54 protein-coding genes (2 of these 54 cut by a window edge) are annotated in these 54,556 nt (G+C 67.3%); 29 read left to right on the top strand and 25 right to left on the bottom strand.

The genetic code is table 11. The features are described 5' to 3' along the window. A protein-coding gene (locus AAFN46_RS17100; protein WP_347809905.1) for an alpha-E domain-containing protein crosses the window boundary here: on the bottom strand, positions 1 to 564 show its 5' portion. It extends 387 nt beyond the left edge of the window; the window shows 564 of its 951 coding nt (coding positions 1–564); it begins with the start codon at positions 562 to 564; its stop codon lies beyond the left edge, outside the window. A 2-nt stretch (positions 565 to 566) separates the two neighbouring features. After that, positions 567 to 1,976 carry a circularly permuted type 2 ATP-grasp protein gene (locus AAFN46_RS17095; RefSeq protein ID WP_347809904.1) on the bottom strand — a complete coding sequence of 470 codons (1,410 nt, stop codon included), beginning with the start codon at positions 1,974 to 1,976 and terminating at the stop codon, positions 567 to 569. Between the two features lie 271 nt (positions 1,977 to 2,247). Between AAFN46_RS17095 and AAFN46_RS17090 the strand changes: the two genes are divergently transcribed. After that, entirely contained in the window at positions 2,248 to 3,180 is a 933-nt protein-coding gene (locus tag AAFN46_RS17090; RefSeq protein WP_347809903.1) for an endonuclease/exonuclease/phosphatase family protein, read from the top strand. Between the two features lie 20 nt (positions 3,181 to 3,200). Here AAFN46_RS17090 and AAFN46_RS17085 read toward each other — a convergent pair whose 3' ends face one another. Together AAFN46_RS17085 and AAFN46_RS17080 are read right to left on the bottom strand one after the other, a co-directional pair. After that, positions 3,201 to 3,932, bottom strand: coding sequence for a type 1 glutamine amidotransferase (locus AAFN46_RS17085; RefSeq protein ID WP_347809902.1), 732 nt, complete (start codon positions 3,930 to 3,932; stop codon positions 3,201 to 3,203). A 227-nt stretch (positions 3,933 to 4,159) separates the two neighbouring features. Further along, a complete protein-coding gene (locus AAFN46_RS17080) occupies positions 4,160 to 9,019 on the bottom strand; it encodes an NAD-glutamate dehydrogenase (protein WP_347809901.1) in 4,860 nt (1,619 codons plus the stop codon). Between the two features lie 327 nt (positions 9,020 to 9,346). Between AAFN46_RS17080 and AAFN46_RS17075 the strand changes: the two genes are divergently transcribed. The 8 genes from AAFN46_RS17075 (at position 9,347) to AAFN46_RS17040 (ending at position 17,942) form a co-directional block, all read left to right on the top strand. Continuing rightward, positions 9,347 to 10,177, top strand: coding sequence for a DUF1353 domain-containing protein (locus tag AAFN46_RS17075; protein ID WP_347809900.1), 831 nt, complete (start codon positions 9,347 to 9,349; stop codon positions 10,175 to 10,177). Positions 10,178 to 10,305: 128 nt separating this feature from the next. After that, positions 10,306 to 11,265: a MoxR family ATPase gene (locus AAFN46_RS17070; protein ID WP_347809899.1), complete on the top strand. Its 960-nt coding sequence runs from the start codon at positions 10,306 to 10,308 to the stop codon at positions 11,263 to 11,265. A 206-nt stretch (positions 11,266 to 11,471) separates the two neighbouring features. Beyond that, positions 11,472 to 12,407: a DUF58 domain-containing protein gene (locus tag AAFN46_RS17065; RefSeq protein ID WP_347809898.1), complete on the top strand. Its 936-nt coding sequence runs from the start codon at positions 11,472 to 11,474 to the stop codon at positions 12,405 to 12,407. Continuing rightward, entirely contained in the window at positions 12,404 to 12,898 is a 495-nt protein-coding gene (locus AAFN46_RS17060) for a DUF4381 domain-containing protein (protein ID WP_347809897.1), read from the top strand. Before AAFN46_RS17065 ends, AAFN46_RS17060 begins: the two co-directional genes overlap by 4 nt. Continuing rightward, a complete protein-coding gene (locus AAFN46_RS17055) occupies positions 12,891 to 13,910 on the top strand; it encodes a VWA domain-containing protein (protein WP_347809896.1) in 1,020 nt (339 codons plus the stop codon). The genes AAFN46_RS17060 and AAFN46_RS17055 overlap by 8 nt, the downstream gene beginning before the upstream one ends. Beyond that, the gene (locus tag AAFN46_RS17050; protein WP_347809895.1) at positions 13,910 to 15,676 is read left to right on the top strand and encodes a VWA domain-containing protein; all 1,767 of its coding nucleotides are present in this window, start codon (positions 13,910 to 13,912) and stop codon (positions 15,674 to 15,676) included. Before AAFN46_RS17055 ends, AAFN46_RS17050 begins: the two co-directional genes overlap by 1 nt. Continuing rightward, positions 15,673 to 17,301 (top strand): BatD family protein, encoded by a 1,629-nt coding sequence (locus AAFN46_RS17045; RefSeq protein WP_347809894.1) that lies wholly within the window; start codon positions 15,673 to 15,675, stop codon positions 17,299 to 17,301. Before AAFN46_RS17050 ends, AAFN46_RS17045 begins: the two co-directional genes overlap by 4 nt. A 23-nt stretch (positions 17,302 to 17,324) precedes the next feature. Next, positions 17,325 to 17,942 carry a hypothetical protein gene (locus AAFN46_RS17040; protein WP_347809893.1) on the top strand — a complete coding sequence of 206 codons (618 nt, stop codon included), beginning with the start codon at positions 17,325 to 17,327 and terminating at the stop codon, positions 17,940 to 17,942. Between the two features lie 114 nt (positions 17,943 to 18,056). On the opposite strand, the gene AAFN46_RS17035 is transcribed toward AAFN46_RS17040, so the two are convergent. Beyond that, on the bottom strand, positions 18,057 to 18,710 hold the full coding sequence (locus tag AAFN46_RS17035; protein ID WP_347809892.1) for a peroxiredoxin: 654 nt from the start codon (positions 18,708 to 18,710) through the stop codon (positions 18,057 to 18,059). Between the two features lie 102 nt (positions 18,711 to 18,812). On the opposite strand from AAFN46_RS17035, the gene AAFN46_RS17030 reads away from it, so the two are divergent. Together AAFN46_RS17030 and AAFN46_RS17025 are read left to right on the top strand one after the other, a co-directional pair. After that, on the top strand, positions 18,813 to 19,418 hold the full coding sequence (locus AAFN46_RS17030; RefSeq protein ID WP_347809891.1) for a hypothetical protein: 606 nt from the start codon (positions 18,813 to 18,815) through the stop codon (positions 19,416 to 19,418). Between the two features lie 125 nt (positions 19,419 to 19,543). Continuing rightward, on the top strand, positions 19,544 to 20,194 hold the full coding sequence (locus tag AAFN46_RS17025) for a DUF502 domain-containing protein (protein ID WP_347809890.1): 651 nt from the start codon (positions 19,544 to 19,546) through the stop codon (positions 20,192 to 20,194). 228 nt (positions 20,195 to 20,422) lie between these two features. On the opposite strand, the gene AAFN46_RS17020 is transcribed toward AAFN46_RS17025, so the two are convergent. The 8 genes from AAFN46_RS17020 to AAFN46_RS16985 form a co-directional block, all read right to left on the bottom strand. Beyond that, entirely contained in the window at positions 20,423 to 21,004 is a 582-nt protein-coding gene (locus AAFN46_RS17020) for a hypothetical protein (protein ID WP_347809889.1), read from the bottom strand. A 198-nt stretch (positions 21,005 to 21,202) separates the two neighbouring features. Beyond that, the gene (locus AAFN46_RS17015; RefSeq protein WP_347809888.1) at positions 21,203 to 22,189 is read right to left on the bottom strand and encodes a LysR family transcriptional regulator; all 987 of its coding nucleotides are present in this window, start codon (positions 22,187 to 22,189) and stop codon (positions 21,203 to 21,205) included. A gap of 84 nt (positions 22,190 to 22,273) precedes the next feature. Then, positions 22,274 to 23,722 carry a diaminopimelate decarboxylase gene (lysA, locus tag AAFN46_RS17010; protein ID WP_347809887.1) on the bottom strand — a complete coding sequence of 483 codons (1,449 nt, stop codon included), beginning with the start codon at positions 23,720 to 23,722 and terminating at the stop codon, positions 22,274 to 22,276. 33 nt (positions 23,723 to 23,755) lie between these two features. Next, positions 23,756 to 24,538: an ATP-binding cassette domain-containing protein gene (locus tag AAFN46_RS17005; protein WP_347809886.1), complete on the bottom strand. Its 783-nt coding sequence runs from the start codon at positions 24,536 to 24,538 to the stop codon at positions 23,756 to 23,758. After that, positions 24,535 to 25,278 (bottom strand): ABC transporter permease subunit, encoded by a 744-nt coding sequence (locus AAFN46_RS17000; RefSeq protein WP_347809885.1) that lies wholly within the window; start codon positions 25,276 to 25,278, stop codon positions 24,535 to 24,537. Before AAFN46_RS17000 ends, AAFN46_RS17005 begins: the two co-directional genes overlap by 4 nt. Then, the gene (locus tag AAFN46_RS16995) at positions 25,275 to 26,000 is read right to left on the bottom strand and encodes an ABC transporter permease subunit (protein ID WP_347809884.1); all 726 of its coding nucleotides are present in this window, start codon (positions 25,998 to 26,000) and stop codon (positions 25,275 to 25,277) included. Before AAFN46_RS16995 ends, AAFN46_RS17000 begins: the two co-directional genes overlap by 4 nt. A gap of 99 nt (positions 26,001 to 26,099) precedes the next feature. Further along, entirely contained in the window at positions 26,100 to 26,888 is a 789-nt protein-coding gene (locus AAFN46_RS16990) for an ABC transporter substrate-binding protein (RefSeq protein ID WP_347809883.1), read from the bottom strand. Positions 26,889 to 27,275: 387 nt separating this feature from the next. Continuing rightward, positions 27,276 to 28,829: a sigma-54-dependent transcriptional regulator gene (locus AAFN46_RS16985; protein WP_347809882.1), complete on the bottom strand. Its 1,554-nt coding sequence runs from the start codon at positions 28,827 to 28,829 to the stop codon at positions 27,276 to 27,278. Positions 28,830 to 29,088: 259 nt separating this feature from the next. On the opposite strand from AAFN46_RS16985, the gene phhA reads away from it, so the two are divergent. The 3 genes from phhA to AAFN46_RS16970 all read left to right on the top strand — a co-directional run bounded on the left by phhA (position 29,089) and on the right by AAFN46_RS16970 (position 31,556). After that, on the top strand, positions 29,089 to 29,874 hold the full coding sequence (gene phhA / locus AAFN46_RS16980; RefSeq protein WP_347809881.1) for a phenylalanine 4-monooxygenase: 786 nt from the start codon (positions 29,089 to 29,091) through the stop codon (positions 29,872 to 29,874). Positions 29,875 to 30,009: 135 nt separating this feature from the next. Then, positions 30,010 to 30,363 (top strand): 4a-hydroxytetrahydrobiopterin dehydratase, encoded by a 354-nt coding sequence (locus AAFN46_RS16975; protein WP_347809880.1) that lies wholly within the window; start codon positions 30,010 to 30,012, stop codon positions 30,361 to 30,363. Beyond that, on the top strand, positions 30,360 to 31,556 hold the full coding sequence (locus tag AAFN46_RS16970; protein ID WP_347809879.1) for an amino acid aminotransferase: 1,197 nt from the start codon (positions 30,360 to 30,362) through the stop codon (positions 31,554 to 31,556). The genes AAFN46_RS16975 and AAFN46_RS16970 overlap by 4 nt, the downstream gene beginning before the upstream one ends. A gap of 219 nt (positions 31,557 to 31,775) precedes the next feature. On the opposite strand, the gene AAFN46_RS16965 is transcribed toward AAFN46_RS16970, so the two are convergent. From AAFN46_RS16965 to selD, 4 genes are read right to left on the bottom strand one after another with little or no spacing between them, the layout of a single operon-like run. Next, complete coding sequence (locus AAFN46_RS16965) at positions 31,776 to 32,192, bottom strand: RidA family protein (protein ID WP_347809878.1); 417 nt, start codon at positions 32,190 to 32,192, stop codon at positions 31,776 to 31,778. A gap of 60 nt (positions 32,193 to 32,252) precedes the next feature. Further along, positions 32,253 to 32,609: a hypothetical protein gene (locus AAFN46_RS16960; RefSeq protein ID WP_347809877.1), complete on the bottom strand. Its 357-nt coding sequence runs from the start codon at positions 32,607 to 32,609 to the stop codon at positions 32,253 to 32,255. Next, on the bottom strand, positions 32,606 to 33,706 hold the full coding sequence (mnmH, locus tag AAFN46_RS16955; protein ID WP_347809876.1) for a tRNA 2-selenouridine(34) synthase MnmH: 1,101 nt from the start codon (positions 33,704 to 33,706) through the stop codon (positions 32,606 to 32,608). The genes AAFN46_RS16960 and mnmH overlap by 4 nt, the downstream gene beginning before the upstream one ends. After that, positions 33,706 to 34,740, bottom strand: a complete 1,035-nt coding sequence (gene selD, locus AAFN46_RS16950) for a selenide, water dikinase SelD (protein WP_347809875.1) — start codon at positions 34,738 to 34,740, stop codon at positions 33,706 to 33,708. The genes mnmH and selD overlap by 1 nt, the downstream gene beginning before the upstream one ends. A gap of 121 nt (positions 34,741 to 34,861) precedes the next feature. Between selD and vapB the strand changes: the two genes are divergently transcribed. The 11 genes from vapB to phnE all read left to right on the top strand — a co-directional run bounded on the left by vapB (position 34,862) and on the right by phnE (position 42,028). Further along, positions 34,862 to 35,092, top strand: a complete 231-nt coding sequence (vapB, locus tag AAFN46_RS16945; protein ID WP_347809874.1) for a type II toxin-antitoxin system VapB family antitoxin — start codon at positions 34,862 to 34,864, stop codon at positions 35,090 to 35,092. After that, positions 35,092 to 35,514, top strand: a complete 423-nt coding sequence (locus AAFN46_RS16940) for a type II toxin-antitoxin system VapC family toxin (RefSeq protein ID WP_347809873.1) — start codon at positions 35,092 to 35,094, stop codon at positions 35,512 to 35,514. The genes vapB and AAFN46_RS16940 overlap by 1 nt, the downstream gene beginning before the upstream one ends. Positions 35,515 to 35,518: 4 nt before the next feature. Next, positions 35,519 to 35,674, top strand: a complete 156-nt coding sequence (locus AAFN46_RS16935; protein ID WP_347809872.1) for a hypothetical protein — start codon at positions 35,519 to 35,521, stop codon at positions 35,672 to 35,674. Then, positions 35,671 to 36,915 (top strand): AAA family ATPase, encoded by a 1,245-nt coding sequence (locus AAFN46_RS16930; protein ID WP_347809871.1) that lies wholly within the window; start codon positions 35,671 to 35,673, stop codon positions 36,913 to 36,915. The genes AAFN46_RS16935 and AAFN46_RS16930 overlap by 4 nt, the downstream gene beginning before the upstream one ends. After that, positions 36,915 to 37,529, top strand: a complete 615-nt coding sequence (locus AAFN46_RS16925) for a DUF4276 family protein (RefSeq protein ID WP_347809870.1) — start codon at positions 36,915 to 36,917, stop codon at positions 37,527 to 37,529. Before AAFN46_RS16930 ends, AAFN46_RS16925 begins: the two co-directional genes overlap by 1 nt. A gap of 9 nt (positions 37,530 to 37,538) precedes the next feature. Beyond that, entirely contained in the window at positions 37,539 to 37,697 is a 159-nt protein-coding gene (locus AAFN46_RS16920) for a hypothetical protein (protein ID WP_347809869.1), read from the top strand. A 6-nt stretch (positions 37,698 to 37,703) separates the two neighbouring features. Continuing rightward, a complete protein-coding gene (locus tag AAFN46_RS16915; protein WP_347809868.1) occupies positions 37,704 to 38,690 on the top strand; it encodes a Fic family protein in 987 nt (328 codons plus the stop codon). A 107-nt stretch (positions 38,691 to 38,797) separates the two neighbouring features. Further along, positions 38,798 to 39,649, top strand: coding sequence for a putative selenate ABC transporter substrate-binding protein (locus tag AAFN46_RS16910; protein ID WP_347809867.1), 852 nt, complete (start codon positions 38,798 to 38,800; stop codon positions 39,647 to 39,649). After that, the gene (locus AAFN46_RS16905; RefSeq protein WP_347809866.1) at positions 39,646 to 40,443 is read left to right on the top strand and encodes an ATP-binding cassette domain-containing protein; all 798 of its coding nucleotides are present in this window, start codon (positions 39,646 to 39,648) and stop codon (positions 40,441 to 40,443) included. Before AAFN46_RS16910 ends, AAFN46_RS16905 begins: the two co-directional genes overlap by 4 nt. Beyond that, positions 40,437 to 41,264, top strand: coding sequence for an ABC transporter permease (locus AAFN46_RS16900; RefSeq protein ID WP_347809865.1), 828 nt, complete (start codon positions 40,437 to 40,439; stop codon positions 41,262 to 41,264). Before AAFN46_RS16905 ends, AAFN46_RS16900 begins: the two co-directional genes overlap by 7 nt. Then, a complete protein-coding gene (phnE, locus tag AAFN46_RS16895) occupies positions 41,261 to 42,028 on the top strand; it encodes a phosphonate ABC transporter, permease protein PhnE (RefSeq protein WP_347809864.1) in 768 nt (255 codons plus the stop codon). The genes AAFN46_RS16900 and phnE overlap by 4 nt, the downstream gene beginning before the upstream one ends. A gap of 102 nt (positions 42,029 to 42,130) precedes the next feature. Here phnE and AAFN46_RS16890 read toward each other — a convergent pair whose 3' ends face one another. The 3 genes from AAFN46_RS16890 to arfB are packed head-to-tail and all read right to left on the bottom strand — an operon-like array spanning position 42,131 to position 44,879. Continuing rightward, on the bottom strand, positions 42,131 to 43,102 hold the full coding sequence (locus tag AAFN46_RS16890) for a sensor domain-containing diguanylate cyclase (protein ID WP_347809863.1): 972 nt from the start codon (positions 43,100 to 43,102) through the stop codon (positions 42,131 to 42,133). Then, the gene (locus AAFN46_RS16885; protein ID WP_347809862.1) at positions 43,089 to 44,411 is read right to left on the bottom strand and encodes a hypothetical protein; all 1,323 of its coding nucleotides are present in this window, start codon (positions 44,409 to 44,411) and stop codon (positions 43,089 to 43,091) included. The genes AAFN46_RS16890 and AAFN46_RS16885 overlap by 14 nt, the downstream gene beginning before the upstream one ends. 54 nt (positions 44,412 to 44,465) lie before the next feature. After that, complete coding sequence (arfB, locus tag AAFN46_RS16880) at positions 44,466 to 44,879, bottom strand: alternative ribosome rescue aminoacyl-tRNA hydrolase ArfB (protein ID WP_347809861.1); 414 nt, start codon at positions 44,877 to 44,879, stop codon at positions 44,466 to 44,468. A gap of 155 nt (positions 44,880 to 45,034) precedes the next feature. Here arfB and AAFN46_RS16875 point away from each other — a divergent pair, with 155 nt between their 5' ends. Then, positions 45,035 to 46,282 carry an MFS transporter gene (locus AAFN46_RS16875; RefSeq protein ID WP_347809860.1) on the top strand — a complete coding sequence of 416 codons (1,248 nt, stop codon included), beginning with the start codon at positions 45,035 to 45,037 and terminating at the stop codon, positions 46,280 to 46,282. A gap of 85 nt (positions 46,283 to 46,367) precedes the next feature. Continuing rightward, entirely contained in the window at positions 46,368 to 48,629 is a 2,262-nt protein-coding gene (gene ggpS / locus AAFN46_RS16870; RefSeq protein WP_347809859.1) for a glucosylglycerol-phosphate synthase, read from the top strand. Here ggpS and AAFN46_RS16865 read toward each other — a convergent pair. The 3 genes from AAFN46_RS16865 to AAFN46_RS16855 all read right to left on the bottom strand — a co-directional run bounded on the left by AAFN46_RS16865 (position 48,626) and on the right by AAFN46_RS16855 (position 50,612). Next, a complete protein-coding gene (locus AAFN46_RS16865; RefSeq protein WP_347809858.1) occupies positions 48,626 to 49,045 on the bottom strand; it encodes a VOC family protein in 420 nt (139 codons plus the stop codon). The genes ggpS and AAFN46_RS16865 overlap by 4 nt on opposite strands. Positions 49,046 to 49,058: 13 nt before the next feature. Next, positions 49,059 to 49,481 carry a YciI family protein gene (locus AAFN46_RS16860; protein ID WP_347809857.1) on the bottom strand — a complete coding sequence of 141 codons (423 nt, stop codon included), beginning with the start codon at positions 49,479 to 49,481 and terminating at the stop codon, positions 49,059 to 49,061. 129 nt (positions 49,482 to 49,610) lie between these two features. Then, a complete protein-coding gene (locus AAFN46_RS16855) occupies positions 49,611 to 50,612 on the bottom strand; it encodes an AraC family transcriptional regulator (protein ID WP_347809856.1) in 1,002 nt (333 codons plus the stop codon). A 123-nt stretch (positions 50,613 to 50,735) separates the two neighbouring features. On the opposite strand from AAFN46_RS16855, the gene AAFN46_RS16850 reads away from it, so the two are divergent. Next, positions 50,736 to 51,053 (top strand): Mpo1-like protein, encoded by a 318-nt coding sequence (locus AAFN46_RS16850; protein ID WP_347809855.1) that lies wholly within the window; start codon positions 50,736 to 50,738, stop codon positions 51,051 to 51,053. Between the two features lie 207 nt (positions 51,054 to 51,260). Further along, positions 51,261 to 52,649 carry an adenylate/guanylate cyclase domain-containing protein gene (locus AAFN46_RS16845; RefSeq protein ID WP_347809854.1) on the top strand — a complete coding sequence of 463 codons (1,389 nt, stop codon included), beginning with the start codon at positions 51,261 to 51,263 and terminating at the stop codon, positions 52,647 to 52,649. A gap of 263 nt (positions 52,650 to 52,912) precedes the next feature. On the opposite strand, the gene AAFN46_RS16840 is transcribed toward AAFN46_RS16845, so the two are convergent. Beyond that, on the bottom strand, positions 52,913 to 53,944 hold the full coding sequence (locus AAFN46_RS16840) for a glycosyltransferase family 1 protein (protein ID WP_347809853.1): 1,032 nt from the start codon (positions 53,942 to 53,944) through the stop codon (positions 52,913 to 52,915). Then, positions 53,941 to 54,556 carry the 3' portion of a UDP-2,3-diacylglucosamine diphosphatase gene (locus AAFN46_RS16835; protein ID WP_347809852.1) on the bottom strand. Its footprint extends 194 nt past the window's final position, so the window shows 616 of its 810 coding nt (coding positions 195–810); its start codon lies off the right edge, out of view — the gene reads right to left on this strand; its stop codon occupies positions 53,941 to 53,943. The genes AAFN46_RS16840 and AAFN46_RS16835 overlap by 4 nt, the downstream gene beginning before the upstream one ends.

Raw genomic sequence — 54,556 nt, 5'->3', positions numbered from 1 at the left:
CTCGCCGAGCATCTCGTAGCGCGCGTCGAGCAGACGCAGGGTGTTGTCGGCGCGCTCGATGAAGGTGCCCAGACGGATGAAGCGGTAGGCCTCGCCGCGCATGATGGTGCCGAAGGTGGCGCCGCGGAACAGGTGCGAGCGCTCCTTGACCCATTCGCAGAAGCGGCTGATGCCGTAGCGGCCCAGCCCTTCGGCGGCGATGCCGCGCATCTCCAGCCAGGTGGCGTTGATGTTCTCCCACATGTCGGCGGTGATCCGCCCGCGCACCGCGTGGGCATTGCTGCGCGCGGCCTGCAGGCAGCAGTAGAGGCTGGCCGGGTTGTCCGCATCGAGGGCGAAGAAGTGCAGCATGCGCTCGGCGTGCATCGCACCGTGACGACTCAGGTAGTCGTCCAGGGTGCCGGTGATCAGCAGCGGCAGGGCCAGTTCGTCGAGGCCGTCGCCGCGGCCGTCCTGCGGCATCAGCGACAGCGAATAGCTGACATCGAGCATGCGCGCGAGGTTCTCGGCGCGCTCCAGATAGCGCGACATCCAGTACAGGTCGGCGGCGGTTCTGCTCAGCATGCTCAGTCCTCCACCACCCAGGTGTCCTTGGTGCCGCCGCCCTGCGACGAGTTGACCACCAGCGAGCCCTCGCGCAGCGCCACGCGGGTCAGCCCGCCCGGCACCAGGCGCGTTTCGCGGCCGGACAGCACGAACGGGCGCAGGTCGATATGGCGCGGCGCCACGCCGCTGTCGACGAAGGTCGGGCAGGTCGACAGGCTCAGCGTCGGCTGGGCGATATAGGCCGCGGGGTTGGCCTTGAGGCGCTCGCGGAAGGCCTCGGTCTCGGCCCTGGTCGCCGCGGGGCCGACCAGCATGCCGTAGCCGCCGGAGCCCTGGGTCTCCTTGACCACCAGCTCGGCCAGGTTGGCCAGCACGTGGGACAGCTCCTCGGGCTTGCGGCACTGCCAGGTGGGCACGTTCTTGAGGATCGGCTCCTGGTCCAGGTAGAAGCGGATCATCTCGCCGACGAAGGGGTAGACCGACTTGTCGTCCGCCACCCCGGTGCCGACCGCGTTGGCCAGCACCAGGTTGCCGCTGCGGTAGGCGGCGAGCAGGCCGGGCACGCCGAGCATGGAGTCCGGGTTGAAGGCCAGCGGGTCGAGGTAGGCGTCGTCCAGGCGGCGGTAGATCACGTCCACCGCCTGCGGCCCGGCCGTGGTGCGCATGAACACCCTGTCGTCGCGCACGAACAGATCGGCGCCCTCGACCAGCTCCACGCCCATCTCGCGGGCGAGGAAGGCGTGCTCGAAGTAGGCGCTGTTGAAGCGCCCCGGGGTGAGCACCACCACGCTGGGGCTGTCCAGCGGGCTGGCGCTCTTCAGGGTATCGAGCAGCAGGCTCGAATAGTGGTCGATGGGCGCCACGCGCTGCTGGGCGAACAGCTCGGGGAACAGGCGCATCATCATCTTGCGGTCTTCCAGCATGTAGCTGACGCCGCTGGGGGTGCGCAGGTTGTCCTCCAGCACGTAGTAGGTGCCGTCGCCGTCGCGCACCAGGTCGACCCCGGCGATGTGCGCGTAGATGTCGCGATGCAGGTTCAGGCCCTGCATGGCCAGCTGGTAGCCCTCGTTGGCCAGCACCTGTTCGGGCGGGATGATGCCGGCCTTGAGGATGCGCTGCTCGTGGTACAGGTCGGCGAGGAACATGTTCAGCGCCTGCACGCGCTGGATGCAGCCGGCCTCGACGGTGCGCCACTCGCTGGCGGGGATGCTGCGCGGAATGGTGTCGAAGGGGATCAGCCGCTCGGTGCCCTGCTCGTCACCGTACAGGGTGAAGGTGATGCCGGCGCGGTGGAACAGCAGGTCGGCCTCGCGGCGGCGCTGGGCCTGCAGCTCGGCGGGCGTGTCGGCCAGCCAGCGGGCGAATTCCCGGTAGTGCGGGCGAACCGCGCCGCTCGCGTCATGCATCTCGTCATAGAAGGTGCGGGCCATGCCGTACTCCTTGTCACCCGGACGCAGGAGTCATCGCAAGGGCCGTGCCACGGAAAATTATCCTTTATTTTCAGTATCTTGAAATTTAGACCGGCGAGTCGCGCACCAGTGCGGGGCGCTTTGCGCTGCCGCCGGACGGAGCGCGCCCCAGCGCGTGGCAGCCCGGCCGCCGCGATTGCGGCGGCGGTGGCATGCCGGCAGACTGCGGCACGGGCCGCCCGGGATATTCGGCCTATGCTGATTGCCACATGCCCCCGCCAAGGAGAGCCCCATGTTTCATGGAGAACTGGACATCGCTTCGGCCAAGATCCTGCGCGAGATGCAGGAGCGCATCGCCGCCCTCGACCTGCCGCCTTCCGAGTTGGACGAATCCATCCTGGTCGCCTCGTGGAACATCCGCGCCTTCGGCGCCGCCAGGCGCCACCCGCTGGCGTTGCACCTGATCGCCGAGATCATCGGCCAGTTCGACCTGATCTCCGTCGTCGAGCTGCGCGAGAACCTCGACGACCTGGCCACCGTGCTGGGCTATCTCGGCCCCTACTGGGGCGTGGTCTATTCGGACGTGACGGAAGACTCGGGCGGCAACTGGGAGCGCCTGGCCTTCGTCTACGACAAGCGCGCGGTGCAGTTCGGCGGCCTGGCCGGCTCGGGCATTCCGCCGCGGGAGAGGATAGGCGCGGAGTACGTCAGCTACGAGTCGTTCTGGCGCGCGCCCTACAGCGCCGCCTTCCGCTCCGGCAACTTCGACTTCGTGGCCATCGCCGCCCACCTGCGCTGGGGCGACAGCACGACGGCCAGGCTGCAGGAGATCGAGCGCTTCGCGCGCTGGGTCGACTTCAAGCTGCAGCGCGACAACCGGGTCGATTCCGACGTCATCGTCTTCGGCGACTTCAACACGGAAACCCCGGCGATGCATGCGGCCCTGCAGGCACGGGGGCTGCGCTTGCCCGACGCGCTGACCGATATCAAGACCACCCTGGCCGGGGCCAAGCACTACGACCACATCCTGCACAACCCGCAGTTCAGCAAGTCGTTCTCCAACCTCGGCGGGGTCTGCCGGCTGTTCTCCGAGGCGGACGCCCACTGGTTCGGCGTGAGCGAGGACCAGCTGGAGCACCAGCTCTCCGACCACTTCCCGATCTGGGCGCAGGTGCGGGTCGACACGGACGAAGAGAAGCTGGACCAGCTGATCCGGGGATACTAGCCGCGTTGCAGCTCAGGGGTTCAAACCACCCGCCGTACCTCGGGCTTGCCGAAGGCCAGGCTCAGCCAGTGGCGGTAGAAGCCCTCGGCGACCGCGTTCAGCGCGGCCACCTTGGCGGGCAGGTCGGCCAGCATCTGGTTCAGGCCCTGCTGGCTGGCCTGGGTCTCGTCGAGCAGATGCGACCAGTCGCGCAGCCAGTCCTCGATCAGCGGCGCGGTCATTTCCGGATGGCCCTGCAGGGCCAGCACCTTGTCGCCCCAGGCGAAGGCCTGGTTCGGGCACCAGGGGCTGGACAGCAGCCACTCGGCGCCGTCCGGCAGGGCGAAGGTATCGCCATGCCACTGGAACACCGGGAATTCGCTCGGCAGGTGCGCCAGCCAGGGGCTGGGGTTGTGCTTGTCGCGACGCACCAGCGGCTGCCAGCCGGCCTCGGTATAGGGCATACGATGCACGGCGGCGCCCAGCGCGCGGGCGATCAGCTGGCCGCCCAGGCAATGGCCGATGATGGGGATGTCGCGTCGGATGAAGTGCCGTATCGCGTCGATTTCCGCCCCTATCCAGGGCAGCGCGTCGTTGACGCTCATCGGCCCGCCCATCAGCGCCACCGCACGGGGACGATCCAGGTCGTAGCCGTCGAGCTCGCCGAGGTCGGCGCGTAGCACGGTGAAATCGAGTTGCTGGGCCTGCAGCACGCTGGCCAGGTGACCCGGGGGACAATAATCGACGTGGGTCAGAATCAGGATGTCGGTCATGACTGCTCTCCGCTATCCGCTTGCCAACGCAAAGCCCGTGCCGGAACGGCGGAACCTCGTTGATCTGGCAGGCTTTTTTATTTGAGAGCAGGCTAACCGAGACGGGGCAGACAGGCCAGCCCTCTCCCTTCGGAAGAGGGTGAGCGCAGGGCGGGTGAGGGAGCGCCGAGCTGACACCCTACTCCCTCACCCCCGCCCCTCTCCCAAGGGGAGAGGGGAGCCAAGCCTCAGGGGATGCACACCCCCTGCTTGTCGCTCTGCGCCAGGTCCATCAGCTCGCGGCTGGCCACGGTGTACATGGCGTAGTCGGTGCCGGTGGCCGCGCGCAGGTCGGCCTGCATGGCCAGCCAGCGTTTGACCAGCGGCTTGTGCTGCTCCAGCCAGTAGCCGACGCGCTCCTCGATGTCCGCCGGGCCGTCGGCCATCTGCAGCACGGCCACGGTGATGGCGCGCTGCTGCCAGTCCAGGTCGTCGCGGAAGGCCTCGCGGGCCAGGGCCTGCCAGTTGTTCTCCACCGGCAGGTTGGTGATCTGCTGCAGGTACCAGGCCAGGTCCAGCGCGCCGCCCACGGCGAAGTAGGCGGTGGCCACGTCCGCCGCCGACTGGCCGGTGAGGTCGGCGGCCTCGATGATCGGCAGCAGGGTGTACAGGTGGCTGGTGCCGGCCACCACGCGGGCCAGTTCCTCCGGCACGCCGGCCTCGACGAAGCCCTGGTAGCGCGCCAGCCACTGCTCGCGGGCCGGACCTTCCAGCAGCTCGTCCAGGCGCCCGGCCAGCTCGGCCACGCGCGGGGCGAAGTGGCCGACGTCGCGGGCGGCGTCCAGGTCGTCGCGGCGGCTGCGCAGGAACCAGCGGGTGGTGCGCCGGGCCAGGCGCATCAGCTCGTCCATCAGCTGCAGCTGCAGCTCGGCCGGCACCTTGTAGTCCAGCGCCTCGATCTGCTGCCACCAGTGCGGCAGGCGGAACACGTCGCGCACTATGACGTAGGCGCCGGCGACATTGGCCGCGCTCATGCCGGTGGACTCCTTCAGGCGCTGCACGAAGGTGATGCCCATGTGGTTGACCAAGTCGTTGGCGATCTGGGTGCTGACGATCTCGCGCTTCAGGCGGTGGCGACGCATGGCCTCGCCGTACTTCTGCGCAAGGCGCGCCGGGAAGGCGGTCTCCATCTCGCGGGCCAGGTAGTCGTCGTCCGGCACCTGGGACTTGAGCAGCGCCTCCTTGAGGTCGATCTTGCTGTAGGAGATCAGCACCGACAGCTCCGGCCGGGTCAGGCCGCGACCATTGGCGGCGCGCTCATTGAGCTCGTCGTCGCTGGGCAGGAACTCCAGGGCGCGATCCAGCTTGCCGGCCATCTCCAGCGCCGCCATCAGGCGCTTGTACTCGGGCAGGCGCTCGCGGGCGCGGCGCTCGGCCAGGGACAGGGCCTGGGTCTGCTTGTAGTTGTTGCCCAGCACCAGCGCGGCAACGTCGTCGGTCATGTCGGCCAGCAGCTTGTTGCGCTGCTTGCCGGTCATGTCGCCGGCACCAACTATGCCGCCGAGGAGGATCTTGATGTTCACCTCGTGGTCGGAGCAGTCCACGCCGCCAGCGTTGTCGATGAAGTCGGTGTTGCTGGCGCCGCCGTTGAGGCAGAACTCGACGCGGCCGAGCTGGGTCATGCCCAGGTTGCCACCCTCGCCCACCACCTTGGCGCGCAGTTCGTTACCGTTGACGCGCAGGCCGTCGTTGGCCTTGTCGCCCACGTCGGCGTGACTCTCCTTGCTGGACTTCACATAGGTGCCGATGCCGCCGTTCCAGATCAGATCCACCGGCGCCTTGAGCAGCGCGTTGAGCAGCTCGGTGGGCGCCAGCTTGTCGGCGGCGATGTCGAAGCGCGCCTTCATCTGCGGACTGATGGCGATGCTCTTGGCGCTGCGCAGGAAGATGCCGCCACCCTCGGAGATCAGCTTGGCGTCGTAGTCGGCCCAGCTTGAGCGCGGCAGCTCGAACAGGCGCTTGCGCTCGGCGAAGCTCTTCGCCGCATCCGGACTCGGGTCGATGAAGATATGCAGGTGGTTGAAGGCGGCCACCAGCTGAAGCTTGTCCGACAGCAGCAGGCCGTTGCCGAACACGTCGCCGGCCATGTCGCCGATGCCGATGACGGTGGTCTCGTCCTTCTGCACATCGATGCCGCGCTCGCGGAAGTGGCGCTGCACGCTGACCCAGCCGCCCTTGGCGGTGATGCCCATGCCCTTGTGGTCGTAGCCGGCCGAACCGCCGGAGGCGAAGGCGTCGCCCAGCCAGAAGCCGTAGTCCAGGGCGATGCCGTTGGCGATATCGGAGAAGGTCGCGGTACCCTTGTCCGCCGCCACCACCAGGTAGGGGTCGTCCGGATCGTGGCGCACCACGCCTTCCGGCGGCACCACCTTGCCCTCCTTGAGGTTGTCGGTGACGTCCAGCAGGCCGCTGATGAAGATGCGGTAGCAGGCGATGCCCTCGGCCATCACCTCGTCGCGCGTGCCGCCGGCCGGCAAGCGGCGCGGCACGAAGCCGCCCTTGGCGCCCATCGGCACTATCACCGCGTTCTTCACCTGCTGCGCCTTGACCAGGCCGAGCACCTCGGTGCGGAAGTCCTCCTCGCGGTCGGACCAGCGCAGGCCGCCACGGGCGACATCGCCGAAGCGCAGGTGCACGCCCTCGACGCGCGGGCAGTAGACGAATATCTCGAACTTGGGCACCGGCCGCGGGATGTCCGGGATCAGCCGCGGGCTGAGCTTGAAGCTGAAGTAGGGCTTGGCCTGGCCATCGGCACCCACTTGGAAGAAGTTGGTGCGCAGGGTGGCCTTGATCAGGTCCAGGTAGCGGCGCAGGATGCGGTCCTCGTTGAGCACCGCGACGTTGTCCAGGGCGGCGAGGATGGCCTGCTCCAGCTTCTGCTGCTTGTCCTCCAGGTCCTCGGCGGCCAGTTTGCGCGCCAGGTAGAAGCGGGTGCGGAACAGGCGCACCAGTTCCTTGGCGATATTGGCGTGGTTGACCAGGGTGGCGGCGATATAGCCGAGGTCGAAGCCCAGGCGGATCTGCTTGAGGTAGCGGGCGTAGGCGCGCAGCAGGGCGACGTCGCGCCAGGGCATGGTGGCGGCCAGCACCAGGCGGTTGAAGCCGTCGTTCTCGGCATCGCCAGCGACGATGTGGACGAAGGCATCCTGCAGGGTCTCGTTGAGCTGCTGGATGTCGACTTCCACCCCCGAGGCGCTGGTGAAGGCGAAGTCATGGATCCAGAACTCGCGGCCGTCCTCGCGACGCAGCTTGTAGGGGAACTCGCCGAGCACGCGCAGGCCGAGGTTTTCCAGGATCGGCAGGACGTCGGACAGCGGCAGCGGGGTATCGGCGTGGAACAGCTTGCAGTGCAGTTCCTGCTCGGTCTGCGCCAGCGGCTGGTAGAAGCTCATCACCAGCGGACGCTCGTCGGACAGGCTGAGCAGGTGCTGCATGTCGACCACCGCCGAGTGCGGGGCGAAGCGTTCGGTGTAGCCGGCCGGGAAGCCCTTGGGGAAATCGGCCAGCACCTGGGTGCCGTGGGCCTCGCCGAAACTCTCGACGATCAGGCTGGCGTAGTCGTCCTTCCACGAGCGGCAGGCCTGGATCACTTCCTTCTCGATGCGCAGCGGGTCGATCTGCACACGGTTCTTCGGGTCCACCTTGAGGATGAACTGCACCCGCGCCAGCACCGACTCGGAGAAGTAGGTCCAGAACTCGCAGTCGCTGGCGCCCAGGCGCTCCATGAGAACCTGCTGGATCTTCATGCGCGTCTCGGTGGAGTACACGTCGCGCGGTACGTAGGCCAAGCAGTAGGCGAAGCGGCCATAGGGATCGCGACGGATGAACAGGCGCAGCTTGTTGCGCTCCTGAATCTGCACGATGGCGATGGCGGTGTTGAACAGCTCGTCGATCGGCGTCTGGAACAGGTCGTCGCGCGGCAGCACCTCCAGCACCTGCTCCAGCTCCTTGCCCAGGTGCGCCTTGCGGTCGAAGCCCGAGCGCAGGGCGATCTCGTCCACCTTGCGGCGGATATAGGGGATGCGGCTGACGCTCTGGGCATACACCGAGGAGGTGTACAGGCCCATGAAGCGGCACTCCTTGACCACCTTGCCCTTGGCGTCCAGCTCGCGGATCGAGACGAAGTCCGGGTAGGCCGGACGATGCACGCGGCTCGGCGTGGCGGCCTTGGCGAAGGACAGCAGCAGCGGCTCGCGCAGGTAGTCGACCACCTCTTTCTCGATGTGCAGATCGTCCTTGTTCAGGCCCGCGCGCAGCTGGCGCGACAGGCCGAGCAGCGAGCTCTCGTCGTACACCAGGTGGCCGCCGTCCTTCTCCTCGACCACGGTGAATTCCTCGTAGCCGAGGAAGGTGAAATGGTTGTCCAGCAGATAGGCGAGAAAGGTCTTCACCTCGGCCAGCTCGGCGCCGTCGACCTTGAGCTTAGCCTTGTCCAGCCAGGCCAGCAGCTGCTCGGCCTTGGCCTTCATCGGCTGGAAGTCGGACACCGCCAGACGCACCTCGCCAAGCACCTCGTGCAGGGCCTTCTCCAGGGTGCGCAGCTCGCCGACATGGGCGCAGCGGTCGATCTCCAGGTACATCAGCGCCTCTTGCTGCACATCCTTGCCGCCGCTGCCCTTGCCGAGCAGCTCCTGCAGCTCGCCGTTCTTCTTGCGCTTCACGCTGAACACGCTGTTCTGCAGGGTGTGGATGCTGTAGCCGCGACGGTTCAGCTCCATGCGCACCGAGTCGACCAGGAACGGCAGGTCGGCGTGCAGCACCTCCACGGCGGTGTGGGTGGACTGCCAGCCGTGCTTCTCGTAGTCCGGGTTGTACACCCGCACCAGCGGCTTGCCGTCGAAACGCTCGAGCAGGCGCCAGGACGACAGGGTGCAGCCGGCCAGGTCGCTCAGGCGGCGCTGGGTGAGTTCGTCGAGGGAAACGATGCCGAAGAACTGCTCGGCGAACAGGGCCACTTGTGGCAGCGCCTTGTCGCTGACGTGCTGGGCCAACGCCGCTTGCAATTGATGCTGGAAGTCGGCCTTGCTGGCAGCAGTGAAGAACGCCATGGTGATGCTCCGCTGGTGTTGTTATTCGTCTATGGGCGCGCGGCGCCGGCCTGCAAGCAGTCTAGGCGATAGACAGGACTCGACAGGCGCGGGGCGACCATAAGGTCACGGCAAGCTTAACGAGAGCCCAAGGCAGCTGGATTGCGGAGGGGCGACATATTCGTTCATCGCCGCACGAACCCCCTCTCCCGTCGGGAGACGACTGCCTGGATGCAGGAGGTAGGGCGACGCAGGACGCCAAAGCCGAGGGGCTGGGGTGAGGGAGTGCAGCCTTGCGCGGGGGCCTACATGTTAAGGTTCGCCTTCGCGCACTCGGGAAAGGAAGCCATGCAGTCTCCACATCACCGCCATCTGTTCCTCCATTACGGCACCCTGCTGATCAGCGCCATCGGCCTGCTGCTGCTGGCCCTGGCCGCCTGGCTGCGCCCGCAGCTGCTGGCGCCGCTGCTGTGGGCCGGGGTGCCCATCTACCTGGGCGTGCTGCTGCCGCGCTGGGTCGGCCGCGGCGAACGCCAGCGCCGCGCCGAGGCGGCGAGTCAGGCCATCCAAGCCAAATGGGGCTTCGTCCAGCGCGACCACAGCGGCCCCTGGCTCAACTACATCGACCGCCCCTTCGTGCGCCATTGCCCGGAGTTCGCCGGGCGCTACTTCTACGGCGAGTGGCTGCTGCTGCACGACGGCTGGCTGGTGGTCAATCCGGGCGCCTCGAGCGTGACTGCGGACGGCACCGAGGTGCGCTACGACCTCGACCGGCCGACCACCTATGCCTGGGACGGCTGCACACCCAAGGTGCCCTTCTTCTGGCTGGCGACCATTGGCGTGCCGGACTGGTGGGACAAGTCGCACCGGGTACAGCGCCTGTGCGGCGATGAACTGTGCGAGGAGGAGGTGTTCTGGCCCCTGGCCCACCCCGCCAGCCTGGTGCATGACGCCCTCTACCAGTACCTGGACGCCGCCCCGGTGGCCAAGCACGAGGCCGACCTGCTGTTCCTGCGCATGCTGCGCGAGGCCGGCATGGTCCGCCCGGCGGCCTTCGTCTACTACCTGTGCGTGCGCCTGTTCGGTGCCCCCGACGTGCGCGGCCCGACGCCGCCGAACAGCCGCCTGCGCTGGAGCAACGCGCCGCAGAACTTCGCCGCGCCGCCGCGGTCTGCTTGAGGCGCCGCGAAGCGGAACGGCTCGGCATTAACAAGCGGCGGGCCTGCACGCTCGCCCCTCGATGCAGTACATTTAGCGGCCCGATCGGGTGATTTCGGCGGCCCGTCAGTCCCTCCAGGAAGATTTCGATGGAACATCGTGAAGCCCTAGTCGCGCTGCGGCAGTTTCTTGCAACCCAGATTCTCGGCCAGGAAAGGCTCATCGAGCGCCTGCTGATCGCCCTGCTCGCCGACGGCCACCTGCTGGTGGAGGGCGCGCCCGGCCTGGCCAAGACCAAGGCGATCAAGGAGCTGGCCGAAGGCATCGAGGCCGAGTTCCACCGCATCCAGTTCACCCCCGACCTGCTCCCCGCCGACATCACCGGCACCGAGATCTATCGCCCGGAAACCGGCAGCTTCGTGTTCCAGCAGGGGCCGATCTTCCACAACCTGGTGCTGGCCGACGAGATCAACCGCGCCCCGGCCAAGGTGCAGTCGGCCCTGCTCGAAGCCATGGCCGAGCGCCAGGTCAGCATCGGCCGCTCGACCTACGACCTGTCGCCGCTGTTCCTGGTCATGGCCACGCAGAACCCCATCGAGCAGGAAGGCACCTATCCCCTGCCCGAGGCCCAGCTCGACCGCTTCCTGATGCACGTGAAGATCGGCTTCCCCGACGCCAGCGTGGAACGCAAGATCCTCGCCCAGGCCAGGGGCGATGCCCTGCACGGCGAAGCCAAGCCGGAGCACTTGGTCAGCCAGCAGGCGATCTTCGCCGCGCGCCAGGAAATCCTCGGCCTATACATGGCCGACGCCGTGGAGGAGTACCTAGTGCAACTGGTGATGGCCACCCGCACCCCGGCCAAGCACGACGCCGAGCTGGCCGAGTGGATCGCCTACGGCGCCAGCCCACGCGGCTCCATCGCCCTCGACCGCTGCGCGCGCGCCCACGCCTGGCTGGCCGGACGCGACTTCGTCAGCCCCGAGGACATCCAGGCGGTACTGTTCGACGTGCTGCGCCACCGCATCATCCTGTCGTTCGAGGCGGAAGCCGCCGGCATCGACCAGGACCGCGTGGTGCAGCGCATCCTCGATGTGGTGGCGGTGGCCTGAAGTGCAGCCGCAAGCCGCAAGCCGCAGGCCGCAGGCCATAGCCCGGATAGCATCCGGGACGAACCGCACGCCGCCGCTCGACTCCCCTCTCCCCCCGGGAGAGGGGCCGGGGGTGAGGGACTTGCGCCCCCTGGCGGCCCGGCTGCAATCCGGAATTGACCACACCCCGCTCCCGGATTACATCCGGACCAAGGGCTGATCGCCCCATGCACGCCCAACCCACCCCACCCGGCATCCGCATCAGCCTCGCCGAGCTGATCGAGATGCGCCATCGCGTGCGCGAGGTGCAGCTGTTCTCCAGCCCGGCCAAGCGCAGCCCGCTGATCGGCCTGCACCACTCCAGGCTGCGCGGGCGCGGCGTCGACTTCGACCAGGTACGCATCTACCAGCCCGGCGACGACGTGCGCACCATCGACTGGCGCGTCACCGCGCGCACCCAGGAGCCGCACACCAAGCTGTTCCACGAGGAGCGCGAGCGGCCCATCTTCATCATGGTCGAACAGAGCCGGCGGCTGTTCTTCGGCTCGGCGCTGCAGTTCAAGTCGGTGCTCGCCGCCCAGGCCGCCGCACTGTTCGGCTGGGCCGCGCTGGCGCACAACGACCGCATCGGCGGCCTGGTGTTCGGCGATGTCGAGCACCACGAGATCAAGCCCAGGCGCAGCAAGCAGAGCCTGCTGCAGCTGCTCAACCGCCTGGCCCGCGCCAACCAGGCGCTGCACCCGGACGCGCAGAACGGCCGCGACAACTTCGGCCTGGCCCTGCGCCGCGCCCGCGAAGTGCTGCGCCCCGGCAGCCTGGCGATCATCGTCTGCGACGAGCGCGCCCTGAGCGACGCCGCCGAACAGCAGCTGAGCCTGCTCGCCCGGCATACCGACCTGCTCCTGCTGCCGGTCTCCGACCCCCTCGACCAGGGCCTGCCGGCCGCCGGCCTGCTGCGCTTCATCGAGCATGGCGCGCAGCTGGAGCTGGACACCCACGGCGAGGAACTGCGCGCCGCCTATCGCGGCCTCGCCGAACAGCGCCGCGCGCGCTGGCAGCGCCTGGCGCAGAAGCTCGGCGTGCCGCTGCTGGCGCTGAGCACCGGCCTGGACCTGGTCGAGCAGCTGCACGAGCACCTCAGCCAGCAGGGCAAGCGCGCATGAACCCGCTCGACCAGCTGCAACCGACCATCGCCCCGCCGCCGGTGCCCTGGTGGCCGCCGGCGCCCGGCTGGTGGGCGCTGCTGGTGCTGATTCCGCTGCTGTGCTGGGGCCTGTGGCTGCTGCGCCGCCGGCTGCCACGCCGCCGCGCGCCGCAGGCCCAGGAGCAGCCGCTCGACCCGTTGCGCCAGGCCGCCCTGGCCGAGCTGGCGCGCCTGGTGCGCCCCTACGACGGCCAGCACGCCGGCCCCTGGCTGCAGCAGCTCAATGCCCTGCTCAAGCGCCTGGCCCGCGCCCACTACCCGACAGACAACTGCCAGGTGCTGGGCGGCCGCGCCTGGCTGGCCTTCCTCGACAGCCGCTGTCCGGCCGCCGGCCTGACCCGCTGGATGATCCTGGTGGACGGCCCCTATCGCAGCCACTGCAGCCTCGACGACAAGGCCATCAACGGCCTCAACCAGGCCGTCGACATCTGGATTCGCAAGCATGTTTGAGTTCGCCTGGCCCTGGGCCTTCCTCCTCGCCCCCCTGCCCTGGCTGCTGCGTCTGCTGCTGCCGGCGGCGGACAGCGGCGAGGCGGCGCTCAAGGTCAGCTTCCTCGCCGAGCTGGAGGGCCTCAGCGGCCAGCGCGCGCGGGCCAGGCTGCCGGCCTGGCGCCAGCAGGCGCCCTTCGTCCTGCTGTGGATGTTCCTGGTGATCGCCGCCGCCCGCCCGGAATGGGTCGGCGAGCCGCTGCCGCTGCCGGCCAGCGGCCGCGACCTGCTGCTGGCGGTGGACGTATCCGGCTCCATGGAACATGCCGACATGCAGTGGGACGGCGAGCCCGTCTCGCGCCTGGAGCTGGTGCAGAAGCTGTTCGGCGACTTCATCGAGGACCGCCGTGGTGACCGCGTCGGCCTGATCCTGTTCGGCAGCCGCGCCTACCTGCAGTCGCCGCTGACCTTCGACCGCCACACCGTGCGCACCTGGCTGGACGAGGCGCTGATCAACATCGCCGGGCCGCAGACCGCCATCGGCGACGCCATCGGCCTGGCCGTCAAGCGCCTGCGCCAGCGCCCGGCCGACAGCCGCGTGCTGGTGCTGATCACCGACGGCGCCAACAACGGCGGCGAGATCGAACCCAAGACCGCCGCGCACCTGGCCGCCGAGCAGCGGGTGAAGATCTACACCATCGGCATCGGCTCCGATCCGCAGCGCAGCGGCATCATGGGCATGCTCGGACTCAACCCCGGGGTCGACCTGGACGAAGCCAGCCTGATCGACATCGCCGAGCAGACCGGCGGCCGCTACTTCCGCGCCCGCAGCGGCGAGGAACTGCAGAGCATCGAGGAGACCCTCGACCAGCTGGAGCCGGCCGCCCAGCTGCCGACCCGCGCGCGTCCGGCCAAGGCCCTCTACCCCTGGCCGCTCGGCTTCGCCCTACTGCTCAGCCTGCTGCTGGTGGCCCGCGAGCTGTGGCCACAGCACTGGCAGGCGCTACATGCACGCATCGGGGGAGCGGACTGATGGAACTGCTCTGGACCCACTGGCTGCGCCCCCTCTGGCTGCTGCCGCTGCCGCTGCTGGCCTGGCTGCTGTGGCTGCTGTGGCACCGCGAACGGCGCAGCGGGCGCTGGCAACTGCTGCTGCCGGCTGCCTTCCAGGCCGTGCTGCTGGCCGGCGGCCGTGCGCGCAGCAGCAAGCTGCCGTGGATCGCCCTCGGCCTGGCCTGGCTGCTGGCCGTGCTGGCGCTACTCGGGCCCAGCTGGCAGCGCATGGAGCAGGCCAGCCAGAAGCGCGCCGACCCGCTGGTGGTGCTGCTCGAACTGACCCCGGCGATGCTCGCCAGCGACGCCGCGCCGACCCGCTTGGAGCAGGCCAAGCGCAAGCTGCTCGATCTGCTGCAGGCGCGCAGCGACGCGCAGACCGCGATCATCGTGTATGCGGGCAGCGCCCACGTGCTGGTGCCGCTGTCCGACGACCTGGCCACCGCGCGCAATCTGCTGGAGGCGGTCAAGCCGTCGATCATGCCCAAGCCCGGCCGCCGCGCCGACCTCGCCGTGCGCCGCGCCCTGCGCCTGCTGGAGCAGGGCGCCCAGGGCCGTGGCCGCCTGCTGTTGATCGGCAGCACGCTGAGCGCCGAGGAACAGGGCGGCATCCGCCAGGCCCTGGGCAATCGCGGCGAACGCCTGGCCATTCTCGGCATCGGCACCGCCCAGGGCGCGCCGATCCGCGGCGAGGACGGCAGCTTCCTCAAGGACGCCGAGGGCGCCATCCTCCTGCCGCGCCTGGACGAGGCCGGCCTGCGCCGCCTGGCCAACGAGCTGGGCGGCCGCTACCGCAGCGCGCGCCTGGACGACGGCGACCTCGACGGCCTCGGCCTGCTCGACGGCCCGCAGGAGCTGCGCGAGGGCGGCGAACCCACCCAGCTGGCGGCCTGGGCCGACCAGGGCCACTGGCTGCTGCTGCCGCTGCTGCTGCTCGCCGCCTGCGCCGGCCGTCGCGGCTGGCTGTTCTGCCTGCCGCTGCTGCTCGGGCTGATCCCGCAACCCGGCTATGCCCTGGGCTGGGACGACCTCTGGCTGCGCCCGGACCAGCAGGGCCAGCGCCTGCTCCAGGCAGACCAGCCCAAGGCCGCCGCCGAACGCTTCGCCGACCCGCAGTGGCAGGGCGAGGCGCTGTACCGCGCCGGCGACTACCCGGCCGCCGCCGAGCGCTTCGCCCAGAGCGACAGCGCCAGCGCCCACTACAACCGCGGCAACGCCCTGGCCAAGAGCAACGAACTGGAGGCCGCGCTGGACGCCTACGAGCAGGCCCTGGAGCGCCAGCCCGACCTGCAGCCGGCGCTGCACAACAAGGCCCTGGTCGAGCAACTGCTGCGCCAGCAGCAACAACAGCAACAGCAGTCGCAGCAGGGCGACCAGCAGCAGTCGGGCGAGCAGCAGCCTTCCTCCGGCCAGCCGCAACCCGGGCAACCGCAGCAGAATCGCGACGCACCCGCGCAGACCCAGCCCGAAACGCAACCTCAGCGGCAGGCCGAGGAGCCGCAGCCCCAGCAGCAGGGCCAGGCGCAGGACAACGCCGCCCAACATCCGCCCGAGAACGGCCAGGCCCAGCCCGGCGCCGACGAGCCGCAGGCCGCCGAAACCCAGAGCGCCAGCGCCCAGCCGCTGGACGGCGAGCAGCGCGACGCGCTGGAACAATGGCTGCGGCAGATCCCGGACGACCCCGGCGAGCTGCTGCGGCGCAAATTTCTCTACGAACAACAGCAGCGCCAGGAACGAGCCCGATGAAACGCCTGCTTTGCGCCCTCCTCCTCTGCCTGGCCGGCACCCAGGCGCTGGCCGCCGGCTTCTCCGCCACCGTCGACCGGGCGCGGTTGAACGAGGGCGAGACCTTCGACCTGATCCTCGAATCCGAGGATGCCACCCAGTTCGGCAGCCCCGACCTCGCGCCCCTGCGGCAGCAGTTCGAGGTGGTCAGCACGCGCCAGGAGAACCGCCTGTCCAGCTTCGGCGGCAAGGCCCGCGCCAGCACTCGCTGGATCGTCACCCTGCTGCCGCTGCAGAGCGGCTACGTGGTGGTGCCGCCGCTCAAACTGGGCGACGCCGAGAGCAAGCCGATCACCCTGCAGGTGGTCAAGGGCGATGCCGGCGCCAGCGGCAAGCTGGCACCCATCTTCATCGACGCCAGCCTGGACCGCGAGAGTGTCTACGTGCAGGCCCAGGCGCTGCTGACCCTGCGCATCTACCACTCGGTGTCGCTGTTCGACGACAGCAGCCTGACCCCGCTGAGCATCCCCGATGCGCGGGTGGAGCAGCTGGGCGACCCGCGCACCTTCGAGACCGACATCAACGGCGTGCGCCACGGCGTGATCGAGCTGCGCTACGCCATCTTCCCGCAGCACAGCGGCGAGCTGACGATTCCCTCGCAGGTGTTCAGCGCCACCCCGGTGGAGCGTTCCAGCAACTACGACTTCAACCCCTTCGGCCCGCGCCCCGGGCGCCTGACCCGGGTGCGCTCGCCGCAGATTCCGCTGCAGGTCAAGCCGCGCCCGGCCAGCTGGCCGGCCAACGCGCCCTGGCTGCCGGCCCGCGCCCTGAGCCTGAGCGAGGCCTGGAACCCCGAGCCCAAGGACGTCAGCGTCGGCGACTCGCTGACCCGCAGCCTGATGCTGCGCGCCGAGGGCCTGTCCAGCGCCCAGTTGCCGCCGCTGCCGATCCAGGACAGCCCCGGCCTGCGCCGCTACCCGGACCAGCCGCAGCTGCGCAACGAGAGCGGCGACAAGGGCCTGACCGGCAGCCGCGAGGAGAGCGAGGCGCTGGTGCCCGGGCAGAGCGGCCACATCAGCCTGCCGGCGGTGGAAGTGCTGTGGTGGAACACCGAGCAGGACCGCCTGGAAACCGCCAGCCTGCCGGCGCGCAGCCTGGAAGTGGCGAAGAACCCCAGCCTGGAAGTGGAGGCACCGATCGGCGCGCCGGCCGCGCTCGGCGAGGCCCCGTCGCTGTGGCCCTGGCAACTGGCTTGCCTGCTGCTCAGCCTGAGCACCGCGCTGGGCTTCGCCCTGTGGTGGCGCGCGCGCCGCCAGCCGGCTATTTTGCCGGCCGCGCAGAGCGGCCCCAGCCCGCGCACCCTGCTCGACGACCTCAAGCGCGCCTGCCAGGCCAACGACCCGCAGGCCACCCGCCAGGCGCTGGATGCCTGGGCGCGCCAGCAACCGGAAACCCTGGCCGACATGGCCGCGCGCTTCGTGCCGCTGTCCGAGGCCCTCGACGGCCTCAACGGCGCGCTGTACAGCGAGAGCGGCCATCAGTGGCAAGGCGAGAGCCTGTGGAAGGCGGTACGCAGCCTGCCCGCCCTGGAGGCGGCGGCCAACCCGCAGGAAACCAGCCCGCTGCCGCCGCTCTACCCACGCTGACGGCCACGCCAAGGACGCACGCCATGACCCTCAAGGAAGAACTCGCCGCCTTCTACCGCCGCTGCGGCTTCAGCGACACGGCCGACCGCCAGGCCTGCACCGTGCCGGTCTACACCGGCTGCCTGCTGGTGCCGCTGCCGAACATCGAAACCCGCCACATCTACCTGAAGTACCACGACCTGCACCATATCGCGACCGGCTACAGCACCGGGCGCATCGGCGAGGGCGAGGTCAGCGCCTGGGAGCTGGGCACCGGCTCGATGCTGAATTCGCCGCTGCTCGGCACCATGAACCTGATCGCCCTCTCCACCGGCCTGGTGCTGCAACCCAAGCGCATGTGGCGCGCCTTCCGCCGTGGCTGTCGCAGCCGCAACCTGTATCCGCTGAGCATGCGCGAGAAGATCGACGGCGAGCACTGGGCCGACCTACCGGCCCTGCAACAGGCGCTGCTGGACAGCCGCCGCGATCCCCTGCCGCCGCCCCTGCGCGCCATCGAGTTCGGCGCCTACGCGGCGGTGGCCATGCTGATCCACGCGCTGATCGCCATCCCCGCCCTGTGCACCCGCGTGGTCACCGACATCGGCCTGGGTCACAGCTTCATCCAGGCGGTGAAGCCGAGCAAACGTACCGATCTCTACTGAGTTCAGCATAACTTCATGGCCGTCATAGGGCTGTGGGTGCTGCTTCTCCGGGCGCTGGCCTGATCGCTGCCGCCGAACGAGATCGGGGCATGCCCTGCCCCGATCTCCCGGGCACTATTGCGGTGCCTTGGTCGTGCGCAGGTAGGGCAGCTTGATATCGATAGCCCCGTACTTCTCGCGCGCCTGCTCGTCATTGAGGGCGAGGGCGACTATCACGTCCTGGCCGCTGATCCAGTTGGCCGGGGTGGCGAGCGGCACGTTGTAGGTCAACTGCAGGGCATCCAGCGCACGCAGTACCTCGGCGAAGTTGCGTCCGACCGACATGGGATAGGTCATGCTCAGCTTGAGTCGCTTGTCCGGGCCGATGATGAACACCGAGCGCACGGTGGCGGTGTCGGCGGCGGTGCGGCCGTCCGGCAGGTAGGCTTCGGCCGGCAGCATGTCGAAGGCCTTGGACACCGCCAGCTCCTCGTCGGCGATGATCGGGAAGCCTGCCGAGGTGCCGCAGAAGCCTTCGATATCGCCTTTCCACTTCTTGTGGCTGTCCACGCCGTCGACCGACACCCCGATGACCTTGGTACCGCGCTTGCGCCACTCCTCCGCCAACTGGGCGACCGCGCCGAACTCGGTGGTGCAGACCGGGGTGAAGTCCTTGGGATGGGAGAACAGGATGGCCCAGTCGGAGCCTATCCATTCATGGAACCTGATCGGCCCCTGGTCGGTGTCGGCGCTGAAGTCGGGCACCAGATCGTTGATACGTAGCGTCACTTGATCTTCTCCTTGATTCGTCTTGCGGCCCCTGCCGGGCCAGTCGAGGCCGGTTGGCCACCACAGCGCTGGAGTATAGGCATCTGTCCGACTCTTGCCGTCATGCGTCGACAACGACCGGCCCGCCATATTAGGGTCGGCTGCGACAACAGCCACAGCAGCCTCACGCCCATGGATGGCATCGCCAAGATTGCGCTCAAGATCGCCCTCAGCCTGCCCATCGCCTATGGCCTGGCCTACCCGCTGCTGAACCCCGAGGCGGGTGGCGGCATCCTCAAGGAGGTCGAGATGTTCGGCCCGCTGGGCAGCCTGCTGGCGATCGCACTGTTTCTCGCGCTGGTGGCGCTCTACTGCCGCGACCTGCAGCGCTCACTCGCGCTGGTCCGCCCCGAGGCGCGCCGAGCCCGTCCGCGCAGCGTGTGGCTGATGTTCCTGCTGCCGTACAACTTCATCGAGGATTTCTGCATCGTCGCCAATGTCGCCGCCTCCCTGCGTGCGGAGGCGCGGCATAACGCCGACCTGCGGTTGCCGCGCGATGCCGGGCTGGTCAGCGGCTGGGGCTGGTGCGTGGCGCAGATCGTCGCGCTGGTCCCGCACCCGCTGGGCTCGCTGGCCGGCCTGCTGGCCATGGCGCTATGGATAGTGCACTGGCGTTTGGTGCGGCGGGCCAATGCGGCGCTGGCGCCCGTCCCGGCAGCCGCCCTCTGAGGCACCTCTCCCCCGCCCCGCTCGAGGGTTTCCGACACGCACCCGGCGAACGAACAGCAACCCGCGCTGCCACAGCCCGAACTTTTGCTCTAGCCTTGGCGCCGCCATCGCACCGAGGAAACCCCATGTTCAAGCGCAGCTTCCATTCCCTCGCCACCACCTGGCTGGCCGGCCTGCTCACCCTGCTGCCGCTGGCCCTATCGCTGTTCCTGCTGGGCTGGCTGGTGAGCCTGCTGAACAAGCTGATCGGCCCCTCCAGCTTAGTCGGCACGCTGTTCGCCGAGCTCGGCCAGCCTTTCGCCAACAGCCAGGAACTGGCCTGGCTGCTCGGCGCCCTGGCCTTGGTGGCGGCGCTCTATCCGCTCGGGCTGGCCGTGCAGCTGGGCCTCAAGGGCCCGCTGCGGCGCCTGCTCGATCGCACCCTGCGGCGCATCCCGCTGCTCGGCAACCTCTATGGCCTGGCCGATCGCTTCGTCGGTCTGCTGGACCAGCAGGACAATACCGACCTGACGGCCATGCGCCCGGTGTGGTGCCTGTTCGGCGGCGACGGCGCGGCGGTGCTGGCCCTGCTCTCCAACCCCGAGCCGGTCGAGATCGACGGCCGCGCCTACCAGGCCATCCTGGTGCCCACCGCACCGGTGCCGGTCGGCGGCGGGCTGCTCTATGTGCCGGTGGAATGGCTCAGGCCGGCGGAGATCGGCATGGACAGGTTCACCAGCATCTATGTGTCGATGGGCATCACCCCACCGGGCGCGGGCAAGCTAAAGACCCCATGAAAGCCATTGCACTGCGCTCGCCAATCGGGGCGCAACTCGGGAGGACCTCACGATCCTGACGCTGCGGCTGCACAGCACAGCACAGAAAAAAGGCGACCCGAAGGTCGCCGTCAATTCATTCCGGGGAGGAATGTCAGAAACGCATCCGGGTATCGCAGGAGCCGGATGACACAATTCTCGCCCTAGGCAGCCCTCCCCACCATTCAACCTAAGTAGCATACCGCTTCGCTAGGACAGACTGGACTTGGCGCCTACCTGCCTCTCGCGCGCCACTCCGGTCATCCCAGCCACCATCAGTGCACTGCCACAGGCCAGCGCCAGAAGCACCACGAATACCGCCAGCACATGCAGGCAAGGCAATACGTGATTCCATGGGCGAGCCACCCCCAGAAAGGCAGCAAACAGCCAGCCGCTGCTGGAAAGCGCGCCCAGCAGCGCCAGGCGGCTGCGCGCCGCGAACGGCAGCGCGGCATAGGCCGCCCGCTGTAGCTGCGGGAAGCCGACCTTGTGCAATAGCAAGCCATTGATGCTCAGCAGCGCGACTATTCCCACCTTGGCCCAGAGCTTCTGGTTGAGCAGGTAGCGCATACCCTCATCGTGATAGCCCTGCAGCACCAGCAGCAATCCACTCGCCCAAAGCGCCAGCAGAGCCAGGGTCACGATCTTTTGGGTTTCCGCTAGATAGGCCAACTGAGTCGAACCCAGTGGTGCATGGCGCCAACGCCAGAGCTTGTGATCCGCCAGGAGCACATGTCCGAGGGCAATACAGGTCGAGAGCAGGTGGCCATACACCAACAACGTTTTGAACATGGTGGGGAACCTTTGCCTCGTCCGGAACGGACAAGGAGGAGAGCGTTAGATTTGTATCTAAATGCTAACAATTCTCACAAGCCAGTACAATTGACTTTTACTTGCACGAAGGTGCCAACTGTTCGATTGGACTCCCAATGAGAGGGCACCCGGGGCCTCGGGCACATCAACGTAGCGAGTACGACTCGGACAATGGGCTCAGGTCGAACTGAAATAGCGCGCACGCACCTCATCCACCGCGGCCTCGCGCAGCAGGGTGATGAACAGCTGCTCCACGTCACTAAGCAACTGGTTCTCCGGGGTCACCAGATACACCTCGTTGACCGGCAGGTCCTCGTATGGCGGCAGCTGGAACAGCAGGTTCTGCGCCACGTAGGGCCGCGCGCCTTCGACCGTCATAGCGCCGAAGCCGAGGCCGGCGAGAATCAGCCGACGGATTTCCTCCTCGTTGGGCGACACCGCCACCAGGCGCCCCCAGAACTGCTGCTCGGCGCGCACGTTGCTGACCGCACTGAGCCCCTCGCCGGGCTGGTCGCTCTCGAAGGAGATGTAGGCCAGACCGCGCAGGTCGGCGCTGGTCAGGTCGTCCCGTCCGAACAGCGGGTGCGTCGGCCCGCAGTAGAAGGCCATCTGCTCGTAGCCGAGCAGGTCGAAATGCAGCCCGGTCTGCGCCGTCTTCTTGTTGCTGATGCCGATGTGCAGGCGATCCTGCGCCACCGCATCGACGATATGCGCGCTCGGCTCGGAGCTGAGGCTGATCAGGACATTGGGGTACTGCCGGTGAAAGCGCACCAGCGCCGCGTCGAACGGCCGGCAATAGACGTGGCTGGCCACCTGGATATGCAGCTCGCCGAGTACCGCACCGGCCTCGCCGGCGTACTGCTCGGCCATCTTTTCCAGGATGCTGCCGGCCGAGGAGATGTACTCGTAGACCCGCAGGCCCTGCTCGGTCAGGGCGAACATGCCCTTGCGCCGCAGGATCAGGCGCATGCCCAGGTGCTCCTCCAGGCGCTTGAGCGCGTTGCTCACGCTCGGCTGGCTGAGCGACAGGCGCCGGGCGGCGCCGGTGATGCTGCTTTCCTCGACGATGACCAGAAAGGTGTACAGCAGGTTCCAGTCCAGATTGCGCAGCAGGCGCTCGCGCGGCGACAGCATGATCGGCATTTCTCCCAGGCAGGCCGTCATGCCGACGGCTCCGGGCAGACCTTAGCACTGCCGCCGCCCCGAAGGGCAGCGCGCGACTGCCCCGCAGGCGACACGCCGATGCCTTCAGTCGACATCATGCGCCAGCAGGTCGGCATACTCGGCGCGCCGGCGGATCAGCCGGCTGCCCTGCTTGAGATCCACCAGCACCGCCGCGGCGGCCTGGCGCCCGCAGTACTGGCTCATCATCTCCAGCGCGTAGGCGCCGACATCCAGCAGCGCGATCACATCGCCCTGCGCCGTGGCCGCCGGCAGCTCGCGCAGGTTCGGCTGGTGCACCAGCACCTGCTCCAGCACCGCGCGGTGCTCGGCCAGCGCCGGCTGTTCGGCGATCAGCTCGGCCACCGCGCCCTCGCCCTCGATGTCGTAGTAGGTGTCGCTGCTGTCGCACAGCGGGCCGGCCATGCGAAACAGCGCGGTGTCGCTGTCGTCGGCGCGCGAGGCGTTGAGCATGTGGAAGTACCAGCCGATGTACAGGTCGAACAGCACGCTGTAGCCGGCATCCAGGTAGAACACCGGGGTCTGGCGCTGCTTGTGCGCCTCGATGCGGGTCAGCAGGATGGCGCTGTCGCTGACCATGCTGCGGCCCGGCTCGACGATGATCTGGATGTCCTTGCCCAGCGCCTGGCTGATCGGGCGGATCAGCTGGCGGGCGAGCATGGCGAAGTCGATGTCGGTGCGGTAGCTGTCGCGGTAGTGCGGCGCCACCGGGGCGAAGTTCTCTTCGGCGCTGCTGTAGTTCTTGGCGAAACCGCCGCCGAGGTTCAGGTGCTCCAGCGGGTACGGCAGGCGCGCGCTGACCTCGCGCACGTAGTCGACGAGGAACGCCGCCTCGGCCTGGTACACGCCGATGTCGGTGATCTGGGTGCCGATGTGCGCGTGCACGCCGACCATCTTCACCGCCTGCGGGTGCTGCAAGATCAGCCCCAGCGCCTCGGCCTGCTCCTCGGCGGTCATGCCGAACTTGGAGGTCGAGGTGCCGGTCTGCCAGCCGGCGGCGGCGCCGCCGCGGATTTCCGGGATGATGCGCAGCGCCACGCGCGCTTGCCGCCCCAGCTCGCCGGCCACGGCGATGATGCGCTGCAGCTCGGACAGCGAATCGACGTTGATCGCGCCGATGCCGGCGCCGATCACCTCGCGCAGCTCGCGTACCTGCTTGGCCACGCCGTTGAACACCAGCTCGGCCGGATCGAATCCGGCCACGCAGGCCTTGTGGAATTCGCCGCCGGAGTTGACCTCCAGCGCCAGGCCGCAGTCCTTGAACACCCTGAGCACGGCCAGGTTGGCGCAGGCCTTGCTGGCGAAGCACACGCGGGTGTTGGCGTGCTCGCGGCGGAAGTTGTCGAGGATATCGGCGGCGTTGCGGCGCAGACGCGCCTCGGAATACACATAGAGCGGCGAGCCGTACTTCTCGACCAGCTCGACGGCGTTGACGCCATCGATCAGCAATTGGTTGCCGGCACTGGTCAGGTGCTCTTCGCGTTTCCACGGGTGCAGCGATACGACTGAGGTCATGGCAGGAACTCTAGGCAGAAGGTAGGGAGTCAATCAGTGCTGGGTGGCCAGCAGGCGGCGCAGGTTGGGCGACTGCGGATCGTCGAACAGCTGCTCGGGCGGCCCCTGTTCCTCGATGCGGCCCTGGTGCAGGTAGACCACGCGCGAGGACACCTCGCGGGCGAAGCGCATCTCGTGGGTGACCATGATCATGGTGCGGCCCTCCTCGCCCAGCTCGCGGATCACCTTGAGCACCTCGCCGACCAGCTCGGGGTCCAGCGCCGAGGTCGGCTCGTCGAACAGCATCACCTCCGGGTCCATGGCCAGGGCCCGGGCGATGGCCACGCGCTGCTTCTGCCCGCCGGACAGGCACTCGGGATAGACGTGGCACTTCTCCAGCATGCCGACCCGCGCCAGCAGGCTGCGCGCCTTGGCCTCGACCTCCTCGCGCGGGCGGCCGAGCACGATGCACGGGCCCAGCATCACGTTCTCCAGCACGCTCATGTGCGGCCACAGGTTGAACGACTGGAACACCATGCCCAGATGCGTGCGCACCCGCTCGATCTGCCGCTGGCAGCGCCTGGAGCGCTTGCCACACTTGTCGGCGGCCAGCTCCAGCTCTTCGCCCTGCACGCGCAGGGTGCCGCTGTCGGGGAACTCCAGCAGATTCATGCAACGCAGGAAGGTGCTCTTGCCCGAGCCGCTGGAGCCGATGATGCTGATCACGTCGTGCTTGTGCGCGGTCAGCGAGACGCCCTTGAGCACCTCGATACCGGCGTAGGACTTGTGCAGGTGCTCCACTTCGAGGGCAGCCTGGGAATTCTGGATGGCGGTCATCGGGCCACTCCTGTGGAAAGTCGGTTGAGCAGGCTGCGGTGCTTGTTGGGCTGCGCGCTGCGGTTATGCAGGTGACGGGTCAGGCAGGCCTCCAGGCGGCGCCAGAGCATGACGAACAGCGTGGTCATCAGCAGGTAGAGCACGGCGGCCCAGAAGTACAGGGACAGGTCGAATGTCTGCGAGAAGGCGCGGCGGGTCTGGCCCATCACATCGAGCACGGTGATCACGCTGACCACCGCACTGCCCTTGAGCAGCAGGATGATCTCGTTGCCCAGGGCCGGGAACACGATGCGGTAGGCGTTGGGCAGGACGATCTTGCGGTACAGGTCGAAGCGGCGCATGCCCATGGCCACGCCCGCCTCGATCTGCCCGGTGGGCACCGCGCGCAGGCCGCCACGCAGTATCTCCACCTGGTAGGCGGTGGAATTGAGCACGAAGGTCAGCAACGCGCAGTAGTAGGGATCGCGGAAGAACCACCACAGCCCCGCCTCGGTCAGCGGCACGCGGAACTGGCCCGAGCCGTAATAGACCAGGAACAGCTGCGCCAGCAGCGGCGTGCCGCGGAAGAACGACACGTACAGGCGCACCGGCCAGCGCCAGGCGATACTCGGGCTGCGCCGCAGCAAGGCCAGCGGCAGCGACAGGCAGCCGGCCAGCAGCGCGGCGATCAGGGTGAGCTGCAGGGTCAGCCCGGCGCCGGACAGCAGCGGCCCGGAAAAGCGTTCGAGAATATCGATCATGCCGTGTGCCCCTCGCGTTCGAAGCCGCGATTGGCGCGGCGCTCCAGGCGGGCCAGGGCCCATTCGCAGAGCAGGCAGATGGCCCAGTAGATCAAGCACACCACGGCGAAGAACAGGAAGGGCTTCTTGGTCACGCCGACGGCGATATTGGCCATGCGCATCAGATCGTTGAGCGCGATCACCGAGACCAGCGCGGTGTCCTTGATCAGGCTCACCCACAGGTTGCCCAGCCCCGGCAGGGCCAGGCGCAGCAGCTGCGGCAGCTCGATCAGGCGGAAGATGGTCAGCCGGCGCACGCCGATGGCCTGCGCGGCCTCCAGCTGGCCAGGGTCCAGCGCCTGCCAGGCGCCACGCCAGACTTCGCTGGAATAGCCGGCGAAGACCAGCCCCAGAGCAACCACCCCGGCCAGGAAGGGGCTCAGCTCGACCGGGGTCGCCCCCGGGTTGTGCCACTTGAGCAGGCTGTTAATCGCCAGCCCGACGCCGTGGTAGATGATGAACAGGGTCAGCAGCTCGGGCAGACCGCGGATGGTGGTGCTGAAGCCGACGGCCAGGGCACGCAGCAGCCTGCCGCCGAACAGCGCCATGGCCGCCACGGCCAGGCCCAGCGCCAGGCCCAGTGGCAGCGTGACCGCCGCCAGGGCCAGGGTCACGCCCAGGCCGCGCAGCAGTTCGTCGCCCCAGCCGCCACCGGTGAAGCTCAGGTAGGAGAGCCACTCCATAGAACAGTCTCGTCTCGATCGGAAGGATGGAATCTCGATACAGCCGCCACACCGCTCCGCGCGCGCACTCGCGCGGGATCGCGGAGCGGTGTCCGGGGCTTACTTCTGCAAGGTCAGCAGGTTGACCGAGAAGTACTTGTCGTTGATCGCCTTGTAGGTGCCGTCGGCGATGATCGCGGCCAGGGCCTGGTTCAGCTCCTCGCGCAGGGCCGCGTCTTCCTTGCGCAGGGCGATACCGACGCCCTCGCCCACGTACTTGGCCTCGCTGATCGGCGCGCCGGCCAGCACACAGCAGGCGCCGTCCTCGGTCTTGGCGGTCCATTCCAGCATCGGGATCATGTCGCCGACCTGGGCGTCGAGGCGGCCCGAGGCCAGGTCGAGGTTGACCGCATCCTGGGTCGGGTACAGGCGCACGTCGGAGTCCGGGAACATGGCCGAGAGGTAGTCGCCCTGGGTGGTCGAGCCCTGCGCGCCGATGGTCTTGCCGGCCAGGCCCTTGGGCGAGAAGTCCCTGAGCTCCGAGTCCTTGGGCACCACGAAGGTCATGGCCGACTTCTGGTAGGGCGCGGTGAAGGCGACCTTCTGCTTGCGCTCCTCGGTGATGAACATCGAGGCGATGATCAGGTCGTACTTGTCCGCCAGCAGCGCCGGGATGATGCCGTCCCAGTCCTGGGCGACGAACTGGCACTTGGCCTTCATCTGCGCGCACAGCGCGTTGCCGATCTCGATGTCGAAGCCGTCCAGCTGGCCGTCTGCGGTGAAGAAATTGAAGGGCGGATAGGCCCCCTCGGTGGCGATGCGCAGGGTCTGGCCTTCGCCGGCCAGGACGGCGGAGCTCGGCAGAATGGCCGCAGCGGCCAGCAACAGGGAGCATAGAGTCTTGTTCATGTTGTTTTCCTCTAGGGCAATGGACGGTGAGGTACGGGCCTGGCCGGCTGTTGGCGGGGGGGTGCGGCCTGCCTGCGGGCTAGAATCCGTCCGCCCTTCGCATTGTTCAAATGTATCTTTGAAATCCAATGCATAGCCCTAGGCTATGTATAAGCACTGCCACGCGAGGTGGCAGAAAGCCCTGCGATGCAGCAGGGGCAAGGCTCCGGCAGGACTGGCGCCGAGACGAAAACGCTGCATCCAGGCGCAGTGCTGCGCGCGATCGCCAGGAGCAGGCCGGCGCAAAAATGATCGGCAATGTCGCCATCCCCGCGCTGCATGCGGACGGCGTAGGGGGCGGATGGATCAATCGGTGAGCCTTGGCGGGCTCACCGCGCGGGGGATCGATCAGTCCCGCCCCAGGCCGTACTGGCGCAGCTTGTTGGCGATGGTGGTATGCGACACGCCGAGGCGCTTGCCCAGTTGGCGGCTGCTCGGGTGCTCGGCGTACAGGCGCTCCAGCACGGCCTTCTCGAAGCGGCCGAGGATGGCGTCCAGGTCGCCCTCGGTGGAGAAGTCGCCCAGCGGCTGCGGCGCGCCGTAGTCCGGCAGGCGGATATGCTCGGCCTTGACCAGGCCGCCGTCGCACAGCGACACGGCCTGGAACAGCACGTTCTCCAGCTGCCGCACATTGCCCGGCCAGTGGTAGTGGGCCAGGCGCTCGAAGGCCTGGGGCGCCAGCCTGGGCAAGGGGCAGCCAATCTGCCGGCTGGCCGAGTCGAGGAAGTGCTCCACCAGCGGACCGAGGCCGTCCAGGCATTCGCGCAGCGGCGGGATATGCAGGGAGAGCACGTTGAGGCGGTGGTAGAGGTCCTGGCGGAATTCGCCACGGGCGCACAGTTCGGACAGGTCGACCTGGGTGGCGCAGATCACCCGCACGTCCAGGTACACTTCCTCGTCGCTGCCGACCCGGCGGAAGCAGCCGTCCTGCAGGAAGCGCAGTAGCTTGGCCTGCAGGCGCGGGCTCATCTCGCCGACCCCGTCGAGGAACAGGGTGCCGCCGGCGGTCAGCTCCAGCAGACCGAGCTTGCCCTCCGGGCGCGCGCCCTCGAAGGCGCCGGGGCCGTAGCCGAACAGCTCGGTCTCGGCCATCGACTCCGGCAGGCCGGCGCAGTTCAGCGCCATAAAGGGCGACTGGCCGCGCGGGCTGGCCAGGTGGCAGGCGCGGGCCAGCAGCTCCTTGCCGGTGCCGGTCTCGCCCTCGATCAGCAGCGGCGCGTCCAGCGGCGCCATGCGCCGGGCCTCGCGCACCACGGCGGCCATCACCCTGGAGCTCTGGAAGATCGAGTCGAAGCCGCGCAACTCGTGCTTGCGCACGTTGTAGATGCGCTCGCCAACCCGATCCGCCCGGTGCAGGGTGAGCACGGCGCCGGCCAGCGCCTCGCTCTCGTCATGCTCGTTCTGCAGCGGCGCGATATCGGCGAGGAAGGTGTCGCCCTTGACCTTGACCCGCAGGCCGTTGACCCGCGACTTGTTGGCGCGCACCAGTTCCGGCAGGTCGAAATCCTCGATATAGCGCGACAGCGCCATGCCCGGCACCTCGTCGACGCGCACCCCGAGCAGCTGCGCGGCGCTGCGGTTGGCCGCGACTATGGCGCCGCCCATGTCGATGGACAGCACCGGAAAATCCAGCGCGCCGAGCAGCGCGTTGAGCTCCAGATGACGGCGCTCGCTGGGCATCAGGCCGACACGCTTGACCCCGAACACCCCGGAAATGGCCTCGAACTTCGGACGCAGCGACTGGAACTGCAGATTGATCAGGTTCGGGCAGTGCAGGTAGATGGCGTTGCCCTGCTCGCCACCGACCTCGCCGCGGGCGACGTTGATGCCGTAGTCGACCAGCAGTTCGAGGATGTCGCGCAGGATGCCGACGCGATTCTGGCAATGGACCTTGATGCGCACGCTGGATGCCCCGGACTGTGCTGATGGTGGAGGCACGGCGCGGGATTTCGCAGCCGGCCGCGATTTTCCGTAAAGAATATGTGACAGAAGAGTCGATCAACAAGGGCAATCTGCGGCATTCGGCCACAGTCGTAAGCAGAATTTTACGATCCTGCCCCGCTCGATCGGTCAGTCCGCCCCATCGACAGCCTTCCACCCGGGAAAGAGACGACGCTAACTGTTGTCCATACAAGAACAACAGCCCCAGCGGGAGGCCTGCATGAAAGGCACGCAGTACGTGGCACGGCAACCGGACGAGCACGGTTTCATCCACTATTCGGACACCGAGCATCAGGTGTGGAACACCCTGATCACCCGGCAGATGAAGGTGCTGGAGGGGCGCGCCTGCCAGGAGTACTTCGACGGCATCGAACAGCTCGGCCTGCCGCACGAGCGCATTCCCCAGCTCGGCGAGATCAACAGGGTGCTGAATGCCAGCACCGGCTGGAGCGTGGCCCAGGTGCCGGCGCTGATCCCCTTCCAGACCTTCTTCGAGCTGCTGGCCAGCAAGCGCTTCCCGGTGGCCACCTTTATCCGCACCCCGGAGGAGCTGGACTACCTGCAGGAGCCGGACATCTTCCACGAGATCTTCGGCCACTGCCCGCTGCTGACCAACCCCTGGTTCGCCGAGTTCACCCACACCTACGGCAAGCTCGGCCTGGCCGCGAACAAGGAGCAGCGGGTGTTCCTCGCGCGGCTGTACTGGATGACCATCGAGTTCGGCCTGGTCGATACCCCGCAAGGCCGGCGCATCTACGGCGGCGGCATCCTCTCCTCACCGAAGGAGACGGTCTACAGCCTGTCCGGCGAGCCCGAGCACCAGGCCTTCGACCCGCTGGAGGCGATGCGCACGCCCTACCGCATCGACATCCTGCAACCGCTGTACTTCGTGCTGCCGGACCTCAAGCGCCTGTTCGACCTGGCCCACGAGGACATCATGGGCATGGTGGCCCGCGCCATGGCCCTCGGCCTGCACGCGCCGAAGTTCCCGCCGAAGGCAGCGTAGAACTATTCTCCCCTCTCCCTCCGGGAGAGGGGCCGGGGGTGAGGGCCTCATCGCCCCCGGCCGACTCTATGCACCGGTGGACAAGGCCCGCGGCCGTTGTCCACCCTACAAACAGCCCACTTCAGGAGAAAACCCATGTCCCTCGCCCAAGCCCAATGCGAAGCCTGCCGCGCCGATGCGCCCCACGTCTCGGAAGAAGAACTGGCCAGCCTGATCCGCGAGATTCCCGACTGGAACATCGAGGTGCGCGACGGCCATATGGAGCTGGAACGCGTCTACCTGTTCAAGAACTTCCGCCACGCCCTGGCCTTCACCAACGCGGTCGGCGCCATCGCCGAGGAAGTCGGCCATCACCCGGCGCTGCTCACCGAATGGGGCAAGGTCACCGTCACCTGGTGGAGCCACGAGATGAAGGGCCTGCACCGCAACGACTTCATCATGGCCGCGCGCACCGACCTGCTGGCCGCCGATGCCGAGGGTCGCAAGTGAGCCACTTCGCCGCCGTCGTCGGGGTGCCCGGCGACCCCATTCTCGGCCTGCTCGACGCCTACCGCGCCGACCCCAACCCGGCCAAGCTGGACCTGGGCGTCGGCGTGTACAAGGACGCCAGCGGCCTGACGCCCATTCCCCGCGCGGTGAAACTGGCCGAGCGGCGCCTGGTCGACGGCGAAACGACCAAGACCTATATCGGCGGCCATGGCGCACCGGAGTTTGGCGAGCGCCTGCAGCAGCTGGTGCTGGGCGCGGATTCGACGCTGCTGCGCGATGGCCTGGCCGGCGCCACCCAGACCCCCGGCGGCACCGGCGCGCTGCGCCTGGCCGGCGAGTTCATCGCACGCAACCTGCCGGGCCGCGGCATCTGGTTGAGCGACCCGACCTGGCCGATTCACGAGCCCCTGTTCGCCGCCTGCGGCCTGCGCGTCGAGCACTACCCCTATGTCGGCGCCGACAACCGGCTGGACGTGGACGCCATGCTCGACGCCCTGCAGCGCGTGCCCGCCGGCGATGTGGTGCTGCTGCATGCCTGCTGCCACAACCCCACCGGCTTCGACCTCGCCCCGCGCGACTGGAAACGCGTGCTGGAGGTGGTCAAGGCGCGCGAGCTGCTGCCGTTGCTCGACTTCGCCTATCAGGGCTTCGGCGACGGTCTGGTCGAGGACGCCTGGGCCGTGCGCCTGTTCGCCGCCGAGCTGCCGGAACTGCTGATCACCAGCTCCTGCTCGAAGAACTTCGGCCTGTACCGCGAGCGCACCGGCGCGCTGCTCCTGCGCGCCGAAAGCAGCGCCAAGCTGGCCGATGTGCGCAGCCAGCTGGCCCTGCTGGCCCGCGGCCTGTGGTCGACGCCGCCGTCCCACGGCGCCGCCGTGGTCGCCGAGATACTCGGCGATGCCGAACTCAGGGCGCTGTGGAGCGCGGAGCTGGACGACATGCGCCGGCGCGTGGCCAACCTGCGTAGCGGCCTGGTCGAGGCCCTGCGCCCGCACGGTCTGACCGAGCGCTTCGCCCATGTGGCGCAGCAGCGCGGCATGTTCTCCTACACCGGGCTGACGGCCGCGCAGGTGGCGCGGCTGCGCGACGAGTTCAGCGTGTACCTGGTCGGCAGCGGCCGCGCCAGCGTGGCGGGCATGAGCGAAGAGCGCCTGGACTACCTGGCCGGCGCCATCGCCCGGGTCTGCGAGTAGATAGCGAGCCCCCCTCTCCCTAACCCTCTCCCCGACGGGGAGAGGGAACTGTCGGCCCACGTTCATAGCCCAGCCGGCGCTATCGTCAGACTCTGCCGGCAACAGTCACATATTCCCCTCTCCCACCGGGAGAGGGGCCAGGGGTGAGGGAGCTGACTGCCCAGACTGCACCCTCCCGCCTCCGAACCAAAACGCCGCCCGAGGGCGGCGTCGTTCCCGCTACTCGGCGGCCAACGCCGCCACCGCCTCTATCTCGAACAGCATGCCGTCCAGCGCCAGGCGTGGCACCGGGATCAGCGTGCAGGTGGGCATCGGCCCTGTGCCGAAGGCGACCTGCAACAGCTCGCCGAACACCCGCAGACGCGCCTCGCTATGGTCGACGATCAGCACCGTCAGCTTGACCACGTCACGGCTGCTGGCGCCGGCAGACTCCAGCGCCGTGCGCAGGTTGTTCAGGGCCTGGCGCACCTGCTCGGCGAAGTCGGGGCTGAGGTTGCCCCGCTCGTCCTCGCCGCCCTGTCCGGCGATGAACAGCAGGCGCGCGCCGGCGGCCACGCTGGCCACATGGGAATAGCCGTTGGCTGTCGGGTCGTAGAGGCCGGCGGGGTTGTTCAGGGTGAAGACGGGCTTGTTCATGCGTTCTCCTTGATCGCGTGGGTCTATCCCTAAGTCGAGCGTGCACGTCACCTTGTGACATCAGTCCAGCTGATCGTCGCGGATCAGCACGTAGCTGGTATCGGCACGGTCGTAGACGTAATACATCTCCACCTGCAGGCCGCGCATCACCGCCAGGTAGTCGCCGGGCTCGGCGACGAAGAAGTCGTTGCTGTCGGCCTTGGCCGGGCTCTCGATGCGCGCGGTGAAGAACAGCGCCGGATCGCTGCCGTCGAAGTAGTCCTCGCGCTCGGCGGCGTCCCATTCGGCCGGCGCCGCGAAGGCACCCTCGAACAGCACATGGCCGTCGCCCAGCTCCAGCTCCTCGGCGTCCGGGTCGTTCTCGTCCGGACGGTACAGGGTGCAGTCCAGGGCCTCGGGGTGGTCTTTCAGCTTCATGCCTTGCTCCTCTCGCGCAGGTAGGCCAGCACGGCATCCTGCTCGCCGGCGAATTCGATGCGCGAGGCCTTGCTCTCGCGCTGGTAGACGTACATGGGGTCGTAGTACTCGTGTAGCAGGCCCTCGATCCAGCCGCGGTGGGTATCCACCGCGCCGCTACGCTGCTGCTCCTCCAGCGCCTGCGCGAGGATGGCGCGCAGGCGGGCATGGCGCTCGCCGCCCAGGCGCTTCTGGATATTGTCCATGCTCTGCAGCATGCGCTGGGCGAACCGGGCGAAGCCGTGCTCCTCGCCATGCTCGGCGATGAACTCGGCGGCCAGGTCGATCACATAGTCCTTGAGGATGCGCTCGACGCGATCCGCGAAGCTGTCCTCCAGCCACACCAGCGGGTATTGCTGCATGCCCTGGTGCAGCGGCAAGGGCAGCGAGCAGGTGCCGATCAGGCGGCTCTCGTCCTCCAGCACGAACTGCTGCTGACCAGCGGCGCGGCGCTTGAGCAGGTCGATGGCCAGCCGGTTCTCGAAGTCGATCTGCGCCGGCTGCCCGCTGGCGCGCTTGCCGAAGCTGGAGCCGCGGTGGTTGGCGTGGCCTTCCAGGTCGATGCTGTTGTCCAGGGCGGCGATCACCTCGGTCTTGCCGGTGCCGGTCATGCCGCCGACTATGACGAAATCGCACTCGGCCACGGCGCCGTCCAGGGTCTCGATCAGGAAGCCGCGCATCGCCTTGTAGCCGCCGATCACCCGCGGGTAGTCGATACCCGCCTCGCTCTTCAGCCACTGCTGGACGATCTGCGAGCGCAGGCCGCCGCGGAAGCAGTACAGGTAGCCTTGCGGATTGGCCCTGGCGAAGGCCGCCCAGGCCTCGACGCGCTCGGCCTTGACCTTACCCGAGACCAACTGGTGGCCCAGTTCGATGGCGGCCTGCTGGCCGTGCTGCTTGTAGCAGGTGCCGACCTTCTGCCGTTCGATATCGCTCATCAGCGGCAGGCTGGTGGCAGTGGGAAAGGCGCCCTTGCTGAACTCCACCGGGGCGCGCATATCCATCATGGGCGTGTCGTTAAGGAACAGCTCGCGGTAGTCGGCGGTGTCGTCGCGCATCACAGCACCTCGACCGCGTGGCGCTGTCGCTCGACCAGTTGGCCGATGGGCGACAGGTTCAGGCCCAGTTCGGCGGCAACAGTGAGGAACTCGTCCTCGCCCTCGGGGCTGACGGCCACCAGCAGGCCGCCGCTGGTCTGCGGGTCGCACAGCAGTTGCTGCTGCTCGTCAGTGATGGGCGCGATCTTCTCGCCATAGCTGTCGAAGTTGCGCAGGGTGCCGCCGGGCACACAGCCCTCGGCCAGGTAGTGCTCCACCCCCGGCAGGCGCGGCACGGCGGCGTAGTCGATGCGCGCGGTGAGCCCGGCACCCTCGGCCATCTCCAGCAGATGGCCGAGCAGGCCGAAGCCGGTGACATCGGTCATCGCCCGCACGCCGGAAAGCCGGCCGAAGCGGCTGCCGGGCCTGTTCAGGGTGCACATCCAGTCGCGCGCCAGGCCGACGTCCTGCTCGCGCAGCTTGGCCTTCTTCTCGGCGGTGGTGAGGATGCCGATGCCCAGTGGCTTGGTCAGGTACAGCCGGCATCCGGCCGTGGCGCTGTCGTTGCGCTTCATGTGTTTCTTCTCGACCACGCCGGTCACCGCCAGGCCGAAGATCGGCTCCGGCGCGTCGATCGAGTGGCCGCCGGCCAGCGGGATGCCGGCCGCGTCGCACACCGTGCGGCCGCCACGGATCACCTCGCGGGCGACCTCCGGCGGCAGCAGGTTGACCGGCCAGCCGAGGATGGCGATGGCCATCAGCGGGTCACCGCCCATGGCATAGATATCGCTGATCGCATTGGTCGCGGCGATGCGGCCGAAGTCATAGGGATCATCGACTATGGGCATGAAGAAGTCGGTGGTGGAGACCACCCCGCGCTCCTCGTCCAGGGCGTAGACCGCCGCATCGTCCTTGGAGGCATTGCCGACCCACAGCCTGGGGTCGAGATTCTGCGCGCCGCTGCCGGCGAGTATCACTTCCAGCACCTTGGGGGAAATCTTGCAGCCACAGCCGGCACCGTGGCTGTACTGGGTCAAACGGATCGGCTCGCTCATCGCACGCTCTCGACCATCGGGGAAATCAGGCGGCGGATTCTAGCAAAGCTGGATCGACCTACCCATTCGCGCCCAGGTAGCGTATATACGTTACATATATCCAAGCATGGAGGACTACCGCATGTCCTACGCCCGCATCTTCCAGTCCGGCAACAGCCAGGCGGTACGCCTGCCCAAGGACTTTCGCTTCGACGTCGAGCAGGTGGAAATCTTCCGCCGCGGCGACGAAGTGGTGCTGCGCGCGGTGCCCATCAACGGCAGCGCCGTGTTCGATGCCCTGGCCGCCCTGCCCGAGGACTTCCTTGCCGAAGGCCGCCAGGATGCCCCGCCACAGGAGCGCGATGAACTCTGATGAGCGTCCGCTACCTGCTGGATACCAACATCTGCATCTACATCGCCAAGCACAACCCGCCCGAAGTGCGCGAGCGCTTCGCCCAGCATGCCGCCAACGAACTGGCCATGTCGGTAGTCACCCTGGGCGAGCTGCGCTACGGCGCGGAGAAGAGCCAACAGCGCGAGCGCGCGCTGGCCAGCATCGAAACTCTTAGCCAACTCATAGCCCCTGCTCCACTTAGCGAGGCCACGGCCGAACACTACGGCCAGATTCGCGCCGAGCTGCAGAAGCAAGGCCGACCCATAGGCAACAACGACCTCTGGCTGGCCGCTCAGGCTCGCGCCGAAGGCTGGATTCTGGTGACCAACAACGAACGCGAGTTCGTGCGGGTGCCGGGCTTGCAAGTGGAAAACTGGGTCACCCCCGCAACAAGGACTTGAATACATGCCGCAACTGACCTGGCTGGGCGACGCCCAGGCCAAGCGTACCGCCCAGCACGTGCCCTATCGTTTGCTGGAAACTCTGAGCCAACATGGCGAAGCTCACTATCTCAAAGTAGAGAAGGCGCACGACAAGGAAAAACAAGGTGGGAATGTATGAGCAAAAAACAACAGCAAAACCTGCGCGGCATACCTCGCATTGAGTCTATTCGGGTCGAAAACTACCGAGCTTTGCGCTGTGTGGAGCTTGACAACCTGACGCCAATGACCGTTCTGCTGGGGCCAAATGGTAGTGGTAAATCCACCATCTTCGACGTGTTCAATTTTTTGTCAGAGTGCTTCCAGTTCGGCCTGCGTCATGCTTGGGATCGACGCGGCCGGGGTAAAGAGTTGAAGTCGAGGGGAGCATCCGGCCCTATCATTTTTGAACTGAAATATCGAGAAAAACCCAAAACGCCAATCATTACCTATCACCTAGCCATTGACGAGGGCAGCAAAGGCCCAGAAGTTGTCGAAGAATGGCTGCAGTGGCGAAGGGGGCAGAACGGGAAACCATTTCGGTTTCTGGAGTTTTGTCGCGGCATTGGTAAAGCCGCAAGCGGTGCGGCGCCCGATGAGGATGACAAGCGTGTTGACACCAACCTGCGCTCACCAGACCTGATTGCAGTCAACACCTTGGGGCAGTTTACCGAACATCCACGTGTGGCCGCGCTACGTGAGTTCATCACCGACTGGTATGTGTCCTACCTCTCCATCGACTCAACCCGCAATCAACCTGAGGCTGGCCCCCAGGAGCGCCTGAGCAAGGGAGGCGAGAATCTACCCAATGTAATCCAGTATCTGAAGGAACAGCACCCTGAGCGCCTGGAGCATATTTTCTCGGTACTGCGCACGCGTATTCCCCGTTTGGAGCGTGTGGAGGCTGAACCGATGCCTGACGGCCGATTACTATTGCAGATCAAGGATGCTCCGTTCGAGCAGCCCGTACTGTCGAAATTTTCTTCCGACGGCACGATGAAGATGTTGGCGTATTTAACGGTGTTGTATGATCCGGAGCCACCACGTTTTATCGGCATTGAGGAGCCTGAGAACTTCCTACATCCGCGTTTGTTACCAGAACTGGCCGAAGAATGTAGGGCGGCCTCCGAGCACTCACAATTACTTATTACTAGTCACTCTCCATTTCTCTTGAATGCCATGCGTGCAGAAGAAGTACGTGTGCTGTATCGAGATGAGCAAGGCTTTACACAGGCCGTACGCGCCAGCGACATTCAAGGCATTCCTGAGTTCATCAAAGCCGGCGCCAGCTTAGGGCATTTGTGGATGGAAGGTCATTTTGGCTTGGGCGATCCATTGGTGAATCAAGGTGCCCCACGAACCACGAAGAAGGGGCGTGGCTGATGCTGGAAAAACTGATTGTGTTCGTCGAAGAATACTCGATGGAGGCTGCACTGGAACAACTTCTGCCGAGAATTCTGGGGATGGTTGAGTCTCAGATCATTCGCTTTCAATGCAAAGATGACCTATTGAAAAAAGCACCCGAACGACTTCGGGGCTACGCATCTTGGTTACCTGACACCTGGCGCATTCTAGTTTTGGTGGACCGCGACGATGATCGCTGCGTGGAACTAAAAGCCCGACTGGAGAGCATAGCGACTGCAGCAGGTTTGCTGACCAAGACTGCTTCCGGTAAAGGCCAGCGTTTTCAGGTAGTGAACCGCATTGCCATCGAAGAGCTGGAAGCTTGGTTCTTTGGGGACTGGCCTGCAGTGCAAGCAGCTTATCCACGTGTTCCTGCGACTGTTCCGCAGAGAGCAGGATTTAGAGATCCTGACGCGATAGCTGGTGGCACCTGGGAAACTTTAGAGCGGGTGCTCAAGCAATCAGGCTATTTCAGTACCGGTCTGCGTAAGTTGGAAGTGGCTAGGTCTGTTGCCAGGCACATGGACCCAAATCGAAATAGATCCCGAAGCTTTCAAGCATTTGCCGGTGCCGTTGCAGCTGCTTTGGTCTGAGAAAATTTCATGAGCGTGGCTAAACTCACTCGAACCCGGGAAAAGCGTGATATCGGCGAGGTCTGGGCCAAGGCCAGTGGCGGGCGCTGTGTGTTCGTGATGGTGACCCATGCTTCGGTGGCCGGCATGTCTGTCGATGCGCAGTTGCGCAAGGCCATCTGCGCCTAACCCGACATGATCCAGCCGCCCTACAGCCTCACCTCCGCCATTGTCGACCTGGTCGCCCGGATCGGCGAGGCGCTGGGGCGACTGGCGGTGCAGCAGGCCCTGGCCAGCTCGCTGCGTCTGCGCAGGCTCAATCGCATCCGCACCATCCAGGGCTCGCTGGCCATCGAGGGCAACACCCTGAGCGAGGCGCAGATCACCGCCCTTCTCGACGGCAAGCCGGTCATGGCCCCGCCTCGGGATATTCAGGAGGCGCGCAATGCGATCCAGGCCTACGAACAGTTCGAGCAGTGGCGGCCGGACAGCGAAAGGGACTTGCTGACGGCCCATCGCCTGCTGATGACCGGGCTGCTGGATGCCACCGGGCAATATCGCAGCGGCGGCGTGGGCGTGATGAATGGCGCGCAGGTGGTGCATATGGCGCCGCCGGCCAGTCGCGTGCCGCTGTTGATGGGCAACCTGTTGAGCTGGCTCGGCAGCACCGATGCTCATCCGCTGATTGCCAGCTCGGTGTTCCACTACGAATTCGAGTTCATCCATCCCTTCGAGGACGGCAACGGCCGCATGGGCCGGCTGTGGCAGACCTTGATCCTGAGCCGCTGGAACCCGCAACTCGCCCATATTCCGGTGGAAAGCCTGGTGCATATTCACCAGGCCGAGTATTACCAGGCGCTCAATGAGAGCACTCGTCTGGGTGAGTGCACACCTTTTATCGAGTTCATGCTGCGCATGATTCTGGATGCACTGCAGGCCAACGCCCCCCAAGTCAACCCACAAGTCACCCCACAAGTCGAACGACTGCTCGCCGTGCTGCGGGGCGAGATGAGTCGGGATGAACTGCAGACGCTGCTTGGCCTGCGGGATCGCAAGTCGTTCCGCGAGCGCTATCTGCAGCCGGCGCTGGCGCAGGGGCTGATCGAATACAGCCTGCCCTCCAAGCCCAACAGCCGCCTGCAGAGATATCGCCTGAGCGCGCTGGGGCAATCTCTGCGTTGAAACAGTGCCCGGCGCCCCTATAATCGCCGCCGTTCTACTACCCTGACGGAGCACGGCCGCCGGCCCTGCCCTGCGAACCTTTTCCGCTATTGAACCGGAGAATCTTCATGCTCAAGCGTACCCTGGCGCTCGCCACCGCTATTGCCCTGTCCCTGTCGGCCACCCTGGCCCAGGCCGCCGACGTCCTTAAGGTCAGCGCCATTCCCGACGAGGCCCCCACCGAGCTGCTGCGCAAGTTCGAGCCGCTGGGCGCCTACCTGGAGCAGGAACTGGGTATGCAGGTCGAGTTCGTCCCGGTGGCCGACTACCCGGCGGTGGTCGAGGCCCTGGCCACCGACCGCATCGACCTGGCCTGGCTGGGCGGCTTCACCTTCGTCCAGGTGCGCCTGAAGACCGGCAACGCCCTGCCGCTGGTACAGCGCGAGCAGGATGCCCAGTTCACCAGCAAGTTCATCACCTCCGATGCCAGCGTGAAGTCGCTGGCCGACCTCAAGGGCAAGAGCTTCGCCTTCGGTTCGGTGTCCTCCACCTCCGGCAGCCTGATGCCGCGCTACTTCATGCTGCAGGACGGCATCAAGCCGGAAGCCTTCTTCAGCCGCGTCGGCTACTCCGGCGCGCATGACGCCACCGCCGCCTGGGTACAGGCCGGCAAGGTCGACGGCGGCGTGCTCAACGCCAGCGTGTGGGACAAGCTGGTCGCCGCCGGCAAGGTCGATACCGCCAAGGTCAAGGTGTTCGCCACCACCCCGACCTACTACGACTACAACTGGACCGTGCGCGGCAGCCTCGATGCGGCCCTGGCCGACAAGATCAAGGCCGCCTTCCTCGCCCTCGACCCGGCCGTGCCCGAGCACAAGGCGATCCTCGACCTGCAGGCCGCCTCGCGCTTCATCGAAACCAAGCCTGAGAACTACAAGGGCATCGAGGACGCCGCCCGCGCCGCCGACCTGCTGAAATGAGCCTGCGCCTGACCCAGGCGCGGCTGCAGCACGGCAACGGCGTCCACGCCCTGCGCGGCGTGGACCTGGCCATAGGCACTGGCGAGCGGGTCGCCATCATCGGCCCGTCCGGCGCCGGCAAGTCCAGCCTGCTGGGCCTGCTGGCCACCGCCCTGCAGCCCAGCGCCGGCACGCTCGAACTACTCGGCACGCAGCCCTGGCGGCTCGGCGCCCGCGCGCGCCAGCGCCTGCGTTCGCGCATCGGCCTGATCCACCAGGCGCCGCCGCTGCCACCCCGGCAGCGAGTGGTCAGCGCCGTGCTGGCCGGCAGGCTCGGTCAGTGGAGCCTGGGCCGCAGCCTGCTCAGCCTGTTGCATCCCGTCGATATTCCCGGCGCCCGGGCGGTCCTCTCCCGCCTGGATCTGGCCGACAAACTCTTCGCCCAGTGCCAGCAGCTGTCCGGCGGCCAGCTGCAGCGGGTCGGCATCGCCCGCGCGCTGTACCAGGCGCCCGAGCTGCTGTTGGCCGACGAGCCGGTGTCGGCCATGGACCCGGTGCTGGCCGACCACACCCTCTCCGTGCTGTGCCGACATGCCGAAGCCCATGGCGTGACCCTGGTGGCCAGCCTGCATGCGGTGGAGCTGGCCCTGGCGCACTTCCCGCGCATCGTCGGCGTGCGCGACGGGCAGATCGCCTTCGACCGCCCGGCCGGTGAGGTCGACCAGGCGCTGCTCGATGCCCTCTACGCCAACGAGCAACTGCTCTCGCCGCCCGCACCGGCGGTGACCCTGACGCTGCAGATCCCGCGATGCTGAGATCGGACAGCCGCGACCCCGCCGCCGTGCCCCGCCTGCTGCTGACGGCCCTGGCCATCGCCCTGCTGTGGCCGGGCATCCGGCTCAGCGAGCTGGACCTCGGCGTGCTGCTGGCGGCCGACAGCCAGGGCGAAATGGGCCGCTTCGTCGCCGCCTTCTGGCCGCCCGAGCACGGCCGCGAGTTCCTCGACCTGCTGCTTGCCGCCACCCTGCAGACCCTGGCCATCGCCACCGCCGGCATGGCCCTGGCGCTGCTGATCGCGGTGCCGGCCGCGCTGCTGGCCAGCCGCGCACTGTCGCTGACGGCGGCGGCGCGCGGCGGCCGGCCCAGCGCCCTGGGCCAGGCCCTGCGCTGGCCGGTGCGGGCCTTGCTGATCTTCCTGCGCAGCGTGCCGGAGATCGTCTGGGCCCTGCTGTTCGTGCGCGCCGTCGGCCTCGGCCCCACCGCCGGGGTGCTGGCCATCGCCATCACCTACGCCGGCATGCTCGGCAAGGTCTACGCGGAAATCTTCGAGTCGGTCGATCGGCGCCCCATGCACGCCCTGCTGCAGGGCGGCGCCGGGCGCCTCGCCGCCTTCGCCTACGGCATCCTGCCCAACGCCGCCTCGGAGCTGGTGTCCTACAGCGTGTACCGCTGGGAATGCGCGATCCGCGCCTCGGTGGTGATGGGCTTCGTCGGCGCCGGCGGCCTGGGCCAGCAGATCGACCTGTCGCTGCGCATGTTCGCCGGCGGCGAGGTGGCCAGCATGCTGCTGACCTTCCTGGTCCTGGTGCTGCTGGCCGACGGCCTGAGCCGCCTGCTGCGCGGGAGGCTGGCATGAAGCGGCTGGCCAATCTGGCGCTGGTCGGGATGATGCTCGGCGCGGTGGTCGCTTCCTTCATTTACCTGGGCCTGAACCTGAGCGCTCTGCTCGGCAGCGACAGCCTCGGCCATATGGGCGCCTACGCCGCGCGCTTCCTGCAGCCGGACCTGAGCGCCACGCACCTTGCCGCCATCGGCCGCGGCGCCCTGGAGACCCTGGCCATGTCGGCCCTCGGCACCCTGCTCGCCGCGGTGCTCGGCCTGCTCCTGGCGCTGCCGGCCGCGGGGCGCTTCGGCCTGCTGGCGCAGAGCGTCACCCGCCTGCTGCTCAACGCGCTGCGGGCGATTCCCGAACTGGTGTGGGCGGCGCTGATGGTGCTGGCCGCCGGCCTCGGCCCGAATGCCGGCACCCTGGCCCTGGCGCTGCATACGGCCGGAGTGCTCGGCAGGCTATTTGCCGAGGCACTGGAAAACACGCCGAAGGCGCCGGCCGAGGCCATTCGCTTGCAGGGCGGCGGGCAGATCGAAGCCTTCTGCTACGGCACCCTGCCCAACCTGTTCCCGCAGCTGCTGGCCTACTCGCTGTACCGCTGGGAGAACAATATCCGCATGGCCAGCGTGCTCGGCTTCGTCGGCGCCGGCGGCCTGGGGCAGATGCTCTACGTCAGCCTCAGCCTGTTCCAGGAGGCGCAGGCCAGCACGGTGATCCTGGCCATGCTGGCGCTGGTGTTCGCGGTGGATGCCCTGAGCGGCTGGACGCGGCAGCGCTGGGTGCGGGCGTAGCCCGGATGCAGTCCGGGGGGAGCGAGGCGGCAACCGACCGCGCCATCGCTCGGTGGGTTACGCCTCTGCGCGGCTAACCCACCCTACATCCGTACATCCGGATTAGGCCCGGCAGCTATCCGCTTCGCCACCGCCACAGTGGCCATGCAGCAAACGGTCGCGGCCCTGGCGCTTGGCCTGGTAGAGCAGCCTGTCGACCTCGGCGAGAAAGGCCTGCGGCGTATCCTCGGCCTCGGGAACGAGGGTGCCGACGCCCAGGCTCAGGGTCAGCAACGGGGCCACCCTGGACTGTTCGTGGGGAATGCGCAACTGGCCGATCAGCCTGCGGCAGCGCTCGGCGATCTTCTTCGCCGACTCGCCGTCGGTCTCCGGCAGGATCAGGGCGAACTCCTCGCCGCCGAAACGCGCCACGCAGTCACGCGGGCGGGCGGCAGCCTGCTCCAGCGTCTGGGCGACGCGGCGCAGGCAATCGTCGCCCTCGATATGGCCATAGTGATCGTTGAACTGCTTGAAGTAGTCGATATCCAGCAGGACCAGCGACAGCGGCCGCCGCGTGCGCTGGGCACTGGCCCACTCCACCTCCAGCACCGAGTCGAACATGCGCCGGTTGTTGATGCCGGTCAGGCCGTCCTTGTAGGAATACTCCTCCAGCTGCTTCTGCAGGGCCAGCAGTTGCTCCTCGGTCTTCTTGCGCTCGCTGATATCGAACATGAAGCCGATCAGCGCCTCGGTCTCGCCGGCCGCGTTGCGCTGCACATGCACCACATCGCGGATCCACACATAGCGCCCGTCGGCGGTCAGCGCGCGATAGTCGGCCTCGTGGTCGATGCCGTTCTGCGACTGGGCGATGCAGAAGCTCACCACCCGCTCGCGATCCTCCTCGTGGATGCGCTCGGCCCAGTCGTTGGCGCTGATCCAGCTCTGTTGCGACCAGCCCAGCAGCGGCTCGATCTGCGGGCCGATATAGGCGAAGGTCATGCTCGCCCAGTCGATCTTCCAGGGAATGGCCTTGGTCGATTCGAGCAGGGTCTTGTAGACGGCACTGTCGGCTTCCACGGTTTCAGACCTCGACATCGGCGCTGGCGACCTCGCTCGCATGTTGGGCGCGAGCAAACAGTCGCAGCAGGTTGTCCGGTTGATCGTAAACGATACGCTCGCCGGCCCGCAGGTCGCGGCGCATCAGGAAAATCATCTGTTCCAGCACGGCCTGGGAAAACTCCGCGGCGGGTCGCCCAGTCACTTCCTCCAGGCGTCCGGCGATCACCTGGGTATCGCTGACCAGCGGGCAGATGCGGTAGCGATAGCGCCCGCCGATGGCCTCCGGCGGCAGGTCCATGAAACGCCCCGGAATCTGCCGGAAGAAACTCAGCGGCAGACGATAGGCGTTGTGCCCGAGAATTGGCAGGTCGTCTGGCACCTGCTGCTCCTCGTCCAACACCTGCAGCTTGGTCGCCAGAGGCAGCAGACGATCCAGGCGATAGCGCTGCATGTGCGGGTTGCCAACCCGCACCAGGTTGGCGATCAGCTCGCCCAGCGAGGCGTGACCGATGATCGCCGCCCGCTTGGGCAGACCGCCCCAGACACCATCCGCGCCATTGACCAGGGCCTCGATCAGCGAGGCGTTCTCGAAACCGCCACCGGCGTGCATGTGCACCAGAATCTTCAACGGCGGCGGCAGCAGGCTGCGCGCCGCGGCGACATAGGCGCCGACCTGCAGGGGCAGGTAGGTGCCACGGTCATCCTCGAAGCTGATGCCCTCGATGGGCTGCTCGGCGAGCAGGCTCAGCACCTCGAACACGCCTTCCGGGTTCTCGGCGAAGGCGTCACAGCCATCGACGATGTTGATCAGGATGCGCGGCGCACCGCCCTGGTCGCCACGGATATTCTCGCGCAGCCACTGGATGCTGGCCGGCAGGCTGCGCAGCAGGGTCGCCAGGTCGTACTGCCCGGCCATGCCCGCCTCGCTCAGGTAGATCTCGTGCAGCGTGTTCGGCACCCGGTAGTCGCGCAGCTTGAGCTGCGAGGGGTCGGGCACGAAGCGGCCATCGGCATCGACCAGGCCCACGGCGGTGAAGGCGAAGCAGCCGCTCATGTCCACCTGCCGGTCGCGCAGGGTCATCATGAAGTCGTCGTCCACCTCCAGCTCGTCCGGATAGGAATAGTCGAGCGTGCCCAGGAGGATGTTGCGAAAACCGAACTCACGCAGCTTGGGCAGTATCGCCAGCTTGTCCGCCAGGGTCTGGCCGACGCGCGCGCCCACCGGGTTCTCGCGCAGCGACAGATCGATCAGATAGGGATCGAGATCGCGCAGGCGCGCAACCTTCTCCTGGGCATCGGCGAGGCGCTGACGCGCCTGTTGCAAGGCTTCGGGCGATGATGGCATTGGGCTGCTCTCCATGCTGGTGGTGTGGTTATACACCATCGCGATGATGCGCCGTCAGTAGTCCACCCGGCCGCGCCCGGCCTTGATCGCCCCGCGCTTGGCCTTGCCGTCCAGGCGACGCTTCTTCGAACCCAGGGTCGGTTTGGTCGGGCGGCGCGCCTTCTCGGTCTTGCCGGCGCTGCGGATCAGCTCGGCCAGACGTTCCAGGGCATCGGCGCGGTTCTGCTCCTGGGTGCGGAACTGTTGGGCCTTGATGACCACCACGCCGCCCTCGGTGATGCGGCTGTCGCGCAGGGCCAGCAGGCGTTCCTTGTAGAACGGCGGCAAGGACGAGGCCTGGCTGTCGAAACGCAGGTGCACGGCGCTCGATACCTTGTTGACGTTCTGCCCGCCGGCACCCTGGGCACGGATATAGCTCAGCTCGATGTCGTCGAGAGGCAGATGGACGGCGTGGGAGATGACCAGCATGAAACAGGCTCGGCATACAGTGTATGAGGCAGCATAACGCAAACCGGATAGATAGCTTTCTAACAAAAATAAATCATTTAAAAACAACAGGTTAATCTTTGTAAAAGCCGATCGCGGGTTGCCACGAGCGGCCTATTCCCCTAGGGTAGATAACCATGTGGCCCCAGATAGCACCCATCAGCTCGCTCCTGAGCGGCGTCGCTCTGCTCCTACTCGGCAACGGCCTGCTCAATACTCTGCTGACGCTCAAGGGCGCGGCGGAGGGTTACTCGACGACCCTGCTCGGCTTGATCATGTCCGGCTACTTCGTCGGCTTCTTCCTCGGCATCTGGGTGGGCGCTCCGCTGATCAAGCGGGTCGGCCATATCCGCGCCTTCGCCTTCTGCTGCGCCCTCGCCGCCATCTCCGCCCTGCTCCATGCGCTGATCGCACAACCCTGGGTCTGGGTGCTGCTGCGGGTGCTCTACGGCATCGCCCTGATCAGCCTGTACATGGTCATCGAGAGCTGGCTCAACGCCCGCGCCACCAGCGCCAATCGCGGCAAGATCTTCGCCCTGTACATGGCGGTCAACCTCGGCGCCCTGGCCCTCGGCCAGCAGCTGCTGCGCCTCGATCCCTCGCTCGGCTTCGCCCTGTTCGCCGTGGCCACCATCGCCATCATCGCCGCGCTGATGCCGGTGACCCTGACCCGTCAGCTGCAGCCCAGCCTGCCGGAGGCGCCCAGCTCGAACCTGCGCCAGATCGCCGCCGTGGCGCCGCTGGCGCTGGCCGCCTCGGGCCTGTCCGGCCTGGCCCTGAGCGGCTTCTGGGGCATGGCGCCGGTGTATGCCAGCCTGATCGGCTTCGACACCGGCCAGGTCGGCCTGCTGATGACCGCCACCATCCTCGGCGGCGCCCTGCTGCAATGGCCGATCGGGCGCTTCTCCGACCGCCACGACCGGCGCAAGGTGCTGCTCTGGGTGGTGCTGCTGGCGGTGCTCGGCGCCCTCGGCATGGCCGCCCTGCCGCCGGGGTACGGGTTGGTCGCGCTGTTCTTCTTCTGGGGCGGGCTGTCCTTCGCCATCTACCCGCTGGGCGTGGCGCAGCTGATCGACCAGCTGCACCCGGACGAGATACTCGCCGGCTCCGGCAGCCTGCTGCTGGTCAACGGCATCGGCGCCGCCTGCGGCCCGCTGCTGGTCGGCATGCTGATGCAACAGTTCGGCGCCGTGGCCCTGCCACTGTACTTCGCCGCGACCCTGGCCCTGCTGGCCGGCTACACCCTCTACCGCCTGCGGCATGTCAGCGATCTGGTCAGCGAACCGCCGGCGCATTTCATGCCGATGCTGCGCACCAGCCCCACTGTGCTCGAGCTGATGCCCGACACGCCGCCACAGGAGAACACCGAAACCGCGTCCGAATGACGTCCGAGGCTGCTTCGGCAAGGCCCCGAGCCTATCCCAAGCAGCCAGAACCGCCCTGCGGGGCCATTCTGGAGAACCATCCCCTATGCTGCTCGCCACCGACCTGGACGGAACCTTCCTCGCCGGCGATCCCGAAGATCGTCTGAACCTGTATCAGACCATCGCCGCCCACCCGGAAATTCGCCTGGCCTATGTCACCGGGCGCAGTCTGGAGGCCGTGCTGCCGCTGCTCGCCGACCCGACCCTGCCGCAACCCGACTACATCATCGCCGACGTCGGCGCCAGCCTCTACGACGGCCAGACCCTGCAGCCGCTGCAGCCGCTGCAGGCGCGCATCGACCAGCGCTGGCCGGGCGAATCGCAGGTGGCCCAGGCCCTGGCCGGTTTCGCCGACCTGCAGCGCCAGGACGTGCCGCAGGCGCGCCGCTGCTCCTATTTCTGCAGTCCCGAGCGCGCCGCCGACCCGGCCCTGCGCGAGGCCGCCGAGGCGCTGGACTGCGACCTGCTGTACTCCGCCGACCTGTACCTGGACTTCCTCCCGCGCGGGGTGAACAAGGGCAGCAGCCTGCGCGCCCTGGCCGACTGGCTGGAACTGGAGCACGACCAGGTGCTGGCCGCCGGCGACACCCTCAACGATCTGTCGATGCTCAGCAGCAGCTTCAAGGGCGTCTGCGTCGGCGACTCCGAGCCGGCCCTGCTGGAGGCCACGCGCCAGCACTCGCGCACCCTGCACGCCAGCCGTCCGGGCTGCGGCGGCATCCTCCAGGCCTTCGTCCACTTCGGCTTCCTCGGCGAACAGGGCATCGCCGCCGAGCGCCGTCAGGCCACCGAGCCGGGCAAGGCCGAACTGGTCATGGTCTACCATCGCCTGCCCTACGAGGAACACCGCGTCGACGGCAAGCTGCAGCGGCGCCGGCCCAGCTCGCCGAACGGCATCATCCCCACCCTGCTGAGCTTCTTCGCCGACGGCCGCAAGGGCTCGTGGATCGCCTGGGCGGTGCACGAGGAAGGCGACGGCACCTTCGACAGCCACACCACGGTGGACGCCGAGCGCTACCCGCAACTGACCGCCGCGCGCCTGGCGCTGAGCAAGGCACAGGTCGACGTGTTCTACAAGCGCTTCTCCAAGGAAGCCTTCTGGCCGACCCTGCACACCTTCTGGGAGCGCGCCAGCTTCAACGAGGACGACTGGCAGGTGTTCTGCGAGGTCAACCGCGCCTTCGCCGAGCGCACCGCGCGCGAGGCCGCCGCGGGCGCGCTGGTGTGGCTGCACGACTACAACCTGTGGATGGTGCCGGCCTACCTGCGCGAGCTGCGCCCGGACCTGCGCATCGCCTTCTTCCACCACACCTACTTCCCCTCGGCGGACGTGTTCAACGTGCTGCCCTGGCGCCGGCAGATCGTCGGCAGCCTGCTGCAGTGCGACTACATCGGCTTCCATATCCCGCGCCAGGTGGAGAACTTCGTCGACGTGGCGCGTGGCGTGTTCCCGCTCCAGACCCTGACCCGACAGAACTGCGCACCGCGCTTCGTCACCTATGGCTGCGCGGTGGGCCTGGAGCGCATGACCACCGCGCTCGACACCGGCAGCCGCACCGTCCGCCTCGGCGCCCATCCGGTCGGCCTGGATATCGAGCGCGTCCGCAGTGCCCTGGAGGCCCCGAAGATCAAGGAGATGATGCAGCGCCTGCGCGAGGAACTGAAGGGCGTGCGCCTGATCCTCTCGGTGGAACGCCTCGACTACACCAAGGGCATCCTGGAGAAGCTCAACGCCTACGAGCGCCTGCTGGCGGAGAACCCCGAGCTGCACGGCAAGGTCACCCTGGTCACGGTGTGCGTGCCGGCGGCCAAGGAGATGACCATCTACGACGAGCTACAGAGCCAGATCGAGCAGGCCGTGGGGCGCATCAACGGGCGCTTCGCCCGCCTGGGCTGGACGCCGCTGCAGTTCTTCTTCCGCAGCCTGCCGTTCGAGGAAGTCAGCGCCTGGTACGCCATGGCCGACGTCATGTGGATCACCCCGCTGCGCGACGGCCTCAACCTGGTGGCCAAGGAATTCGTCGCCGCCCAGGGCCTGCTCGGCGGCAGCGGCGTGCTGGTGCTCTCCGAGTTCGCCGGCGCGGCGGCCGAGCTCAAGGGTGCCCTGCTGACCAACCCGCACGACCCGGTGGACCTGGCGCAGACCTGCTACCTGGCGCTCAACCTGCCCAAGAGCGAGGCGCAGGCACGCATGCGCGAGCTGTTCGACATCGTCTGCTTCAACGACATCCGCCGCTGGGGCGACGACTTCCTCGCCGCGGCCGGTCCGCAGCAGGACGCGACCGCGACACAGGCCTGCGCCGGTTAGAGCGCAGGCGAGTCGCCCACACAGTTGACCATCCAGGCCACGCCGAAGCGGTCGGTGAGCATGGCGAAGCCCTCGGCCCAGAAGGTGCGCTGCAGCTCCATCTGCACCGAGCCCTGGGCCGACAGCGCCCGGTACAGGCGCTCGGCCTGGGCCATGTCCTCGGCCTGGATGGAGATATGGCAGCCCTTGACGCCCTCATGGGCATCGCCCGGCATGCAGTCCGAGCCCATCAGCAGCTCGCCGCCGACATCCAGGCAGGCGTGCATGGTGCGCTCGCGGTGCTCCGGCGCCACATCGCCACAGGCCGGGCTGTCGGCGAAAGACATCAGCTGCAGCTCGCCACCCAGCGCCTGCTGGTAGAAGCGGAAGGCCTCGGCGCAACAGCCATCGAAGATCAGGTAGGCATGGATTTTCATCGCTGCTCTCTCCTTATTCGACGGCGATCTGGGCGCGCAGGCGTGCTTCCTGCTCGCGCAGCTCGGGAGTGAACTCCTCGCCGAAGTCCTCGGCCGAGAAGATCTGGCGAATCTCGATCTCCGAGTCACCCGGCATCGGGTTGGGGCAGCGCTTGACCCAGTCGATGCACTCGGCCAGCGAGGCCACTTCCCAGATCCAGAAGCCGGCGATCAGCTCCTTGGTCTCGGCGAAGGGACCATCGACCACCGTGCGCCGGTTGCCGGAGAACTGCACACGCACGCCACGGCTGCTCGGGTGCAGACCCTCGCCGGCCTTCATGATGCCGGCCGCGACCAGCTCCTCGTTGTATCGCCCCATGGCCGCCAGCAGCTCCTCGCTAGGCATCACGCCGTTCTCGGAGTCCTGGGTGGCCTTGACTATCACCATGAATCGCATTGTCTTTCTCCTTGTTCGACGCCCACCACCACGGCGGGTCTGTCCATTGGTCGAACGACAGTGAAGCAGATCGACAGGAGAGCGAAAGTTTTTTTGACCTAGCCGTCAGAAGACGCTGGGCCTGCGTCTTCACAACCGCGCCCGATACTCGCCCGGCGTGCTGTCGAACCAGCGGCGGAAGGCACGGAAGAAGTTGCTGGGGTCGGCGAAGCCGAGCAGGTAGGCGATCTCCAGCAGCGGCAGGTTGGCCTGCGCCAGATACTGCTCGGCCAGCTCGCGGCGGGTGTCGTCGAGCAGTTGCTGATAGCTGGTGCCCTCCTCCTGCAAACGCCGCTGCAGGGTGCGCTCGGACAGCAGCAGCGCCTGGGCCACCGCCTCGCGCTTGGGCTCGCCCTGGGGCAGCAGCCGGCACAGCACCTGACGCACCTGATGGGTCACCCGGCTGCCGGAGAAACGCGCCAGATACTCGCCGGCGAAGCGGTCGTGCAGCTGCGCCAGCTCCTCGTTGGCCGAGGGCAGCGGCGCCATCAGGTCGGCCCGCGCGTAGAGCAGCGAATAATGCTCGGCGTTGAACTTCAGCGGCGCCTGGAAGACTTCCTGGTAGGGGCGCGGATCGGCCGGAGGCGGGCACTGGAAGCTGACCCGCAGCGGCGTGATAGGTTTGCCGGTGAGCCAGCGGCAGAAGGCCTGCGAATAGGCCAGCGAGGCCTCGGAGCTCTGCCGCGCCGGCGGCAGGCGATCGCCGTGGATGGCCTGGATCAGCTCGATGCCCTCAGGCAACGGGCGCAGGCTGAGGTCCGAGCCCTCGGCGATGATGCGCTGGTAGCGCACCAGACGATTGAAGCCCTCCAGCAGGTTGCGACTGGACATCAGCGCGTAGCCGACCACATGGAAGGACGAGGGCCTCACCACCTGGGCCATGTTCAGGCCGATGGCCGGATTGCCCGAGGCCTCCACCGCCAGGTGCCAGAGACGGGTCATGGCGTCCTGCGGGAAGCGCGCATCCGCATCGCCGAGGGCGGCGTAGTCCAGGCCCAGGCGGGCGAACAGCGCCCGACAGTCGACGCCGCCGAGTTCCAGGGCCTGGACAATGGCCTGGGCCCAACTGGAGGAAGTGGTTCGTTCGCTCATCATTCTTCTTATGGATTGGCCAACGGGGTCTGGCGCCACGAGGATACTAAACTGGCACTCTATGTCACTGGCCGTCGGAGACAGCTCGCCTAGACTGCGGCCAACAATGACAGGAGGTACGCCATGAGCGCCGAAACCACCGAACGCTTCAGCAGCTTCGCCGAGTTCTACCCCTACTACCTGCAGGAACACAGCAACGACGTGTGCCGCCGCCTGCACTACGTCGGCAGCCTGCTGGTACTCGGCATCCTCGCCTACGCCCTGCTCAGCCAGCAGTGGCTGTGGCTGCTGGCCCTGCCCTTCGCCGGCTATGGCTTCGCCTGGGTTGGCCACTTCGCCTTCGAGAAGAACAAGCCGGCCACCTTCAAGTACCCCCTGTACAGCTTCATGGGCGACTGGGTGATGCTCAAGGACGCCCTCACCGGACGCATCCGCTTCTGAGGCCGCGCAGGGCGGAAAACTCGACGCGCCAAGTGGCGCCATCATGACCGTCTAGTCACTTCATCGACCCCACCGCTCGGCGGCCAGGCTTGGCCAGCGGGCGGTGGCTGGCTATGATCCCTCACCCGCCATGCCTTGGCGCAGGTCTTGCAGACCGCTTAGACGCTCGGTAGAAGCGCCGGAAAATCAACAGGGATCGCTCCATCGATGAAGTCCAATCTCCAGGAAAGCCCCAGGGCGCAGCCTGCCCCCCTGCTGCGCGAATACTATTCGCGGGTACTGGCCTATATAGCGCCGGCCGCGGCCATCGCCGCCGGCACCTACAGCCTGCATTTCGGCTACGACATCCTGTGGATGGTGCCCTACGCCCTGCTCTACCCGCACCTGGCGCATCACTTGGGCAACCGTTTCAAGTTCGACTACCCGCAGCAGACCCGCCTGAGCCTGCTGTTCCTCGATGCCCTGCACGCCGGCGCCGCCGCCGTGCTGATGGGCTTCTCGGCGGTGCCGACGCTGATGTTCCTGCTCACCCTGTGCTTCAGCGCGCTGATCGCCGGCGGCCTGCGCCAGATGGGCATGGCGGCGCTGGTGGCGACGGCCAGCATGGCGCTGAGCACCGCCCTGCTGCGCCCGGAGCTGAACCCCGATACCCCGACCCTGGTGGCCGCCACCAGCATCCTGCTGACCACCCTGTACGTCTGCATCACCGCCTACTTCGTGCACGAGCAGGGCATGCGCCTGACCCAGGCGCGCAGCGAGATCAAGCGCGAGCAGGAGAAGGCCGCGCGGCTGGCGCGCAACCTGGCCAAGTACCTGTCGCCACAGGTCTGGGAGATGATCTTCAAGGGCAAGAAGCACGTGCGCCTGGAGACCCAGCGCAAGAAGCTCACCGTGTTCTTCTCCGACATCAAGGGCTTCACCGAGTTGTCCGAGGAGCTGGAGGCCGAGCAGCTCACCGACCTGCTCAACAACTACCTCAACGAGATGTCGAAGATCGCCCTCAAGTATGGCGGCACCATCGACAAGTTCGTCGGCGACAGCGTGCTGGTGTTCTTCGGCGACCCCAGCAGCCAGGGCGCCAAGAAGGACGCACTGAACGCCGTGTCGATGGCCATCGCCATGCGCAAGCACATGAAGGTGCTGCGCCAGCAGTGGCGCGCCCAGGGCATCACCAAGCCGCTGGAGATCCGCATGGGGCTCAACACCGGCTACTGCACCGTGGGCAACTTCGGCGCCGACACACGCATGGACTACACCATCATTGGCCGCGAGGTGAACCTGGCCAGCCGCCTGGAGAGTTCGGCCGAGGCCGGCGAGATTCTCATCTCCCACGAGGCCTACTCACTGGTCAAGGACCTGATCATGTGCCGCGACAAGGGCCAAATCACGGTCAAGGGCTTCAGCCGCCCGGTGCAGATCTACCAGGTGGTGGACCACCGCCGCGACCTCGGCGCCCGCTCCAGCTACGTCGAGCACGAACTGCCGGGCTTCTCCATGTATCTGGACACCAACGGCATCCAGAACTTCGACAAGGAGAAGGTCATCCTGGCCCTCAGTCAGGCCGCCGACAAGCTGCGCGACAAGGTGATCCTGTAGTACCAAGAGCCCCCGCGAAGCCTAATGCTGTTCACTTAAGAAAGCGCCGCGATTTCTTTACAGAGTCGCGGCGTTTCTCTGGCTTGGCCAGCAGCGAAGGACACTGCGCAATACCATGACCTGGATGTCGCGGCGTCTTGAGAGCGCGCCCCTCTCCCAGAGGGAGAGGGAGAACAACAGCCGCGGTGCCGACTTAATCAAAGTTCGGCCGAGTGCGATGTCGCTAAGTGAACAGCATTACCCGCGAGGCGGCTTTTTCGTCCTCAGGCCCGCGCCGGCTGCCAGTCGTGCTCGGCCAGCGTCTCGCCGTCCAGCAGCGGCTGGCTGCACAGGAACTCCAGCGCCGAGGCACGCCAGGACTGACGCATGGCCTGCTCGGCGCAGGCCTGCCGATCCAAACGCAGGGCCGCCCGGCAGGCCAGCCCCAGGTCCTCGTCCATCACCCCGGTGACTCCCGCCTGCAGCACATCCAACGGTCCCGCCACCGGGAAGGCCGCCACCGGCGTACCACAGGCCAGGGCTTCGAGCATCACCAGGCCATAGGTATCGGTGCGCGAGGGAAACACCAGCACGCTGGCGCCGGCGAACTGCGCGGCCAGTGCCTCGCCCTGGAGGAAACCGAGGAAGCGCGCCTGCGGATAGTCGCGTTCCAGCTCGGCGCGTTCGGGGCCGTCGCCGACCAGGCGCTTCTCGCCCGACAGGTCGAGGTCGAGGAAGGCACGCAGGTTCTTCTCCGCCGCCAGGCGGCCGACGTAGAGGAAAACCGGCTGGCCCTCCTCGCGCGGGCGCGGCTGGAACAATGCGCTGTCCACACCCTTGCGCCACAGGCTCAGGCGCTGCAGGCCGTGGCCTGCGAACTCCTGGCGCAGGCGCTCGGTGCTCACCAGCACGGCCTGGCTGGGCCGATGGAAGCGGCGCAGGAAGGCGTAGCCCCAGTTCAGCGGAATCCGCGGCCAACGGGCATGCACATATTCGGGGAAGCGCGTGTGGATGGCGCTGGAGAAGGCCAGCCCGCGCCGCTTCAGCCAGCGCCGCGCGGCCCAGCCCAGCGGGCCCTCGGTGGCCAGGTGCACGCAGTCCGGGCGGAACTCGCGGATCGCCGGGCCGACCCTCCACAGGTCCCAGGCCAGCGGAATCTCCGGGTAGCTGGGACACGGCAGGTGGCGAAAGTCCTGCGGCGACAGCACCTTGACCAGATGGCCGAGCTCGCGCAATTCGGCCACCAGCGCGCGCAGGCTGGTGACCACGCCGTTGACCTGCGGCTGCCAGGCATCGCTGACGATGAGAATCCTCATGCCGCCTGCTCGAGCGGCGCCGGCTCTACCGCCAGGCCTTGATCCTCGGCCAGGCGGTAGAGCTGGATGCTGCCGTCCAGGTGCTCGATAAGCGCCGTGCAGGATTCCACCCAGTCGCCGCAGTTGAGGTATTCCACGCCGCCTACCCGGCGAATCTCGGCATGGTGGATATGCCCGCAGACCACGCCGTCGAGGCCGCGCTTGACGCACTCGTGGGCGATGGCCTCCTCGAAGTCGCTGATGAAGTTCACCGCCGTCTTGACCTTGTGCTTGAGGTAGGCCGACAGCGACCAGTAGCCGTAGCCCCAGCGCTCGCGCCAGTGGTTGAGCCAGCGGTTGAGGGTCAGGGTCAGCTCGTAGGCCGAGTCGCCGAGGAAGGCCAGCCACCTGTGGTAGCGGGTGATCACGTCGAACTGGTCGCCGTGGATCACCAGCAGGCGGCGGCCGTCGGCGGTCTCGTGCAGCGCCTCGTCGACCAGTTGGATATTGCCTAGCACCAGGCTGGAGTAACGCCGCAGAAACTCGTCGTGGTTGCCGGTGACGTAGATCACCTCGGTGCCGCGCTTGCTCATGGTCAGCAGGCGGCGGATCACGTTGGTATGGGCCTGCGGC

The sequence above is a fragment of the Pseudomonas sp. CAU 1711 genome (assembly GCF_039888625.1).
Taxonomy (GTDB): Bacteria; Pseudomonadota; Gammaproteobacteria; order Pseudomonadales; family Pseudomonadaceae; genus Aquipseudomonas.
Note: the sequence above shows the minus strand (reverse complement) of the source record. Positions and strands in the feature narration are given on the sequence as shown.

Excerpts from the sequence above, each read along its gene's own strand:
- AAFN46_RS17095 (WP_347809904.1), bottom strand. The coding sequence starts at position 1,976 with ATGGCCCGCACCTTCTATGACGAGATGCATGACGCGAGCGGCGCGGTT.
- AAFN46_RS17090 (WP_347809903.1), top strand. The coding sequence starts at position 2,248 with ATGTTTCATGGAGAACTGGACATCGCTTCGGCCAAGATCCTGCGCGAG.
- AAFN46_RS17085 (WP_347809902.1), bottom strand. The coding sequence starts at position 3,932 with ATGACCGACATCCTGATTCTGACCCACGTCGATTATTGTCCCCCGGGT.
- AAFN46_RS17080 (WP_347809901.1), bottom strand. The coding sequence starts at position 9,019 with ATGGCGTTCTTCACTGCTGCCAGCAAGGCCGACTTCCAGCATCAATTG.
- AAFN46_RS17075 (WP_347809900.1), top strand. The coding sequence starts at position 9,347 with ATGCAGTCTCCACATCACCGCCATCTGTTCCTCCATTACGGCACCCTG.
- AAFN46_RS17070 (WP_347809899.1), top strand. The coding sequence starts at position 10,306 with ATGGAACATCGTGAAGCCCTAGTCGCGCTGCGGCAGTTTCTTGCAACC.
- AAFN46_RS17065 (WP_347809898.1), top strand. The coding sequence starts at position 11,472 with ATGCACGCCCAACCCACCCCACCCGGCATCCGCATCAGCCTCGCCGAG.
- AAFN46_RS17060 (WP_347809897.1), top strand. The coding sequence starts at position 12,404 with ATGAACCCGCTCGACCAGCTGCAACCGACCATCGCCCCGCCGCCGGTG.
- AAFN46_RS17055 (WP_347809896.1), top strand. The coding sequence starts at position 12,891 with ATGTTTGAGTTCGCCTGGCCCTGGGCCTTCCTCCTCGCCCCCCTGCCC.
- AAFN46_RS17050 (WP_347809895.1), top strand. The coding sequence starts at position 13,910 with ATGGAACTGCTCTGGACCCACTGGCTGCGCCCCCTCTGGCTGCTGCCG.
- AAFN46_RS17045 (WP_347809894.1), top strand. The coding sequence starts at position 15,673 with ATGAAACGCCTGCTTTGCGCCCTCCTCCTCTGCCTGGCCGGCACCCAG.
- AAFN46_RS17040 (WP_347809893.1), top strand. The coding sequence starts at position 17,325 with ATGACCCTCAAGGAAGAACTCGCCGCCTTCTACCGCCGCTGCGGCTTC.
- AAFN46_RS17030 (WP_347809891.1), top strand. The coding sequence starts at position 18,813 with ATGCGTCGACAACGACCGGCCCGCCATATTAGGGTCGGCTGCGACAAC.
- AAFN46_RS17025 (WP_347809890.1), top strand. The coding sequence starts at position 19,544 with ATGTTCAAGCGCAGCTTCCATTCCCTCGCCACCACCTGGCTGGCCGGC.
- AAFN46_RS17020 (WP_347809889.1), bottom strand. The coding sequence starts at position 21,004 with ATGTTCAAAACGTTGTTGGTGTATGGCCACCTGCTCTCGACCTGTATT.
- AAFN46_RS17015 (WP_347809888.1), bottom strand. The coding sequence starts at position 22,189 with ATGACGGCCTGCCTGGGAGAAATGCCGATCATGCTGTCGCCGCGCGAG.
- lysA (WP_347809887.1), bottom strand. The coding sequence starts at position 23,722 with ATGACCTCAGTCGTATCGCTGCACCCGTGGAAACGCGAAGAGCACCTG.
- AAFN46_RS17005 (WP_347809886.1), bottom strand. The coding sequence starts at position 24,538 with ATGACCGCCATCCAGAATTCCCAGGCTGCCCTCGAAGTGGAGCACCTG.
- AAFN46_RS17000 (WP_347809885.1), bottom strand. The coding sequence starts at position 25,278 with ATGATCGATATTCTCGAACGCTTTTCCGGGCCGCTGCTGTCCGGCGCC.
- AAFN46_RS16995 (WP_347809884.1), bottom strand. The coding sequence starts at position 26,000 with ATGGAGTGGCTCTCCTACCTGAGCTTCACCGGTGGCGGCTGGGGCGAC.
- AAFN46_RS16990 (WP_347809883.1), bottom strand. The coding sequence starts at position 26,888 with ATGAACAAGACTCTATGCTCCCTGTTGCTGGCCGCTGCGGCCATTCTG.
- phhA (WP_347809881.1), top strand. The coding sequence starts at position 29,089 with ATGAAAGGCACGCAGTACGTGGCACGGCAACCGGACGAGCACGGTTTC.
- AAFN46_RS16975 (WP_347809880.1), top strand. The coding sequence starts at position 30,010 with ATGTCCCTCGCCCAAGCCCAATGCGAAGCCTGCCGCGCCGATGCGCCC.
- AAFN46_RS16965 (WP_347809878.1), bottom strand. The coding sequence starts at position 32,192 with ATGAACAAGCCCGTCTTCACCCTGAACAACCCCGCCGGCCTCTACGAC.
- AAFN46_RS16960 (WP_347809877.1), bottom strand. The coding sequence starts at position 32,609 with ATGAAGCTGAAAGACCACCCCGAGGCCCTGGACTGCACCCTGTACCGT.
- mnmH (WP_347809876.1), bottom strand. The coding sequence starts at position 33,706 with ATGCGCGACGACACCGCCGACTACCGCGAGCTGTTCCTTAACGACACG.
- selD (WP_347809875.1), bottom strand. The coding sequence starts at position 34,740 with ATGAGCGAGCCGATCCGTTTGACCCAGTACAGCCACGGTGCCGGCTGT.
- vapB (WP_347809874.1), top strand. The coding sequence starts at position 34,862 with ATGTCCTACGCCCGCATCTTCCAGTCCGGCAACAGCCAGGCGGTACGC.
- AAFN46_RS16940 (WP_347809873.1), top strand. The coding sequence starts at position 35,092 with ATGAGCGTCCGCTACCTGCTGGATACCAACATCTGCATCTACATCGCC.
- AAFN46_RS16935 (WP_347809872.1), top strand. The coding sequence starts at position 35,519 with ATGCCGCAACTGACCTGGCTGGGCGACGCCCAGGCCAAGCGTACCGCC.
- AAFN46_RS16930 (WP_347809871.1), top strand. The coding sequence starts at position 35,671 with ATGAGCAAAAAACAACAGCAAAACCTGCGCGGCATACCTCGCATTGAG.
- AAFN46_RS16925 (WP_347809870.1), top strand. The coding sequence starts at position 36,915 with ATGCTGGAAAAACTGATTGTGTTCGTCGAAGAATACTCGATGGAGGCT.
- AAFN46_RS16920 (WP_347809869.1), top strand. The coding sequence starts at position 37,539 with ATGAGCGTGGCTAAACTCACTCGAACCCGGGAAAAGCGTGATATCGGC.
- AAFN46_RS16915 (WP_347809868.1), top strand. The coding sequence starts at position 37,704 with ATGATCCAGCCGCCCTACAGCCTCACCTCCGCCATTGTCGACCTGGTC.
- AAFN46_RS16910 (WP_347809867.1), top strand. The coding sequence starts at position 38,798 with ATGCTCAAGCGTACCCTGGCGCTCGCCACCGCTATTGCCCTGTCCCTG.
- AAFN46_RS16905 (WP_347809866.1), top strand. The coding sequence starts at position 39,646 with ATGAGCCTGCGCCTGACCCAGGCGCGGCTGCAGCACGGCAACGGCGTC.
- AAFN46_RS16900 (WP_347809865.1), top strand. The coding sequence starts at position 40,437 with ATGCTGAGATCGGACAGCCGCGACCCCGCCGCCGTGCCCCGCCTGCTG.
- phnE (WP_347809864.1), top strand. The coding sequence starts at position 41,261 with ATGAAGCGGCTGGCCAATCTGGCGCTGGTCGGGATGATGCTCGGCGCG.
- AAFN46_RS16890 (WP_347809863.1), bottom strand. The coding sequence starts at position 43,102 with ATGTCGAGGTCTGAAACCGTGGAAGCCGACAGTGCCGTCTACAAGACC.
- AAFN46_RS16885 (WP_347809862.1), bottom strand. The coding sequence starts at position 44,411 with ATGCCATCATCGCCCGAAGCCTTGCAACAGGCGCGTCAGCGCCTCGCC.
- arfB (WP_347809861.1), bottom strand. The coding sequence starts at position 44,879 with ATGCTGGTCATCTCCCACGCCGTCCATCTGCCTCTCGACGACATCGAG.
- AAFN46_RS16875 (WP_347809860.1), top strand. The coding sequence starts at position 45,035 with ATGTGGCCCCAGATAGCACCCATCAGCTCGCTCCTGAGCGGCGTCGCT.
- ggpS (WP_347809859.1), top strand. The coding sequence starts at position 46,368 with ATGCTGCTCGCCACCGACCTGGACGGAACCTTCCTCGCCGGCGATCCC.
- AAFN46_RS16865 (WP_347809858.1), bottom strand. The coding sequence starts at position 49,045 with ATGAAAATCCATGCCTACCTGATCTTCGATGGCTGTTGCGCCGAGGCC.
- AAFN46_RS16860 (WP_347809857.1), bottom strand. The coding sequence starts at position 49,481 with ATGCGATTCATGGTGATAGTCAAGGCCACCCAGGACTCCGAGAACGGC.
- AAFN46_RS16855 (WP_347809856.1), bottom strand. The coding sequence starts at position 50,612 with ATGAGCGAACGAACCACTTCCTCCAGTTGGGCCCAGGCCATTGTCCAG.
- AAFN46_RS16850 (WP_347809855.1), top strand. The coding sequence starts at position 50,736 with ATGAGCGCCGAAACCACCGAACGCTTCAGCAGCTTCGCCGAGTTCTAC.
- AAFN46_RS16845 (WP_347809854.1), top strand. The coding sequence starts at position 51,261 with ATGAAGTCCAATCTCCAGGAAAGCCCCAGGGCGCAGCCTGCCCCCCTG.
- AAFN46_RS16840 (WP_347809853.1), bottom strand. The coding sequence starts at position 53,944 with ATGAGGATTCTCATCGTCAGCGATGCCTGGCAGCCGCAGGTCAACGGC.